General features: G+C 62.6%; 54 protein-coding genes and 2 tRNA genes (2 of these 56 running past the window's edge). 33 read left to right on the forward strand and 23 right to left on the reverse strand.

Annotation, left to right across the window (positions count from 1 at the left end):
• Both betB and betA read left to right on the forward strand, forming a co-directional pair.
• On the forward strand, positions 1-300 hold the end of the coding sequence (gene betB, locus EA798_RS18620) for a betaine-aldehyde dehydrogenase (protein ID WP_122099912.1). The gene continues 1173 nt to the left of window position 1, outside the view; 300 of the gene's 1473 nt are visible here — the last part of the coding sequence; its start codon lies beyond the left edge, outside the window; its stop codon occupies positions 298-300.
• A 14-nt stretch (positions 301-314) separates the two neighbouring features.
• Positions 315-1988, forward strand: a complete 1674-nt coding sequence (betA, locus tag EA798_RS18625) for a choline dehydrogenase (RefSeq protein ID WP_122099913.1) — start codon at positions 315-317, stop codon at positions 1986-1988.
• 101 nt (positions 1989-2089) lie between these two features.
• Here the strand turns inward: betA and rimO are convergent, their stop codons facing one another.
• Both rimO and EA798_RS18635 read right to left on the reverse strand, forming a co-directional pair.
• Positions 2090-3412, reverse strand: coding sequence for a 30S ribosomal protein S12 methylthiotransferase RimO (gene rimO, locus EA798_RS18630; protein WP_102819832.1), 1323 nt, complete (start codon positions 3410-3412; stop codon positions 2090-2092).
• 159 nt (positions 3413-3571) lie between these two features.
• Positions 3572-4444 (reverse strand): helix-turn-helix domain-containing protein, encoded by an 873-nt coding sequence (locus EA798_RS18635; RefSeq protein WP_106155214.1) that lies wholly within the window; start codon positions 4442-4444, stop codon positions 3572-3574.
• Between the two features lie 348 nt (positions 4445-4792).
• Here EA798_RS18635 and EA798_RS18640 point away from each other — a divergent pair, with 348 nt between their 5' ends.
• From EA798_RS18640 to EA798_RS18705, 14 genes are read left to right on the forward strand one after another with little or no spacing between them, the layout of a single operon-like run.
• On the forward strand, positions 4793-4984 hold the full coding sequence (locus EA798_RS18640; RefSeq protein ID WP_122099914.1) for a Flp family type IVb pilin: 192 nt from the start codon (positions 4793-4795) through the stop codon (positions 4982-4984).
• A gap of 29 nt (positions 4985-5013) precedes the next feature.
• Positions 5014-5532 carry an A24 family peptidase gene (locus EA798_RS18645; protein WP_122099915.1) on the forward strand — a complete coding sequence of 173 codons (519 nt, stop codon included), beginning with the start codon at positions 5014-5016 and terminating at the stop codon, positions 5530-5532.
• Positions 5533-5544: 12 nt separating this feature from the next.
• Positions 5545-6867, forward strand: a complete 1323-nt coding sequence (locus tag EA798_RS18650; RefSeq protein WP_122099916.1) for an AAA family ATPase — start codon at positions 5545-5547, stop codon at positions 6865-6867.
• A 12-nt stretch (positions 6868-6879) separates the two neighbouring features.
• Positions 6880-7689: a Flp pilus assembly protein CpaB gene (gene cpaB / locus EA798_RS18655; RefSeq protein WP_106155210.1), complete on the forward strand. Its 810-nt coding sequence runs from the start codon at positions 6880-6882 to the stop codon at positions 7687-7689.
• A gap of 54 nt (positions 7690-7743) precedes the next feature.
• Positions 7744-9258 (forward strand): type II and III secretion system protein family protein, encoded by a 1515-nt coding sequence (locus EA798_RS18660; RefSeq protein WP_122099917.1) that lies wholly within the window; start codon positions 7744-7746, stop codon positions 9256-9258.
• Between the two features lie 15 nt (positions 9259-9273).
• Positions 9274-9543 (forward strand): hypothetical protein, encoded by a 270-nt coding sequence (locus EA798_RS18665; RefSeq protein WP_106155208.1) that lies wholly within the window; start codon positions 9274-9276, stop codon positions 9541-9543.
• 10 nt (positions 9544-9553) lie between these two features.
• Complete coding sequence (locus EA798_RS18670) at positions 9554-10888, forward strand: TadE/TadG family type IV pilus assembly protein (protein WP_122099918.1); 1335 nt, start codon at positions 9554-9556, stop codon at positions 10886-10888.
• A gap of 11 nt (positions 10889-10899) precedes the next feature.
• Positions 10900-11370: a TadE/TadG family type IV pilus assembly protein gene (locus EA798_RS18675; protein WP_122099919.1), complete on the forward strand. Its 471-nt coding sequence runs from the start codon at positions 10900-10902 to the stop codon at positions 11368-11370.
• Complete coding sequence (locus EA798_RS18680; RefSeq protein ID WP_122099920.1) at positions 11370-11873, forward strand: TadE/TadG family type IV pilus assembly protein; 504 nt, start codon at positions 11370-11372, stop codon at positions 11871-11873. Before EA798_RS18675 ends, EA798_RS18680 begins: the two co-directional genes overlap by 1 nt.
• The gene (locus EA798_RS18685) at positions 11867-13096 is read left to right on the forward strand and encodes an AAA family ATPase (protein ID WP_122099921.1); all 1230 of its coding nucleotides are present in this window, start codon (positions 11867-11869) and stop codon (positions 13094-13096) included. The genes EA798_RS18680 and EA798_RS18685 overlap by 7 nt, the downstream gene beginning before the upstream one ends.
• The gene (locus tag EA798_RS18690; RefSeq protein ID WP_122099922.1) at positions 13086-14510 is read left to right on the forward strand and encodes a TadA family conjugal transfer-associated ATPase; all 1425 of its coding nucleotides are present in this window, start codon (positions 13086-13088) and stop codon (positions 14508-14510) included. The genes EA798_RS18685 and EA798_RS18690 overlap by 11 nt, the downstream gene beginning before the upstream one ends.
• Positions 14507-15493, forward strand: a complete 987-nt coding sequence (locus EA798_RS18695) for a type II secretion system F family protein (RefSeq protein ID WP_122099923.1) — start codon at positions 14507-14509, stop codon at positions 15491-15493. Before EA798_RS18690 ends, EA798_RS18695 begins: the two co-directional genes overlap by 4 nt.
• A gap of 10 nt (positions 15494-15503) precedes the next feature.
• Complete coding sequence (locus tag EA798_RS18700) at positions 15504-16472, forward strand: type II secretion system F family protein (protein WP_122099924.1); 969 nt, start codon at positions 15504-15506, stop codon at positions 16470-16472.
• A gap of 1 nt (position 16473) precedes the next feature.
• A complete protein-coding gene (locus EA798_RS18705; RefSeq protein ID WP_122099925.1) occupies positions 16474-17517 on the forward strand; it encodes a tetratricopeptide repeat protein in 1044 nt (347 codons plus the stop codon).
• A gap of 12 nt (positions 17518-17529) precedes the next feature.
• Here the strand turns inward: EA798_RS18705 and EA798_RS18710 are convergent, their stop codons facing one another.
• The 19 genes from EA798_RS18710 to EA798_RS18800 form a co-directional block, all read right to left on the reverse strand.
• Positions 17530-18600 (reverse strand): acyltransferase family protein, encoded by a 1071-nt coding sequence (locus EA798_RS18710; RefSeq protein WP_122099926.1) that lies wholly within the window; start codon positions 18598-18600, stop codon positions 17530-17532.
• Between the two features lie 22 nt (positions 18601-18622).
• Positions 18623-19696 carry a glycosyltransferase gene (locus EA798_RS18715; RefSeq protein WP_122099927.1) on the reverse strand — a complete coding sequence of 358 codons (1074 nt, stop codon included), beginning with the start codon at positions 19694-19696 and terminating at the stop codon, positions 18623-18625.
• Between the two features lie 11 nt (positions 19697-19707).
• On the reverse strand, positions 19708-19902 hold the full coding sequence (locus tag EA798_RS18720) for a hypothetical protein (protein WP_049341125.1): 195 nt from the start codon (positions 19900-19902) through the stop codon (positions 19708-19710).
• Positions 19903-19941: 39 nt separating this feature from the next.
• Entirely contained in the window at positions 19942-20280 is a 339-nt protein-coding gene (locus EA798_RS18725) for a hypothetical protein (RefSeq protein WP_122099928.1), read from the reverse strand.
• Between the two features lie 47 nt (positions 20281-20327).
• Entirely contained in the window at positions 20328-21530 is a 1203-nt protein-coding gene (locus tag EA798_RS18730; protein ID WP_122099929.1) for a glycosyltransferase family 4 protein, read from the reverse strand.
• Positions 21531-21586: 56 nt separating this feature from the next.
• Positions 21587-22633 (reverse strand): acyltransferase, encoded by a 1047-nt coding sequence (locus EA798_RS18735; protein ID WP_122099930.1) that lies wholly within the window; start codon positions 22631-22633, stop codon positions 21587-21589.
• Between the two features lie 54 nt (positions 22634-22687).
• Complete coding sequence (locus EA798_RS18740) at positions 22688-23794, reverse strand: glycosyltransferase family 4 protein (RefSeq protein WP_122099931.1); 1107 nt, start codon at positions 23792-23794, stop codon at positions 22688-22690.
• A 207-nt stretch (positions 23795-24001) separates the two neighbouring features.
• The gene (locus tag EA798_RS18745; RefSeq protein ID WP_208643730.1) at positions 24002-25315 is read right to left on the reverse strand and encodes a hypothetical protein; all 1314 of its coding nucleotides are present in this window, start codon (positions 25313-25315) and stop codon (positions 24002-24004) included.
• A gap of 25 nt (positions 25316-25340) precedes the next feature.
• Positions 25341-26639 carry a hypothetical protein gene (locus EA798_RS18750; RefSeq protein ID WP_106155192.1) on the reverse strand — a complete coding sequence of 433 codons (1299 nt, stop codon included), beginning with the start codon at positions 26637-26639 and terminating at the stop codon, positions 25341-25343.
• Positions 26533-27843, reverse strand: coding sequence for a glycosyltransferase family 4 protein (locus EA798_RS18755; protein WP_122099933.1), 1311 nt, complete (start codon positions 27841-27843; stop codon positions 26533-26535). Before EA798_RS18755 ends, EA798_RS18750 begins: the two co-directional genes overlap by 107 nt.
• Positions 27844-27904: 61 nt before the next feature.
• The gene (gene rfaH, locus EA798_RS18760) at positions 27905-28414 is read right to left on the reverse strand and encodes a transcription/translation regulatory transformer protein RfaH (protein WP_106155190.1); all 510 of its coding nucleotides are present in this window, start codon (positions 28412-28414) and stop codon (positions 27905-27907) included.
• 54 nt (positions 28415-28468) lie between these two features.
• Positions 28469-29212, reverse strand: a complete 744-nt coding sequence (locus EA798_RS18765) for a WbqC family protein (protein WP_122099934.1) — start codon at positions 29210-29212, stop codon at positions 28469-28471.
• Between the two features lie 22 nt (positions 29213-29234).
• Positions 29235-31448, reverse strand: a complete 2214-nt coding sequence (locus EA798_RS18770; RefSeq protein ID WP_122099935.1) for a polysaccharide biosynthesis tyrosine autokinase — start codon at positions 31446-31448, stop codon at positions 29235-29237.
• A 49-nt stretch (positions 31449-31497) separates the two neighbouring features.
• Positions 31498-32430 (reverse strand): glycosyltransferase family 2 protein, encoded by a 933-nt coding sequence (locus EA798_RS18775; protein ID WP_122099936.1) that lies wholly within the window; start codon positions 32428-32430, stop codon positions 31498-31500.
• On the reverse strand, positions 32399-33961 hold the full coding sequence (locus EA798_RS18780; protein WP_122099937.1) for a lipopolysaccharide biosynthesis protein: 1563 nt from the start codon (positions 33959-33961) through the stop codon (positions 32399-32401). Before EA798_RS18780 ends, EA798_RS18775 begins: the two co-directional genes overlap by 32 nt.
• Before the next feature lie 23 nt (positions 33962-33984).
• A complete protein-coding gene (locus tag EA798_RS18785; protein ID WP_122099938.1) occupies positions 33985-35163 on the reverse strand; it encodes a DegT/DnrJ/EryC1/StrS family aminotransferase in 1179 nt (392 codons plus the stop codon).
• A gap of 74 nt (positions 35164-35237) precedes the next feature.
• Positions 35238-36011 (reverse strand): hypothetical protein, encoded by a 774-nt coding sequence (locus tag EA798_RS18790; RefSeq protein ID WP_167462997.1) that lies wholly within the window; start codon positions 36009-36011, stop codon positions 35238-35240.
• Between the two features lie 873 nt (positions 36012-36884).
• A tRNA-Met gene (locus EA798_RS18795) sits at positions 36885-36961 on the reverse strand.
• 167 nt (positions 36962-37128) lie between these two features.
• Positions 37129-37205: transfer RNA gene (locus tag EA798_RS18800), tRNA-Met, on the reverse strand.
• A 391-nt stretch (positions 37206-37596) separates the two neighbouring features.
• On the opposite strand from EA798_RS18800, the gene EA798_RS18805 reads away from it, so the two are divergent.
• The 3 genes from EA798_RS18805 to EA798_RS18815 all read left to right on the forward strand — a co-directional run bounded on the left by EA798_RS18805 (position 37597) and on the right by EA798_RS18815 (position 39295).
• The gene (locus EA798_RS18805; protein ID WP_122099940.1) at positions 37597-37911 is read left to right on the forward strand and encodes a hypothetical protein; all 315 of its coding nucleotides are present in this window, start codon (positions 37597-37599) and stop codon (positions 37909-37911) included.
• Positions 37912-37940: 29 nt separating this feature from the next.
• Entirely contained in the window at positions 37941-38237 is a 297-nt protein-coding gene (locus tag EA798_RS18810; protein WP_122099941.1) for a hypothetical protein, read from the forward strand.
• 86 nt (positions 38238-38323) lie between these two features.
• On the forward strand, positions 38324-39295 hold the full coding sequence (locus EA798_RS18815; RefSeq protein ID WP_122099942.1) for a tRNA dihydrouridine synthase: 972 nt from the start codon (positions 38324-38326) through the stop codon (positions 39293-39295).
• Between the two features lie 6 nt (positions 39296-39301).
• Here the strand turns inward: EA798_RS18815 and EA798_RS18820 are convergent, their stop codons facing one another.
• Entirely contained in the window at positions 39302-40048 is a 747-nt protein-coding gene (locus EA798_RS18820) for an SDR family oxidoreductase (protein WP_122099943.1), read from the reverse strand.
• A 129-nt stretch (positions 40049-40177) separates the two neighbouring features.
• Here EA798_RS18820 and EA798_RS18825 point away from each other — a divergent pair, with 129 nt between their 5' ends.
• On the forward strand, positions 40178-40624 hold the full coding sequence (locus EA798_RS18825; RefSeq protein WP_276539336.1) for an Hsp20 family protein: 447 nt from the start codon (positions 40178-40180) through the stop codon (positions 40622-40624).
• 51 nt (positions 40625-40675) lie between these two features.
• Here EA798_RS18825 and EA798_RS18830 read toward each other — a convergent pair whose 3' ends face one another.
• Complete coding sequence (locus EA798_RS18830) at positions 40676-41548, reverse strand: LysR family transcriptional regulator (RefSeq protein ID WP_122099944.1); 873 nt, start codon at positions 41546-41548, stop codon at positions 40676-40678.
• A 132-nt stretch (positions 41549-41680) separates the two neighbouring features.
• Here EA798_RS18830 and leuC point away from each other — a divergent pair, with 132 nt between their 5' ends.
• From leuC to purF, 13 genes are all read left to right on the forward strand, one after another.
• Positions 41681-43108, forward strand: coding sequence for a 3-isopropylmalate dehydratase large subunit (gene leuC / locus EA798_RS18835; protein WP_106155180.1), 1428 nt, complete (start codon positions 41681-41683; stop codon positions 43106-43108).
• Between the two features lie 11 nt (positions 43109-43119).
• A complete protein-coding gene (gene leuD / locus EA798_RS18840) occupies positions 43120-43767 on the forward strand; it encodes a 3-isopropylmalate dehydratase small subunit (RefSeq protein ID WP_122099945.1) in 648 nt (215 codons plus the stop codon).
• A gap of 95 nt (positions 43768-43862) precedes the next feature.
• Positions 43863-44945, forward strand: coding sequence for a 3-isopropylmalate dehydrogenase (gene leuB, locus EA798_RS18845; protein ID WP_122099946.1), 1083 nt, complete (start codon positions 43863-43865; stop codon positions 44943-44945).
• Positions 44946-44999: 54 nt separating this feature from the next.
• Positions 45000-46112: an aspartate-semialdehyde dehydrogenase gene (gene asd, locus EA798_RS18850; protein ID WP_015277362.1), complete on the forward strand. Its 1113-nt coding sequence runs from the start codon at positions 45000-45002 to the stop codon at positions 46110-46112.
• 135 nt (positions 46113-46247) lie between these two features.
• Complete coding sequence (locus EA798_RS18855; RefSeq protein WP_122099947.1) at positions 46248-47258, forward strand: aspartate-semialdehyde dehydrogenase; 1011 nt, start codon at positions 46248-46250, stop codon at positions 47256-47258.
• 144 nt (positions 47259-47402) lie between these two features.
• Positions 47403-50141 (forward strand): motility hub landmark protein FimV, encoded by a 2739-nt coding sequence (locus EA798_RS18860; RefSeq protein WP_122099948.1) that lies wholly within the window; start codon positions 47403-47405, stop codon positions 50139-50141.
• A gap of 2 nt (positions 50142-50143) precedes the next feature.
• The gene (truA, locus tag EA798_RS18865; RefSeq protein WP_122099949.1) at positions 50144-51004 is read left to right on the forward strand and encodes a tRNA pseudouridine(38-40) synthase TruA; all 861 of its coding nucleotides are present in this window, start codon (positions 50144-50146) and stop codon (positions 51002-51004) included.
• 82 nt (positions 51005-51086) lie between these two features.
• Positions 51087-51710 (forward strand): phosphoribosylanthranilate isomerase, encoded by a 624-nt coding sequence (locus EA798_RS18870; RefSeq protein WP_122099950.1) that lies wholly within the window; start codon positions 51087-51089, stop codon positions 51708-51710.
• 210 nt (positions 51711-51920) lie between these two features.
• A complete protein-coding gene (accD, locus tag EA798_RS18875; RefSeq protein ID WP_015277357.1) occupies positions 51921-52814 on the forward strand; it encodes an acetyl-CoA carboxylase, carboxyltransferase subunit beta in 894 nt (297 codons plus the stop codon).
• A complete protein-coding gene (gene folC, locus EA798_RS18880; RefSeq protein ID WP_122099951.1) occupies positions 52811-54115 on the forward strand; it encodes a bifunctional tetrahydrofolate synthase/dihydrofolate synthase in 1305 nt (434 codons plus the stop codon). The genes accD and folC overlap by 4 nt, the downstream gene beginning before the upstream one ends.
• The gene (locus EA798_RS18885) at positions 54099-54728 is read left to right on the forward strand and encodes an SPOR domain-containing protein (protein WP_122099952.1); all 630 of its coding nucleotides are present in this window, start codon (positions 54099-54101) and stop codon (positions 54726-54728) included. The genes folC and EA798_RS18885 overlap by 17 nt, the downstream gene beginning before the upstream one ends.
• Before the next feature lie 131 nt (positions 54729-54859).
• A complete protein-coding gene (locus EA798_RS18890) occupies positions 54860-55372 on the forward strand; it encodes a CvpA family protein (protein ID WP_122099984.1) in 513 nt (170 codons plus the stop codon).
• 69 nt (positions 55373-55441) lie between these two features.
• A protein-coding gene (purF, locus tag EA798_RS18895) for an amidophosphoribosyltransferase (protein ID WP_015277353.1) crosses the window boundary here: on the forward strand, positions 55442-56373 show its 5' portion. The gene runs 574 nt beyond the window's last position; 932 of the gene's 1506 nt are visible here — the first part of the coding sequence; the start codon lies at positions 55442-55444; its stop codon lies off the right edge, out of view.

A 56373-nucleotide genomic window follows, 5' to 3' on the forward strand; every position in this document is an offset into this window, starting at 1 on the left:
GTGCTGAGCCTGCTCGAATACCAGGACGAGGACGAAGTCATCCGCCGCGCCAACGACACCGAGTACGGCCTGGCCGCCGGCGTCGTCACCACCGATCTGGCGCGGGCGCACCGCATCATCCATCGCCTCGAGGCCGGCATCTGCTGGATCAATACCTGGGGCGAATCGCCGGCGCAGATGCCGGTCGGTGGCTACAAGCAGTCCGGCATCGGCCGCGAAAACGGCATCGCCTCGCTGGCGCACTACACGCGGGTCAAATCGGTACAGGTGGAGCTGGGCGAGTTCGCCTCGGTGTTCTGAGGGAGGTTTGAACCATGGAATATGACTACATCATCATCGGCGCCGGCTCGGCGGGTAACGTGCTGGCCGCGCGCCTGACCGAGGACGCCGACGTCAGCGTGCTGCTGCTGGAAGCCGGCGGCCCGGACTATCGGCTGGATTTTCGCACCCAGATGCCCGCCGCGCTGGCGTATCCGCTGCAGGGCACGCGCTACAACTGGGCATACCAGACCGACCCCGAGCCGCACATGAACAACCGCCGCATGGACTGCGGTCGCGGCAAGGGCCTGGGTGGTTCCTCGCTGATCAACGGCATGTGCTACATCCGCGGCAACGCCCTGGACTACGACAACTGGGCCAAGGCACCGGGGCTGGAGGACTGGACCTACCTCGACTGCCTGCCGTATTTCCGCAAGGCCGAGTCGCGCGACATCGGCCCCAACGACTACCACGGCGGCGACGGCCCGGTCAGCGTGACTACACCGAAGGCCGACAACAACGAGCTGTTCCACGCCATGGTCGAAGCGGGCGTGCAGGCGGGCTTCCCGCGTACCGATGACCTCAACGGCTACCAGCAGGAAGGCTTCGGCCCGATGGATCGCACCGTGACGCCCCAGGGCCGGCGCGCCAGCACGGCGCGAGGCTATCTGGACCAGGCCAAGGAGCGGCCGAACCTGACCATCCACACCCATGCCGTCACCGACCGCGTGCTGTTCGAGGGCAAGCGTGCCGTCGGCGTTCGTTATCTGCGCGGCCGCGAGCAGCCCCACGTTGCGCGCGCGCGCCGCGAAGTGCTGCTGTGCGGCGGCGCCATCTCCTCGCCGCAGATCCTGCAGCGCTCGGGGGTCGGCCCTGGTGCGTTGCTGAAGAAGCTCGGCGTCACGCTGGTGCAGGAGCTGCCCGGCGTAGGCCAGAACCTGCAGGACCACCTGGAGATGTACCTGCAGTTCGAGTGCCTGAAGCCGGTGTCGTTGTACCCGGCGCTCAAGTGGTGGAACCAGCCGGCCATCGGCGCCGAATGGTTGTTCCTCGGCAGCGGCATCGGTGCCAGCAACCAGTTCGAGGCTGGTGGCTTCATCCGCAGCAGCGACGAGTTCGAATGGCCGAACATCCAGTTCCACTTCCTGCCGGTGGCGGTCAGCTACAACGGCAGCAACGCCCATGACGGCCACAGCTTCCAGGCCCACGTCGGCTCGATGCGTTCACCCAGTCGCGGCCGCATCGAGATTCGCTCCACCGATCCACGGGTCGACCCCAGCATCCTGTTCAACTACATGGCGCATGAGCAGGACTGGCGCGAGTTTCGCGATGCCATCCGCATCACCCGCGAGATCATCGCGCAGCCCGCGCTCGATCCCTACCGTGGTCGTGAGCTGAATCCGGGCGTGGAAGCGCAGAGCGATGCCGAGCTGGACGCCTTCGTCCGCGAGCACGCGGAGACGGCCTATCACCCGTCCTGCTCGTGCAGGATGGGCACCGACGACATGGCCGTGGTCGACGGGCAGGGCCGCGTGCATGGGATGGACGGGTTGCGCGTGGTGGATGCTTCGATCATGCCGCAGATCATCACTGGCAACCTCAACGCCACCACCATCATGCTGGCTGAGAAGATCGCCGACCGGATTCGCGGTCGCGAGCCGTTGCCGCGCAGCACAGCGAGCTACTACGTCGCCAACGGCGCACCCGTGCGGCAACCGCCGCAGCGTTGACGGACCTGCAGTCCGATGGTGGAGAAGGCTTCGCCGAGGACTGGTTGCACAGAAATGAAAACGCCCCGCTGGTGCGGGGCGTTTTCGTGTGGCGGAGCAGCTCAGATCACTTCGGCCCAGAGGTCGTACTCGTCGGCGTTGGTGACGCGTACGCGGACCTTGTCGCCCGGCTGCAGCGGTTGTTCGCTGTCGATGTAGACCATGCCGTCGATCTCCGGGGCGTCGGCCCAGGAGCGGCCGATGGCGCCGTCCTCGTCCACTTCATCGATCAGCACGTCCAGTTCCTTGCCGACCTTAAGCTGCAGGCGCGCGGCGCTGATGGCCTGCTGATGCGCCATGAAGCGGTCCCAGCGATCCTGCTTGATCTCGTCCGGTACCGGCTCCAGGCCCATGACCTCGGCCGGCGCGCCGTCGACCGGCGAATACTGGAAGCAGCCGACGCGGTCGAGCTGGGCTTCGGTCAGCCAGTCCAGCAGGTACTGGAAGTCTTCCTCGGTTTCGCCGGGGAAGCCGACGATGAAGGTCGAGCGGATGGTCAGCTCGGGGCAGATCTCGCGCCATTTCTTGATGCGCGCCAGAGTCTTGTCCTCGAAGGCCGGGCGCTTCATCGCCTTGAGCACCTTCGGGCTGGCGTGCTGGAAGGGGATGTCCAGGTACGGCAGGATCTTGCCGGCGGCCATCAGCGGGATCACGTCGTCGACGTTGGGGTAGGGGTAGACGTAGTGCAGGCGCACCCAGACGCCCATCTTGCCCAGCTCCTCGCACAGCTCGAGCATGCGCGTCTTGACCGGCTGGCCGTTCCAGAAGTCCAGCTTGTACTTGAGGTCGACGCCATAGGCGCTGGTGTCCTGGCTGATCACCAGGACTTCCTTCACGCCGGCCTTGACCAGGCGCTCGGCTTCGCTGAGCACATCGCCCACCGGGCGGCTGACCAGCTTGCCGCGCATGGACGGGATGATGCAGAAGCTGCAGCTGTGGTTGCAGCCTTCGGAAATCTTCAAATAGGCGTAGTGGCGCGGGGTGAGCTTGATGCCCTGTGGCGGCACCAGGTCGACGAAGGGGTCGTGCTCAATGTTTGGCGGCACCACTTCATGTACCGCATTGACCACCTGCTCGTACTGCTGCGGGCCGGTAACCGCCAGCACGCTTGGGTGCACGCCGCGGATGTTGTTCTCGTCCACGCCCATGCAGCCGGTGACGATCACCTTGCCGTTCTCGGCGATCGCCTCGCCGATGGCATCCAGCGATTCCGCCTTGGCGCTGTCGATGAAACCGCAGGTATTGACCACCACCACATCGGCATCCTCATAGGACGGCACGATCTGGTAGCCCTCCATGCGCAGCTGAGTGAGGATGCGTTCAGAGTCGACCGTTGCTTTGGGGCAACCCAAGCTCACGAACCCGACTGTTGGCGTTTTGCTCATCGACTTTGAACCTCGAAAACCGCGCATGAAAAAGGCGCGCGAGTATACAGAGCTGAGCATTTTTTAGCCAGTCCAGAAGCGGCGCACGCGGCTCGATATGCAGCACGCCCTGACGTGGCATGGCGCGACCGCTTCCAGCGGCAGGGGCGTCGCTGCGGGTCAGGCTCCGATGTCGTATTCGATATCGACGAGCGGTTGGAAAGACTCGGTGAGATCGCTCACGCCGGTCGCGCCAGTCCGGCGATTGCGGTATTCGCTTGGCGTGCAACCGGCGAACTGCTTGAACGCCCGGGCAAAGTAGGACGGGTCGCGAAAACCCGCCTCGTAGCCGATGGTGGTGATGGGCATCTGGCTATTGTCGAGACGGTCCTTGGCGAACTCCATGCGCTTGGCAAGTATGTGCTCCACGTAGCAGACCCCGTACACATCCTTGAACAGCCGGCTGAAGCGCGACGGTGTCATGCCGCAGAGCTGCGCCAGCTCCTTCTGGTCGATGTTCTCGCGAAAATGCAAGTCGATGTGCTGCAGCGCGCGCGCCAGCGATTGATGCTTGCGATGGTCCGCGGTCAGCCTGACGCAGGCAGGCAACTCCGGGAATACCTCGCTCATGGGCTGCCGCGGGCCGCTCGCGCCGATGCGCCGCAACGCATGCAGTTCGAGCAACGCCCTTCGATAGCGCGCCATTTCTGCCGGCGAAATGGGCAGCGTGATGTATTCCCATACCCGCGAGCGCATCGCCCATACGGCGAGTTCCTCGGTGTGCTGTACGGTGAACATGGTGATCGGAAGGGATGGCACGGAGCGCTTGAGTTGCTGCAACTGGCTCAGCCCGAGCGCGTCGGGTCGATCAAAATGCATGCAGATCATGTCTGCCTGACGCAGATGCCGGCCCGAATCTGCGACGAGGGAGTCCGGTGCGATCAGCCGACAATCGCAAAAGTCACTGAACTGAGCCATGAGCGCTCGGGTGGAGCGCTCGCAGGTCATGTCGAGCCAGAGGAGGCTGGGGCCTGTCGCGGAGTTAGACATCATTACTAGCTCTGCCGATTGTTATTGTGCGCCTCAAACAGTATTGGCAATAAGCCATTATTGCTAAGAACCAATTCTGCTAACTACGTCACATTTTGTTGCGGATAAGTTATGTGCCAACGTGGCCTCCGCATGAGCTGAATGGGAGGCCTCTGAGCGCTTCCCATCGGTGCGGCGCCGTGTCGCATCCCTTCTTCATATGGCTATGCATGTACAGGCACAACGCCAGTAAAAAAATCCTAGCGAACCGCAAAGGACTCCTAACTGCCGCCCCCGCTTCCCGCCTAGGGTGAAACCAGAGCAGGGATTAATCCTGCCGGCTCCGGGTAATCACATCGAGAGGTGAGCGAGATGAAACTTCAGTCGATCAAAAGCGCGGTGGTGAGGTTCGCGAAGGATGAGGAAGGCTTGACGATCGTTGAGTACGCAATTGCCGGCGGACTAATCACCGCACTTGTCGTTGGCATATTCCGGGCCTTAGGGACCGAAATCCAAACCAAAATGCAGGAACTGTGCACTGCCGTGAAAGGTTCTGCCTGCTAAGACAGAGCTGCAGACTAGGGATCAAGGCCGTGGTAACAGACCGAGTGCCGTCGCTGTTTGTACTGATAAGCCTGTTGGTTATCGCCGTGGTAATCGATCTTCGTTCCAACCGCGTGCCCAATCTGCTGGTTCTCGTTGGGCTCGCGCTTGGTTTAACGAGTCAGTTGTTCTTTAACGGCTGGGTTGGATTAGGACACGGATTGCTCGGATCGTTGATCGGTTTTTCCATCTTCTTATTGATGTATGCGGTAGGTGGGATGGCCGCTGGCGATGTGAAGTTGATGGCGATGGTGGGTGTTTTCCTAACGCCTTCCCAGGCGTTAGGAGCAACCGCTGCCAGTTTGCTCGCAGGTTCGCTGTGCGGATTGGTTCTGGTGTGTTGGCATGGCGAGTTGTGGCTGACCCTGAAGCGCTACTTTTTGATGTTTGTCGCCAACAGTTATCTCGCTCCAGAGCAGGGAGAAGTTGCCGGTAAGCGCTTTCCCTACGCCATTGCCATTCTGCTCGGCACCCTGGGCAGCATGTTGTGGTTCGAAATCGCCCGCTGAAGGGGATGTGTCATGCATGTAGTCATCGATCATCCGACCCGGGACCGCGAGTTCGCAGTGGTCCAGCAGCTTGCGCCACAGCCCCGCAGCATCGCCGATACCGGTCTGGACGAGGCGCTGCTGGGTGATCTCGTCTGCAAGCATCTGCACGAATCCGGAGTGCTTGATATCGGCCGGCTGGCCGACCGCCTGGCGCTGTCGGGCGCGGTGGTCGATGAGGTGCTGGGCCAGCTGCGCAAGGACGGCAGCGTCGAGGTGCTCGGGCAGAACGGTGGCAGTAGCGGTTTTCGCTACGGGCTGACCGAGCGTGGCCGCATGGCGGCGCGGGATGCCTTCGCGCGCAGCGGCTACCTCGGCGCTGCTCCTGTTCCGGTGAGTCTCTATTGCGCCTTGCTCAAGTTGCAGACCATTCATCACGGACGGGTGACCGAGCGGGCCGTGCGCGCCGCCTACAGTGGCGTGGTGCTGGCCGAGGATCTGCTGGAACGGCTTGGCGTGGCGATGAACTCGGGCCGCGCCATGATGATTTACGGACCCTCCGGGACCGGCAAGACCTACATCAGCAGCCGCCTGATCCGCTTGCTCAACGAGGCGATCTGGGTGCCTCACGCCGTGGTGATCGGCGATGCCGTGCTGCAGATCTACGACCCGCAGATCCACTGTCGGCTGGAGAGCGAACAACCGGCCAGCCTGCTGCTCGACCAGGGCATCGACCGCCGGCTGCTGTGCTGTTCGCGACCACTGCTGACCACTGGCGGCGAGCTGACCATGGATCAGCTCGAAATCCGCCATGACCCCATCAGTCGGCAATACCACGCGCCGCTGCAGCTCAAGGCCAGCAACGGCCTGTTCATCGTCGATGACCTGGGCCGCCAGCGCATGCCGCCGGCCGAGCTGCTCAACCGCTGGATCGTGCCGATGGAGGAGCGCCGCGACTTCCTCAACCTGGGCGGCGGGCGCCATTGCGTAGTGCCGTTCGATCTGATTCTGGTGTTCTCGACCAACATCAACCCGCTGGACCTCGCCGACGACGCCTTCCTGCGGCGCATCGGCTACAAGCTGCCGTTCGGCTACCTCAAGCGCGATCAGTACGAACGCATCTGGCGGCAGGAACTGGACAAGCGCGGCCAGACCTTCGATGCGACGCTGCTCGACCACGTCCTGACCGAGCTGCATGGCGCCGAAGGCGTTCCGCTGCTGCCGTGCCAGCCGCGCGACCTCATCGATATGGCGCTCGATCGCCAGCGCTACCTGGACCGCAGCGGTCCGTTGACGGCCGACGACCTGGACTGGGCCTGGCGAAACTACTTCGTCCAGCTCGAATTTCTCGAATGAAGGAGATTGGACATGGGCTCCCGTACGTTTTATCTGGTGCTGTTCTCGCTGCTGCTGGGGCTGGGTGCGAGCTGGATGGCCAACAACTGGCTCAACGCCAGGCTCAGCGCGGCGCCTGACGACCAGCAGCGCAACGTCGTGGTCGCCACCATGGAAATTCCGTTCGGCCAGGCCATCGAGGCGCAGCAGGTGATGGTCGTGCGCATGCCGCGGGGCACAGTGCCTGACGATGCCTTCGACGCGGTCGATCAGGTCGCCGGCAAGATCGCCACATTCAGCATGCTGCGCGGCGACATCGTGCGCGGTGCCCGGGTAGCCGAGCATCTGGGCGGCAGTACCCTGGCCTCGTTGATCGCCAAGGACAAGCGCGCGGTATCGGTGCGGGTCGACGATGTGGTTGGCGTGGGCGGCTTCCTTCTGCCCGGCAACCGGGTCGATGTGCTGGCCACTCGTCGCATCGGCAGCGGTGAGGAAACCGAAGCCAAGACCATTCTCCAGGACCTGCGCGTGCTGGCCGTTGACCAGACCGCCAGCACCGACAAGACCCAGCCGGTAGTGGTGCGGGCCGTGACGCTGGAAATGGCACCGGACGAGGCAGAGGCACTGGTCAAGGCGATGAGCGAGGGCCGCCTGCAACTGGCCTTGCGCAACCCATTGGATAACGACAAGCGCGCAGCCGCCGAGCCGCAGCCGCTGCAGGTGGCTGCGCCCGCACCGGTGGTAGTACCGCCCAAGCCGGTTCAGCGTCAGCGGGCTCCCGCCGAACCAGGCGTCACCATCATTCGCGGCACCGAGGTCAACGTCACCAAGGTGAGGCTCTAGCGCGATCACTGCCAACACCGGCGGCGTCACCAGCCGGTCTGCAAGGAGATTCACATGAACAGCATGAGCAAAGTGCAGCTACTGGCCGTCCTGCTGGGTGGCTGGGCGGTGCTGGGAACGCCGGCGACCTTCGCCCAGCAGCCGGTTTCGGCTACGGCGGTGAAAGCGATGCCGGCGGTGAACAACAGCGACGTGCAGGTGCCCATCTACAAGTCTCGCGTGCTCAGCACGCGGGCTCCGGTCAACCGCATTTCCGTGGGCAACCCGGCGATTGCCGACATTCTCATCACCTCACCGACACAGCTTTACCTGCTCGGCCGCTCGCTGGGCAGCACCAACGTGCTGCTGTGGGACAACCGCAATCAGCTGATCGACAGCCTGGATGTGGAAGTGGTGCACGATCTCGGCGGGCTCAAGGCCAAGCTGCATCAGGTGCTGCCCAACGAGCGCATCGAAGTGTTCAGCGCACAGGGCGCGCTGGCTCTGCGTGGCCAGGTCAGCAGCGCAGCAGCCATGGACAGCGCGGTGAAGCTGGCCCAGAGCTATGCGGCGCAGGCCACGGCTGCTGAAAACAGCGGCGCAGCGATGCAGAACAAGCCGCTGGAGGTGATCAACCTGCTCGGGATCGGTGGCAGCCAGCAGGTCATGCTGGAGGTGAAGGTCGCCGAGATGCAGCGCAGCCTGTTCAAGAATCTGGATGTGCGCTTCAACGCGCTGGATTTCGGCTCGTCGTCACGCTGGTCGGGGGGCGGCTTCAATAACGGTCTGAACGCCGATGGCGGTGTCCTGGGCCTGAACCCTGATGGGCAGGTGGACCCTAGCAAGCTGATCGGCAGCGGCAAGGCCATCTTCGGGCAATTCCTCTCGGAGAACTTCCTGTTCAATGTCGTGCTGGATGCGGCCAAGGACAACGGTACGGCCAAGGTGCTCGCCGAGCCGACGCTTACCACGCTGACCGGCCAGCAGGCGGAATTCATTTCCGGGGGAGAATTCCCGGTCCCGGTGTCGGACGACGATGGCATCACCATCGAATACAAGGAATTCGGCGTCGGCGTGAAGTTCCTGCCGGTGGTGCTGGACTCGGGCCGGATCAATCTCAACCTCAACGTGGCGGTCAGCGAGCTGAGCAACGCCAATGCGCTGATGCTCACGACCGGCCTGGGCGGAACCAACAGCGTCGGCCAGCTGGTGCCATCGCTGACCAAGCGCAGTGCGCAGTCCACCGTGGAGCTTGGCAATGGCCAGACCATCGCCATCGCCGGTCTGATCAGCGAGAACAGCCGCGATTACGTCAGCCGCTTCCCGGGTCTCGGCGACATTCCGGTCCTCGGGCAACTGTTCCGCAGCCAGCAGTACATCAACGGCGAGACCGAACTGGTCATCCTGGTCACCCCTCATCTGGTCACTCCGCTGGATGCGAAGGCCGTACGGCTGCCGACGGAAAACTTCGTCGAGCCCAGCGACCTGGAGTTCTACCTGCTCGGCAAGACCAAGGGCAGCCAGCCCGGGCGTGCTGTGCCGGTCAGCCTCGGTGTCAGCGAAGGCCGCTTCGGCCACGACCTCAAGTAACGGGAGAGCAGCATCATGAAACGGATCATTGCGGTGGGCGTGTTGGCTGCCCTCGGTGGCTGCGTGAGCTATGACGAGGGCCGCGTCGGCCCGCTGGGGTCGACGGTGTATCTGAGCGAATACCTGCAGATCGTCGACAAGCAGAAGGCCGCCAACCCCGGAACAGGCCTGGCGGCAGAGGGCGTCGATGGGCCACTGACGGAGAAGGTGATGGAAGGCTATCGCGGTACCACCGGGGATGCGACGCAGGTGGCCCAGCCGATCCAGATCAACGTCAACAACTGAGGCGCTCGCCATGACAGTCCGCAGAAGCAACAGGCCGCGACCGGCACGCCAGCGCGGTGCGGTCATGGTCCTCGCGGTGCTGGCGCTGCTGTCCATTCTGTTGATGGCAGCGCTGGCGCTGGATGGTAGCCATATGCTGCTGAACAAGACCCGCCTGCAGAACGCGGTGGATGCGGCGGCGTTGAGCGGCGCCAAGGCCTTGCAGCAGGTGCTGGGCTCCGGTAACTCGGCCACTCTGAGCCGCGACGCCGCACTCGCAACGCTGCGGCTCAACGCCCAGGCGCCCGGAAATGCAGAGCTGAACAGCGCGCTCGGAACCGGTGGTGCGAGCTTCGCCCGGGTCGAGCTGGCCGCCAGCGTCTATGGACCCTTCTCGTTTCCCGGCCCACTGAATGCACGCTACGTAAGGGTGTCAGTGCCCAACTACGGTTTGGTCGGCTTCTTCTGGCGGATCATGGATACGTTTGGCACGGCGCCGGAGAAAACCGTTGCCGCCGTGGCGACAGCCGGCCCCAGCCCGACCAATCCCTGCGACATCGCGCCGATGATGGTCTGTGGCAGCCCCGACCAGTACAACGCGGCGAACGAACTGTTCTGGGGCTACCGCTTCGGTGACCTGCAGGTGCTCAAGGGGGCATCCAATAACGATCCGGTGATCGGCCCCGGCAATTTCCAGCTGATCCGCCTGGGTGGGGCCAGTGGTGCTTCGGACATGCGGGATGCGCTGGCTGGCGGCATCGAGCGCTGCAACGTGGTAGGCGACACGGTGCCTACCGAGCCGGGCAACAACGTCGGCCCGGTGGCGCAGGGGCTGAATACCCGCTTCGGTGTCTATGACGGCCCGATCAGCAGCAAGTCAGCGAGCTATCCGCCCGATCAGGTCATCAGTTTCAGCACGCCGCGCATGACCTTCAATAGCAACGTGACTCCGCCGCGCGCCGAATATCAGAACCAGCCGGTGCAGTCGCGCAATGGCGATCTCTATACCACCAGCCACGCGCTGCTGGATTTCAACGACTGGCAGCGCAGCGTCGCCAACTGCCCGAACGGTTGCCAGGCGAACGGCGTGTTCGAACGACGGGTGCTGAAGATCGTGGTGGGCAACTGCAATGGCGCGTCCGGGGGAAGCACCTCGGTGCCGGTACTCGGTTTCGGCTGCTTCTTCCTTGTGCAGTCACTGCCCGGCGGGCAGGGCAATCAGGCGGTGGTGTTCGGCCAGTTCATCCGTGAATGCGAAGGCGACAACGTGCCCGGGCCGAACTCTGTCGGCGAGACGGGGCCGCAGATCATCCAGCTGTACAAGACCTATATCGACAACAGCCGGACGCCTAGCAGCGATTCCTGAAGGAGGCGGCCATGAAGCGCAACGGAGCGGCCTATGGGGCAGGGCAGCGAGGGCTGGCCATGGTGGAATTTGCCATCGTGCTGCCCTTGCTGCTGCTCCTGCTGCTCGCCATCGGCGAGATCGGCCGCATGATGTTCCAGTACAACACCTTGCTGCAGGCCAGCCGCGACGCCAGTCGTTACCTGGCCGGCGAAGCGCGCAATCGCACCCTCGGTCAGCTCGAGCTTTCCACCGAGCTGCTGACCCGCACGCGGGCGCTGGCGGTGTATGGCGTGCCGGTGGCATCGAGCAGTACGGCGCCGCTGGTGAGCGGCTTGACCACCGGTGCCGTGCAGATTTCTGCGGTCGGCAGCGACCATGTGCAAGTGAGCATCAGCTACCTGTTCGTTCCGGTAGTTGGCCAGGGGATACCGGCGCTCTTCGGCAATGGCTTGCGTCTGGGCTTTCCGCTGGTCGCCACGACCGTGATGAGGGTGCTGTGATGAGCCGGGTGCGCCAGCACGGCGCTTACACGGTCGAGTTCGCGATTGTCGGCCTGCTGTTCTTCGTGCTGCTGTTCGGCGTGCTGGAAATGGGCCGGCTGCTGTTCACCGTCAACGCGCTGAACGAGAGCGCGCGACGCGGCGCAAGGCTCGCCGCGGTGTGCAACATCCAGGACCCGCGCATCCTGCGGCGGGCAATCTTCAATGATGCAGATCAGAGCGGTACCAGCCCGCTGATTGGCAATCTCGAAACCAGCCACCTGCGTCTGGTCTACCTCAACCAGGACGGCGCGCAGGTGGCCAGCCCGGCCGACACCAACGGTGTCACCGGCTACCGGGCGATCCGCTATGTACAGCTGCGCATCGAAGGCTTTCCCTTCGAACTGCTGATTCCGACCCTGCAGCTTGTGATCACGCTGCCCACGTTCCAGTCGACCCTTCCCCGCGAAAGCCTCGGGCGTCACCCCGAGGCCAACGTCGTTCCGGAGATCACCCCATGCTGAAGCAGACGCCTCCCAGCGCCCCTGCCGCTTCCATCGCACGCCCGTTGCAGTTGCTGATCAGCAGCCGCGACGCGGCGGCACTGGAGCGCCTGAGGACCGTCATCGGGTCGCACCCCGCATGGCAGGTCACGACACGGTTGGTCAACAATGGCCATACCGATCCCCTGTTCGGCCTCGATCATCTGCCGGACCTGTTGCTGCTGCACGTGAGCAGCCTGTGGCGCGACGAGCTGGCCGCGCTGCTGTTGCGTCCGGCTGGCCAGCGCCCGCCGTTGCTGGTCTGCGGCCCGCTGGATGAGCGGGAGGGGCTGCGCCTGGCGATGCAGGCCGGGGCACGGGATTTTCTCGCCGAGCCGGTCGTGGCCGACGAGTTGCTGGCTGCCATCCAGCGTGTTGCCTTCGAGAGCCAGGCAGGGGTCGATGCCGGTGGACGGCTGGTAGCGGTGATGAATGCCAAGGGCGGCTCGGGTGCGACGATGCTGGCTTGCAACCTGGCGCATCAGCTCAGTGGCCATGGCGCCAGAACGCTGCTGCTGGATCTGGATCTGCAATTCGGCTGCGTGGCTCACTGCCTGGACGTCAGGCCGGCGCACAGTCACCTCGAAGTGCTGCAGCGCATCGATGAGATGGACGGCATGGCCCTGAACGGCTTCTGCAGCCACTTCAGCCCGACGTTGCATGTGCTGGGTGGGCGTCCCGGCGAGCTGTGCTTGACCCAGGACGTGCGTCTGGAGCAGCTGGAAAGCCTGCTCGATCTGGCGCGGCGGCATTACGACTGGGTGGTGGTCGATCTGCCGCGACAGATCGATCACCTCACCGGTATCACGCTGGAGCAGGCGGATCGCATCTATGTGGTGCTGCAGCAGAGTCTGAGCCACCTCAAGGATGCGAGTCGCCTGCTGGCCATCATGCGCGAGGACATGGGCATCCAGGCCCAGCGAATCCAGGTGGTGGTCAATCGCTACGACAAGGCGGCAGCGGTGAGCCTGCAGGACATCGGCGAGGCACTGCATTGCGGCGAGCCGATCCGGCTGGCGAACGACTATGCGGTGGTCAACGAGAGCCAGAACGCCGGCGTTCCGCTCGGGCTGCACGCGCCGCGCGCGCCGATCACGCAGGGCATCCGCCAGCTCAGCCAGGCCTTGCTCGGCGCTCAGGTCGAGGCGCCGAGCCTGCTCAAGCGCACATTCGGTCGACTGTTCGGGGGAAACCATGCTCAGTGAATTCAGGAACAGACTGCACCGTCAGACCGGCAAGGACAGCGCGCCGGCCACTCCTGTCGCTACCGCCGAGCAGCCCGCGAGCTGGGAGGCTGACGCGCCGGAGAATCTGTACGAAACCCGCACTCAGCTCAACTCCATCGAGGCCGAATGGCGTGAGCGCATCTACCAGCAACTGCTGAAGGTGATGGACCTGTCCTTGCTGGACTCGATGGAAAACGCCGAAGCGACGCGACAGATCCGCGATATCTGCCAGCGCCTGCTGGATGACCATGCAGCGCCGGTGAGCAGCAGCAGCCGTCAGCTCATCATCAAGCAGATCAGCGACGAAGTGCTCGGGCTCGGCCCGCTGGAACCCTTGCTCGCCGACGGCACGGTGTCTGACATCCTGGTCAACGGCCATGCCTCGGTATACGTGGAGCGCTACGGCAAGCTGCAGCGCACCGATGTACGTTTTCGCGATGACCAGCACCTGCTCAACATCATCGACCGCATCGTCTCCAGCCTCGGCAGACGCATCGACGAATCCTCGCCGCTGGTGGACGCGCGCCTGAAGGACGGCTCGCGGGTCAACGCGATCATCCCGCCGCTGGCCATCGACGGGCCGAGCCTGTCGATCCGCCGCTTCGCCGTCGACCTGCTGAACGCCGACAGCCTGGTGGAGATGGGCACGCTGACGCCTTCCATTGCGCTGGTGCTCAAGGCCATCGTGCGCGGCCGGCTCAACGTGCTGGTATCCGGCGGTACCGGCACCGGCAAGACGACCATGCTCAACGTGCTGTCGAGCTTCATTGCGCACAACGAGCGCATCGTCACCATCGAGGATTCGGCGGAGCTGCAGCTGCAACAGCCGCACGTGGTGCGCCTGGAGACCCGTCCGGCGAACATCGAGGGGCGCGGCGAGATCAATCAGCGCGAGCTGGTGCGCAATAGTCTGCGCATGCGCCCGGATCGCATCGTCATCGGCGAGGTGCGTGGGCCCGAAGCGCTGGACATGCTGGCCGCGATGAACACCGGCCATGACGGGTCGATCACCACCATCCACGCCAACAGCCCACGCGATGCGCTGGGCCGTATCGAGAACATGGTGTCGATGTCCGGTGCGACGTTCCCGATCAAGGCTTTGCGCCAGCAGATAGCCTCGGCCATCGACGTGGTGCTGCAGCTCGAGCGCCAGGAGGACGGCAAGCGCCGGCTGGTGAGCGTGCAGGAGATCAATGGCATGGAAGGCGACATCATCACCATGACCGAGATCTTCACGTTCGAACGGCGCGGCATCGGTGAGAAAGGCGAGGTGCTGGGTGAATACCGGCCCAGCGGCATGGTGCCGATGTTCCGTGATCGCCTGGCCAAGCGTGGCATCGAACTGCCGCTGCCCCTGTTCAGGCCGGACTGGATGGAGGTTACGCAGCCATGAGGCAGATACCCACCGAGTACATCCTGATCTTTCTCGGCATGATCTTCGTCGCGGTGGTGCTGCTCAGTCAGGGGCTGACCATCCCGGTATTCGGCGAGGCCGGCAAGATGCGCAAGCGTATCCGCGCACGCTTGCGTCTGCTCGAACACGGTAGCAACGGCCCCAGTGTGCAGATGTTGCTGCGGGAAAAATATCTGACGCGGCTTTCGCCATTGCAGGCGCGCCTGGAACAGTTGCCGATGATGGAGCGGCTGGCGCAGATGATCGAGCAGAGCGGCCACAATTACCTGGCGCATCGGGTGGTACTGGCCGGCCTGGCGCTCGCCGTGCTGGCTGGAGCGGGTATCTGGTTCGTCACCCAGCAGTGGTGGCTGGCGATGGCGGCCGGTGCTGCAGCGTTCTGGCTGCCGATTGGAAAGATCAATCGCGACCGCGCGGCGCGCTTCACGGCTTTCGAGGAAGGCCTGCCGGATGCACTGGATTCGGTCTGTCGGGCGTTGCGCGCAGGCCATCCGTTCGGTGAGTCGCTGCGTCTGGTCGCCGACGAGCACAAGGGACCGGTGGCTCAGGAGTTCGGCCTGGTGTTCGCCGATATCAACTACGGCAACGACGTGCGTCGCGCCATGCTCGGACTGCTGGAACGGGTGCCCAGCATGACGGTGATGATGCTGGTGACCTCGGTACTCATCCATCGGGAAACCGGCGGCAACCTGACCGAGGTGCTGGAACGCATGAGCGCGCTGATACGCGGGCGTTTTCGTTTCCAGCGCAAGGTGCGCACGCTTTCGGCCGAAGGGCGGATGTCTGCCTGGGTGCTGGTTTCCGTGCCCTTCGTGCTGGCGGCGGTGATCATGATGACCACCCCGGATTACCTGCCGATGCTGCTCAACGACCCCGCGGGGAAGAAGCTCGCCGTGGCCGCCTTCGTCGGCATGCTCGCGGGCATCCTGTGGATTCGCCGCATCATTCGCATCCAGGTCTAGGGGGCTCGTCATGGATTACTTGTGGAGCGTGTTCAACGGCTTGATGGGCGATGAGCGCTGGGTACGCCTGCTGTTTCTGGCGGCGATCGGCATCAGCGTGGTGATCGCAGCGCTCACTCTGACCATGCTTGTCGTCGGCTTGCAGGATCCGGTGCATCGACGATTGGTCACGCTCAAGCGCGGCATGGTCGATCAGGGCGTTGGCGAGCCGCCACGGGGCAATCTGCAGCTGCTGCTGGCGCAGCTGGGGGATCGGCTGGTCGCCACCGACAGCGAGCATGCCAGCGGTACGCGCGCGCTGTTGCTGCATGCCGGTTATCGGTCGGCCAACGCCGCGCAGCTGTACTGGTCGCTGCGCCTGTTGTTGCCGCTGCTGTTGCTTGCTGCTGCAGTGGTGGTGCTGCCGTTGTTCAGCGAGGTCGAGTTCTCGACCGGGCTGATGCTGACGGCTGCAGCGGTCGTCGCCGGCTGGATGATTCCGGCGATGTATGTCGAAAAGCGCAAGGAGGCCCGCATGAATCGACTGCGTGCGGCCTTCCCCGACGCACTCGATCTTCTGGTGGTATGCGTCGAGTCTGGGCTGGCGTTGCCGCAGGCGATCGAGCGGGTTGCCGAGGAGACGTCCGTCAGCCATGCCGAACTGGCGGGCGAACTGGCACTGGTGAATGCCGAAATCCGCGCCGGCGTGAGCAGCTCCGATGCGCTGCAGAATCTGGCGTTGCGTACCGGTCTGGAAGACTTGCAGGGGCTGGTCAGCCTGCTCGGACAAAGCATCCGTTTCGGCACCAGTGTTGCGGATACGCTGCGCATCTACGCCGAGGAGTTTCGTGACCGGCGTACCCAGGCCGCTGAGGAGCAGGCGGCCAAGATCGGGACCAAGCTGGTCTTTCCGCTCATTCTCTGCCTGTGGCCCAGCTTTTTCGTGGTTGCCATCGGCCCGGCCATCATGGCGTTGGTCAACGCCTTCGGGAGTTCCTGACATGAAAAGATTCGGATTGCTGCTGCTCGTATCCGCGGTGCTGGGCGGCTGTCAGAGCATGGGGCCGGATGCCGGCAACAGCGGACGCTCGGTGTACTCCGGCGATAACGCACTGCTCTATCAGGTGCGCAAGCAGGCAGGCAGCGCGGAGCAGGCAATGCAGCTGGCGGCGCTGGCCTATCGGTCGGGTGATCTCGACCAGTCCCTGTTCCAGTATCTGCGCGCCATGGAGCTGGAGCCCAAGCGCCAGGACGCACTTGTCTGGGTCGGGCGTATCCACCGCGAAAGGGGCAACGATCAGCTCGCCGAACTGGCCTTCACCGAAGTGCTGGCCAAGCAGCCGGACAACCTCGATGCGCTGACTGAAATGGGCATGCTGAGCCTCTCGCAGCGCGATCAGGATCGTGCCCGTGGCTTGCTGCACAAGGCCGTTTCCCTGGATCAGCGGCGTCAGGGCGTAGCCATTGGTGAAACGCTGCCCGAGCCGCAGGCGCTCAAGGTCGACCAGCAGTCGCCGCTCAGGCTGTACAACGCCCTCGGCGTGCTGGCAGACCTGAACAACCGCTTTGCCTTGTCCGAGGGCTATTACCAGCTGGCGCTGAAGATCGAGCCACGCTCGCTGCTCGCGCAGAACAGCCTGGGGTATTCCTATTATCTGGCCGGACGTTGGCAGGACGCCGAGCGTATCTTCCGCCGCGCGCTGGATCAGAACGGCAGCTACTCGCCACTGTGGCGCAACTATGGGCTGCTGCTGGCGCGTACGTCGCGTTACGAGGAGGCACTTTCGGCGTTCGAGCAGATCGGTTCGCGCGCCCAGGCCAGCAATGACGTGGGCTACGTCTGTCTGGTGGAGGGCAAGCTGGATGAGGCCGAGCAGTTCTTCCGCAGCGCCCTGGAGCAGTCGCCGTCGCACTACCTCACGGCCTGGGAAAACCTCGAGCGGGTACGGCAGTTGCGCAAGATTCGGCAGCTGGGGTTGGAGCGCGCGCAGTCGGATGTGGTCGCCGTGGTGGATGCGGAAGTGAAAGTCTTCACGGCGCCTTGAACGGCACGTTCCTCAAGGGTTGGTTGCGGCGGCTGCGGTCGCCGTGCTGCGTTGGCGGCGCGGCAGGTAGCGTTTGAGCCTGAGTGCCGGCGACTCGATCAGGTGCCAGGAGAGCACTGCGGCGGCGAGGCTGGCGGCGAAGCTCAGCAGCATGAACGGTACCAGCGGCAGGCTGCCGTCGCTCCAGTGCATGATCAGTTGCTGCAGCGGGAAGGCAAAGATGTACAGCCCGTAGGAGAAGTCGCCTGCCTTGCCGAACCCGGCCAGCAGTGGGATACGCAGCTGGGCAAGGTAGAGCGTGAGATAGGGCAGCGTCAGTACGTGCACGAGCTCCCAGTAGTCGCTGCGTGCGCTGAGCAGATTTGCGGCAACCATCAGCGCGGCGAGCTTCCAGTTCCAGATCAGCCTCTGGCGATACAGATAGAGCACCACACCGGCATAGAAGAACATCCCGAGCCGCGTGGCCTTGCGCAGCAGGTCGCTCTGCACCTCGTATACCGGGATCAGGTAGAAGTGCACGCCTACCATCAGAACCAGCCCGATCAGCGCCATGCTGCGGCCGAACACCTTGAGCAAGCCGAGCGTCAGCACGGTGGCATACATCAGAACTTCGTAGGGCAGCGTCCACAGCGAGCCGTTGACCGTATCGGGAAAGGGGTTGCTGGCGAACACGCCGGGCAGCCGGAACTCCGTGATGAATACCGCGTTGCCGAGGTAGGCGAGCGTGCCGGGGGCGGCAAAATACTCGCCCAGCGGCAATCGGGTGGCCAGCGGTCCCACCACGAGCACGACGAACAGCACCGAGACGATCAGCGCCGGAAGGATGCGCAATGCCCGTTTGGCGGTGAAATCCAGCACGCTGTGGCTGTTCAGCCATGAACCAGCGATGAGAAAGCCGCTCATGACGAAGAACACGTGCACGGCGATGTCCGCCGAGTCATAGCTGCCGCTGAACAGGCGCAGCGGTTCCTGATGCGCCTGGCCTGAAAGTCCGTAGGCGTGACCGAATACCACCATCGCGGCGGCGAAAAAGCGCAGGAAATCGAAGTTGTTGTCTCGGTTCGCCGGGATGGGCGCGGACATTGGAACCTCCTTGTGGGTGTGGTCAACGCAGTGGGAATGTCTGGCTCATCCCCAGCGTGCGGCTCTCGCCGTCGCGGATGGCCTGTTCGATCAGCCGCAGCCGTTCCGGCACCTGCTGGCGGCGCGCGACATGACGCAGCAGGCCGAGGAAGATCAGACGGTTCAGGCGGTACAGCCACGGCGAAGCCGCCCAGACGTGGGTGTCGAACCAGGCCTGGTTGCGGGCGGTGTAGTAGGCACGGAAGTCGGAGTCACCGAGCAGGAAGGCTTCGTAGATGTTGCGGGTGTGGGCCTTGATGTTCCACGACAGCTCCAGCTCGTCGATCAGCGCATCGGTGACCAGCCGCAGGCGGCCACCCATGGCGGTGATGCGGCGGGTGTACTCGGTGTCGTCGGCGTAGAGCACCAGTTCGCGCAACGGCAGGCCGATCGCCTGGTACAGGCTGCGATGCGCGAGCATGCCGCCGTAGGGCGCGAACGGCAGGTCGATGGCGCGTGGCGGCGTCCCTTTCGGTCGGCCCCAGGGCAGACGACGCCAGAGCTTGTAGGGCAGCTGCGCGACATGGAAGCCGAAATAGCTGGAGCGCGGCTGGATGGCGAAGCGTCGCGGCACGCCGCGAGCGATGTCTTCCTGCTGGCTGGGGCGAAAGCCCAGCACCGCGGCATTGTGCAAGCCCACCTCATCGCCCAGCCGCGCCAGCTCCGCGTGCAGCAGGCGCACGGCGGAGGCGGTGGGTGCGTTGTCGTCATCCATCATCCAGAGGTATTCGGCGCCTTCTTCGAGCGCTGCCTGCAGGCCCACCGCATAGCCGTTGGCCGAGCCGGTGTTCTGCTCCAGCGGAATGATGCGCACCTGGCCGGGCCAGCGGCTGGTGAGCTGTTCGAGCGGTGCACGGGAGGCGTTGCTGACCACCACCACGCGGGTGATCTGCTCGAAGGCGAAGGCCTGCTCGATCAGACGACGCAGGTAGGTGAGGCGATCGCCATAGGTCACCGTGACGATGGTCGTCTGGCGCTTGACCGGCATCTCGCCGGCCAGGTCGGCCACGGCCTGCGTTTCCTGACGGTACGGTTGGATACGCGCGTGGTTGTGCATGGCGATGCTCCTCAGCCCTGTTCCGGTGTGGCGAGCGGCGTGCGGTACGGCTCCGCCTCGGGCTCGGGTGTTTCTTCCAGCGGACTGAAGAGGGCGTGAAAGATGCGGATGAAACCGCAAGGGCTGTCCGGCACGGGAATGAGTTCGGTGTAGGAGTAGCCATCGGCCAGGATCAGCGGGGATCTGGCGGTTCCTTCTGTGCTCATGCTGTGGCTCCTGGGTGGCGGGGCGTGCGAGGCCCGTGATCAGAATGAATAACGTCGGCTGTCCGTCGGGGCATACCAGAACGAGCCGGAGGCTGGCTCGACGACGCGGTGGCCCGGATGGCCAGGCGGCTGGCTGGTGACCTGGCTGCCGCTGGTCGTGGTGCAGGGCGCTGAATCGCTGGATGACTGGCTGTAGGCGATCGGGCTTGGGCTGCCGGCGTTGTCGCAGGACGGCGAGCTGCTGCCGTGAACGTCCGGCAGGGCCGGATCGATGCTCAGCGAATCGACGATCACCATGGCGCTGGCCGGGTCGACCACCAGCACAAGTGCGAAACCGAGGGCGCGGGTGGCCCTCATCCACTGCTTTACCGTGTTCATCCTTGAAACCTCGTAAATGCGTGTACATGAATGCCTGAATGTGTCGTTCAGGCTTGTTTGATCGGCAACACCGCAGCCGGGTAGAGCGGGGTGCTGGGCTGGGCGGCCGAGCCGAAATCCTGGCCCTCGAAACGGGCCTCGCGCACGCGGGCCTCGACGAAGGCGCGGATCTCCTGCTCGAAGCGTTCGCCGGAGAAACGCTCCGAGTTGCTGCGGCAGTTCGCCGGGGTGATGCGTGAGTGATTCGCTTCGAATTCGGCGATGGCGGCGATGATCGAGTCGGCCGTCTGCTCCGGGTAGAACACGCCGGTCGGCTCCGGCTGGTCGAGCCCGCGCACGGTTTCCAGCACCCCGCCGCGGCCATAGGCGATCACCGGCGTGCCGCAGGCCTGAGCCTCGATCGGGGCGATACCGAAGTCTTCCTCGGCGGCGAAGACGAAGCCCTTGGCGCGCTGCATGTGGTGCAGCAGTACCTCGAAGCTCTGATAGCCGAGCAAGGTCACATTGGGCCCTGCGACTTCGCGAGCCTTGTCCATCTCCGGCCCGGTGCCGATGACGATCAGGCGCTTGTCCGGCATCGCCGCGAAGGCCTCGATGATCAGCGGAATCTTCTTGTACGGCACCATGCGCGAGGCGGTCAGATAGAAGTCCTCCTTGGCCTCGTGGAGCGTGAACTGGCGCGTGTCTACCGGTGGGTAGATCACCGTGGACTGGCGCCGGTAGCTCTTGTTGATGCGCCGGCCGATGAAGTGCGAGTTGGCGATGAACTCGTCGACGCCGCTGGCGGTGCGCTGGTCCCACATGCGCATGTAGTGCAGCAGCATGCGCGCGAGCTTGGCCTTGATGCCACGCTCCAGGCTGGCCTCGTGCAGGTACTGGTGCTGCAGGTCCCAGGCATAGCGGATCGGCGAATGCACATAGCTGATATGCAACTGGTTGGGGCCGGTCAGTACGCCCTTGGCCACCGCGTGGCTGCTGGAAATGATCAGGTCGTAGGAGGACATGTCCAGCTGCTCGATGGCCAGCGGCATCAGCGGCAGATACTTCTGGTAGTGCGTCCGCGCCTTCGGCAGCTGCTGGATGAAGGTCGTGGTAGCGCGTTTGCCGCCCAGGTGGGCGCGGTCTTCATCGCAGAGGAAGTCGATGACGGCGAACAGGTCGGCGTCCGGCCAAACGGCGCACAGGCTGGCGAGCACACGCTCGGCACCGGCGTAGGTCACCAGCCAATCGTGAACGATGGCAACTTTCATGGAATGACATCCTTGGTCGAAACGAATGAGCGGCCAGGCCGCAATGGGGAGCGTGGTCAGCGGCTGTGCAGACGGCCCAGGGGTAGTACGTCGCGCTGTCCGGTGAGCCGATTGCCGGCTCGCATCAGTGGGTGCTCGAGCAGGCGGCGGCAGAGCAGGGCGGCTGTGATGGCCAGCGCCAGGCCGAATACCGCGCTGGCACTGGCAGCCAGCGAACCGCTCAGGCCCAGCGTCTGCGTCAGCAGCTGGCCCAGGCGCTGCATCGCCGGCAGCAGCAGGTAGAGCGAGCAACTGAGGCTGCCGAACCAGACGAGCAACGGCGCCCGCAGGCGCAGGCGACCGGTGAACAGCAGGAACAGGGCGACGGCCACGGCATAGCCGAGCAACTGTCCCGGCCAGGCGGCCTGCTGTGCCGAGCCGTCCCGCGCCCAGCCGGCAACGAAAATCACCGGTAGCACCAACAGGTAGACCCGCAGCGTGTAGCGCGCATATTCACGGGCGCGCCGGCGGGCGTAGCTGCTGGTCTCGTGCTGCACCTCGTAGCGCAGCGAGGCGAAGAACATCAAAGACAGCACCAGCGGCAGGGTGACCGGCAGCGTCCGGTCGATCAGCTGCTGGGTCAGGGCCAGCAGCAGTGCCGCCGCGAGCAGCACCAGGGCGCAGCCGGCCCGCAGGCTCACGCTGTGCAGCAGGCCGAGCGCATGCAGCAAAAGGCACAGCCCGTAGAACAGCAGAAGCGGCGGCAGGGCGCCGTAGGCGCTCACGGCCTCGAATGCCATGCCTGGGTAGTGGCTCGCCGTACCGGGCAGCCAGGTCGGCAAGGCCGGTAGCAGCACCGCCGTCAGGAGTACCGCCAGCAGATACACCGGTAGCAGGCGCAGCAGACGGCGGATGGCGAAGCCGCGTCCGTCATCGCCACCTGCATACAAGGCGGCCGGCACCAGAAAGCCGCAGCCGAGCAGCAGCCACAGCGTTGCCACCAGCCAGAGGTCGATGGCCTGCGAAGAGCCGGGCTCTGCCAGCAGTGGCAGCGCTACGACATGAACAATCAGAAGGATGGAGGCGCCGCCTCGCAGCGCGTCGATGTGCACCAACCGTTCCATGGTCTGCCTCGTTTGACGGGGGGAATGAACGGGCCAGGCATGCGCCCGGCGCTGCTAGGGACGATTCGACGACCAGGCAATGAAGGTCGGCGGCTTGCTTCTGCCCATCAGCGTCTCGTCGATCAGCTGGGAAACCGTCTGCGCCGAGCGCTTCCAGGAATACCGCTCGACGTTGGCCAGACCGAGGGTGCGCAGGTCCTCGCGCAGACCGGCGTCCTGCAGCACATGGCGCATGCAGCGGGCAATGTCCTCGATGTTCAGCGGCTCGAAATACAGCACGCTTTCGCCGAGCACTTCGGGAATCGAGGCCGCTCGCGCCGCAATCACCGGGCAGCCACAGGCCTGCGCCTCCAGCGGAGGGATGCCGAAGCCTTCGTAGAGCGACGGAAAGACGAATGCGGTGGCGCCCTGGTATTCGCGCACCAGCTGCTCGTCGTCGAGGCGGCCGAGCATGCGTACCCGGGGATTGCCTTCCAGCCGGTAGTCGTTGCCGGAGAACACCGAGTGGGAGTCGCCGACGATGTGCAGCTCCACCTCGTCGAAGCCTTCCAGGCTGAGGAAGGCGGCGACCATGCGAGCGAAGTTCTTGTGCGCATTGGGCGACGACACGGCGAGCAGATAGGGCCTGCCAGCTGGTGGCTGGTTTCCGGGGGCGGGTGGGCGGAACTTCGCCGACACGGCATTGGGCACTACGCAGATGTTCTCGCTGGGATAACCGTAGTAGCGGGCGATCTCCTTGCGGGAGAAATCGCTGACCGTGATCAGCGCCTTGATGCGCTTGAGCAGCAGCGGTGTGAGCCCCTTGTAGAAACCGCGAAAGGTGCGCGAATAGCTTTCCGGATGGCGCACGTAGGTGATGTCGTGATGGGTCGCGATCTGGTTGCTGTAGATCAGCGGGGCGGTGTTGCACAGCGATACCAGCGGCGGTCGCCCGTTGCGTGCCAGCCACAGCGGCAGATCCAGCTGTTCCCACAGGTGACCGCGGTTGCGTCCGATGCGGCGTACCTGCAGCCGTTCGGCGCTGCCGTTCACGGGCGTGTCCTGAGGCGCGACAAAGGTCAGGTCCTTGCGCATGGCGCCGAGCTCCAGGCAGACCTGCTCGGCGAAACGCTGCACGCCGCGGGTTTCCTGGGTGAGGAAACGAGCGTTGATGGCAATCATGAGTGGCTCTCCTTGGGAGGTTGCGTCGGTTTCTCGAGGCGAAAGCATTGACTGCCGTCGGCTGACGAACAGTGGTGAAGTGAGCGAGGGCCGGTCACGGCCGATCACAAGGCGGTTCACCGTCAGGCTGAACCGCGAAAGCCTTGATGGCGTGGCGCGCTTGGCCGGCATGCCGGATCGATGGCGTATAGGCTCCTGCGATTGCCTTCAGCCTTCTTCCTGCACCGCGCGCATGCTGATGATCTTCGGGAAGCCATCGAGCTTTACCCGGGTGCTGCAGCTGCTGCCCTTGGCTGTGCATTTCCATTCGCTGGTGGTGGTCACCCGACCATGCTGCGGCTGTGCGGTGTCGATCATGGCGACGCGCCCGGCGTTTCCTGCTCCGCTTCGCAGCTCGACCGTACGTGGCTTGTCGGCGCTCCAGGCGACCATCAGCTCTTCCTCGTCGCGGGCGAAGCGCAGCATCACCACATCACCTGTGGCACTTTCCTCGCGGCCGACAAAGGCGTATTCCCGAACGATCCCGCTGATGGCGGCGAGCACCGGGTAGGCGGGCTTCGGCGTGAAGTCCTGCCGGACCAGACCGAAGTTGTGCTCACGCTCGGTCTTGTCGGTGCCATCGTTGCGGAAGTCGTACCACCACATGCCCTTGATGCTGGGCAGCGTCTTGGCGAGAAAGAACGCGCGCGCCAGATACGCGGCCTGCAGCGTCTCGTCGATGCCGCAGGCACCGTGGTGCGAAGGCCAGGCCATCTCGGTGAGGTAGAGCGGCACCGGGCGTCCCGCGGCGCGTGTCAGTTGCTTGTCGACCTCTGTCATCCAGTCGATCCAGGCCTCGGGCGTGTTGCGGCGCCAGCCGCGGCAATGCACATAGGGATGCAATGACAGACCATCCACCGACTGCATCAGCCCGTTCTCCAGCAGGCGCAGGGCGAAACCCGATTCGATGCCCTGGGTGGTCACCGCGCCGGCCAGCACCTTCGCATTGGGGGCGCGCTGGCGAATGATCCCTGAGGCATCGGCGATCAGGCGGGCGTAGTCCTGGGTGAACCTGGGGTCGCGCGGGTCTTCGACGTCCCATTCGTTCCAGATCTCGTAATACGCCACCTGGCCTTTCAGCTCTTCGGTGATGAATTCGACATAGCGGTTGAACGCGGCCCGGACCGGCTCGGTGCGGGGTTTCTCGCCGCCGCCGTGGTGCTGGTTCCCATAGCCGAGGATGAATTGCGTGTTCAGGCCGTGGCGAGCCGTCTCCTTCAAGTAACGGCGCCAGGACGGCTCGATATTCAGCTGGTTCGGCTGGCGCTCGACATAAGCCCAGTGGGCGTCGGTGCGTACAGAGGTGATGCCGGCATCGCGCATCATGGCGTAGGCGCGGCCGCTGGGATCACCCCGGTGCAGCTCGTGGGCGCAGACACCGACGACGAAGGGTTCCTCGGTTGTCTGTGCGGCGATCTGCAAGGATGCACCGAGCAGACCCCCGAGCAGCAAGGCGTGGAGCAGGGGAGAGCGATTCGTCATGTGGATCATCCGTGATGGTTGATGCTCAGGTCAGGTGTCGCAGTTCCGGCAGTCGTTGCGGGGCGAGGCCGCGGGTCGGCGCTCGGGCCGGTGTCAGCACGTGGGAAATGGCCAGGCCAAGGAACAGCGTGGCGGTGGTCACCTCCAGCACGTCGGTGGCCCAGGCCACCAGACACAGGCAGAAGACGATCGGCAGCAGCGCGTCGCGCAGCCTTGCCCCGCGCTCGTGCAGGCGCAGCATCAGGGGAAAGCAGAGCAGGTAGAGCAGCACGCCGAACACGCCGAGCATCCCCCACAGGTACAGCGCGGTGTTGTCGGCGATGACCAGCAGTTCCAGGCCTGGCACCGGGTAGGCGTGACCGGCACTGCCCACCGCACCGAAGCCCGCGCCCCACCAGCCCCAGCCCTCGCGGAGCATGACGCCGATGAAGTTCGGCCAGCTGTTGATCAGCCGGTCGGCGAACGAGGCGAGCAGCGTGCCGTTGTTGGCCGCATTCGGGTCCAGGCTCAGGACCAGGCTGATCGCCGGCAGCAGCAGGCCGACCAGTACCGCGATGAGAAAGGCCGCGGCGCTGGCGAAGCGATAGGCCGTGAAGATCAGCATCAGCAGCGTCAGCACATAGGCCGCTGCGGTGGACTTGTTGGTGGTGAGCACGATGCCGATCACGGCGGCGATGTACAGCAGCAGCCGCAGCAGCCGCGAGCGGATGAACGCGGCGATGAACAGGCTGTAGACCGCGATCATCACCGACAGCGCGGTGGACATGCGCGCGAAGCCGCCGATACGGTCGATGTCGTCGAATGCCCAGGAGCGGTTGGCGCTCAGCTCCACCTCGCCGACCATGTAGCTGTAGCCCTTCCACGGCACGCTGGTCAGCAGATCGAGGGCGATGCCGACGAAGCTGGCGATCAGGCAGAAGCCGATGACGCGCCGCAACAGCCCGAGCCGCAGCTCCAGATGCCGGCCGCAGATCAGGCCGAACAGCAGTGGAATGTAGATGAACAGGCTGAAACCGATGTTGTGCAGCTCCGCCCCATGCATCAGCGCCAGCTGGCTGGATGTCACCAGCCCCAGCAGCACCAGCCAGAACAGCGGCCAGCCGCGGTAGCTCAGCAGCTCCAGGCTCAGCGCTGCCAGGCAGGCGACCTTCGGCAGATACAGCAGCCAGGAAATTCCGGCCATGTCGAAGTAGTAGCGCAGGGCGCCGGAGAAGGTTTCAGTCAGCAGCAGCGAGGCGACGACCAGCGTCAACAATGTCGGCTTGTCGAAGGCCAACGGATTCGAGTCGCGTTGCCGCGGGGTGATCAGCAGGCTCTGGTTCATGGTGGATTCTCGTTCCCTGAAGTGTCTCGTGCAGGATGGACTGGTACTGGTCCAGCATGCGTTCCATATCCAGCAGCGCTAGCACACTGGCCCGCGCCTGGCTGGCAAGCCGCTGCCGCAGCGCGCCATCGATGTAGAGCCAGAGCATGGCGATGCCGAGTGAATCGGGATCATCAGGCGAGCAGAGCAGGCCGTTGTACTCGTCGCGGATGATCTCTGGCAGCCCGCCCATGTTGCTGGCGATCACCGGCAGGTTGTTGGCGCAGCCTTCGACGGCCACCAGGCCGAACGGCTCGTCCCACAGCGACGGCACCACCAGCACGTCGATGCTCTGCATGAACTCGTCGCTGTCGCAGTAGCCGAGAAAACTGACCTTCTTCGGATCGGCCATGGTCTTCAGCTTGGCCTCGTAATCCAGCTTGCCGCGCCCGGCAATATCCAGCCGGGCGTCGATGTCCAGCCGCTGGAACTGCTCGATCAGCCAGCCGACGCCCTTGTTCTCCGAAAGCGTGCCGATATAGCCGAAACGCAGCGGATGGTTGCCGCGCTGCTTCGGCTTGCTGCCCTGGCCGGGATTGGCTGGCGTACAGTTGTGCACTACATGGCGGCGGGCGTGGCTGAAGTAGCCTTGCGTGGCGATGCGTTCGAGCACGAAGCGGCTCACCCCGATCACCGTAGCCACCTGCGCCGAGGCGCGGGCATGGCCCAGGCGGAATACCGAGCACAGGCCGCACTGGCGCTGGCAGCTCTTGCCGTGGTTGAACATGGTGTCCTTCGGGCAGAGCAGGTACAGGTCGTGCAGTACCTGGACGATCGGCAGACCCGCGGCGGTGATTTCGTCCCAGGCGGAAATCGACCAGCCGGTGAGGTTGTTGCTGACGACGATCTCCGGCTGCTCGCGCTCGATCACGTCGCGTACGTGCAGGCGCATGTCGGCGTTGTAGCGGTCGCGGTAGTGCCAGCCGAGGCGGGCGAGGCGGCTTGGGCGCTGCTGGGTGTAATGCCAGTAGCTGTTCGCCAGATTGGCGCGATAGACCCGCACGCCGTCCTGAATCTGCATGTTCAAGCCGGCATCCGGGCCGGTTGCCAGCACGGCTACCTCGCAACCGCGGCGCTGCAGCCCCTCGGCCAGATGGCGGAGAATGACTTCTGCGCCTCCGCCGATGTGCGGTGCGTAGAACGCATTGAGAAATAGGATCTTCATCGTTGGCTCGCTGTTTGAACCTGTCAGGCTGCTCGCGTGGCCCCACGGGCACATGCCTGGCTCAGGAGTAGCACTGGAGATAACGGGTGGGCACCCGGACCTTCTGTTCACGCTGCAGCAGGTTGAGCAGGATGACGGAGCGCTCCTCGCCGTCGCTGCTGACGAAGATCGCTTCGATGTCGCTGAAGCTGCCGCCACTGACCTGCACCCGCTCGCCGGGTGCGAACGTTGCCGCTGGTGCGCTTGCGCATTGCGCAAGACGCTGGCGCAGCTGCTCGATCAGCTCGTCGCGAACCGGAGTCGGTTGGCCTCCGAAACTCACCACGCGGCTGACGCCGCGAGTGGAGCGAATCGGGTACCAGTTGTCGTGAATGCAATCCAGGCGAATGAACAGATAGCCCGGAAACAGTGCCTCGCCGGTCCTGGCGCTTGGCGTGCCGCGTGAAGGGGACGACGCCTTGACCGGCCGGTAGCACTCGAAGTGCTGGCGCAACAGGTGTTCTTCGGCGCGGGCTTCCTGGCGTGGCTTGGTCTGGATCAGGTACCAGCGCGCGGTGTTGCTAGGTGTCATGAGGATGTCCTTCCCGAATTGGCCTGCTCGAATTCCATGGCAGGCTGAATGTCTTCAAGCCAGCGTCAGCGTTGCCCTTTTTTCGTGACCCTCGACCACGCTGAAGCGCAGCAGCAGTTCCTTGAGCGCCTCGCGGCTGTTGAACATCAGTACATCGATGATCGAGAGCGAGGGCACGAACGGATGCTTGAGCTGCGTGTAGGTGATCTCATCCATGCGCAGGAAGCGCAGCAGCAACCCGTCAGCGCGGAAGCGGGCCGGGCAGTACAGGTCCATGCCGCCGATGGGGTTCAGGTACAGCTCGCCGTCCATGCGGTGGGTGATCTGGATGACGCGATCCTGCATGTCCATCCGCGCCGGCAGGTCGAGGGTGGAGCCGCGATAGATCGGCGTGCGGATACCCAGGTAGGCACAGAGGCAGCGCAGCGAGTTTTCGGTGAACAGCGCCAGATTGCGCTCCGGATACGCAAGGATGCTGCGGATCAGCGGCAACACGGTGTCGCGCTGCGGAGCCTTGGCATAGCAGCGCTCAAGCGTTTTCATCAGCGCCTCGGCTTCGCGGTCGAAGTCGTCGCAGAGCCAGCGTTCCCTGATCTGCTCGGTCTGGTGCCCTTTGCGCAGCGGGAAGGTGATCAGCTTGGGCTGGCCGTTGACCAGCACGCGGTTGCGGTTCATCCACGAGCCCTTCACGTACTGCAGGTCGTCGCCCAGGACGAACACATCGCTGAGGGCGATCAGCTGGAAATAGCCCAGGTACGGAAAGAGATAGGGCTGCATCATCGAGACGGTTCTGAGCACGGCGCACCTCCTTGTCTGGCGATCAGGCTTGCTGGGTGTTGTAGGTGTAGTAGCCGTAGGCGCCGCTGTCATAGGGCGAAGTGGACGCCTTGCGTTTCACGGCATTGAGGATCACGCCCTTGAGCAGCACGCCGTTCTGCGCGAGACGGCGCTTGGAGGCGTCGATCTGCGAGCTGGTGCTGAGGCCGAAGCGGGCGACCAGCAGATTGGTACCGGCCTGCTGTGCGACCAGCACCGCGTCGGTGACGGCCAGCACCGGCGGCGTATCGATGATGATGAAGTCGTAGAGCTTTTCCGCATCGCGCAGCAGGCGGGAGAAGTTGTCGTGCATCAGCAGCTCGGACGGGTTGGGTGCGGAAAACCCGGCGGAGATGAAGTGCAGGTTCTTCACTTCGGTGCGGTTGGTGATTTCCGCCAGGCTCAGGCCGCTGGCAAGGGCATCGGACAGGCCATTGCGCGGTGCCATGCCGAACAGGGTATGCAGGTAGCCGCGACGCATATCGGCATCGATCAGCAACACGCGCTGTCCGGTCTGGGCGATGACGGCAGCCAGGTTGCTGGACACGAACGACTTGCCCACCGACGGGGTTGGGCTGGTGATCATCAGCACCTTGTTGCGTGCTTCGAGCATGGCGAACTTCAGGCTGGTGCGCAGGCTGCGCAGCGACTCGACAGCGAGATCGGTCGGCTCGGTGAGGCTGAGCAGGCGAGTCTTGCCGTCGCGAGACTTGCGGCTGCGATTCAACTGATCCTGCGAGGCGCTGTAGGGCAGGCCGGCATACACCGGCACACCGAGCTTTTCGATCGCATCCGGACTTTCCACGCCGCGATAGAACGCCTGACGCAACAGAATCACCGCGGCCGAAACAAGCAGGCCGACAAAGAGCGCGATAGCCACTACCAGCGGGCGAACCGGCTTGGATGGTTTCTCGACCATCGAGTAGGCATTGTCGATGATACGCACGTTGCCGATGGTGCCGGCGCGCAGCACATCCTGCTCCTGGGCCTGATTCATCAACAGCGTGTAGGTCTGGGTGGTGACTTCCATGTCACGCTTGAGGCGCAGCAGTTCCTGCTGCGTCATGGGCAGGGTGTCGACCTTCTTCAGCAGCTGCGCCTTCTGCGCCTGCAGCTCGTTCATCTGCGACATCAGGGTGCGGTAGGTCGGGTGCTCGCGGGTGTAGAGCCGGTCGTAGTCCACCCGCTTGAGTGTCAGTTCCGACAGCTGGGTTTCCAGCTGGACGATCTGGTCCAGCACGCCCTTGGTCTCGATGCTGATGTCCACCGACTTGGAGCTGGTCTGGTAGTCGTGCAGCGCGGCTTCGGCCTTCTCCAGCTCCTTGCGTACCTGTGGCAGCTGCGAACGGAGGAAATCCAGGCGTTGGGCCGCCTCGGCAGAGCTGCGCTGGATGTTCTGGCTGACATACAGGCGGCTGATCTCGTCCAGCACACGGCTGGCCAGCTGCGGGTCGGGATCTTCCAGCGACATGTAGATGATCCCCGAGTCCTTGCCGGCCTCGCCGACCTTCAGGCGATCCTGATAGTCCAGCGCGGTGGTCTGCGGACGATTCCTGACCAGCCTGAACTCGGTGCCCGGACGAGCCTCCAGCTCGGCGATCTGCACCTTGAAGCCCTGGGTTTCCACGGCCTGGTTGACCTGGCCCCGGAGGATCAGCTGCTGCTCGTCGTCATACAGGCCGTAGTTACCGGCCGTGCCGGCGACCAAGGTGAGCTCCATGCCCAGGTAGGCCTCGGGTACGTCGAGCTGGAAGACGTCGAGCTTCTCGCCGCCCCAGGCAAAGGCGGTCAGCCCGAACAGGGGTTTGGCCAGCGCGCCGTCGGTTGCCGGGTCATGCTGACGGGCCATGTAGCCGCCGATCAGCGGGAACTGGCGCGGCTTGGCGACGATGTAGAGCTTGAGTTCCTCGACGGCCTTGCCGAGCACCGCACGGGATTTCAGCAGGGAAATTTCGGTGACCGCCTGGGAAACCGAGTCCGGGCGGGGAGATATTTCCGGTATGCCGGTAATGGCGGCCTTCTTCGGCTCGATCTGGATCATCGCGGTGGCCTGGTAGATCGGCGTGGCGATGAGGGCGTAGAGCACGCCGAGCACGGTGAACAACCCGGTGATGGCGATGATCAACGCCTTGTGGTCGTAGGCCGTGCGCATGATGCCGGCCAGGTCGATGCGATTGTCCGCATCGTATTCCAGTGAAGAGCGGGTCAGGGCAGTCATTGGGAGTCCTTCCTCATGGTGCGTGTATGCAAGATGGCGGTTGGGCTGATCAGCTCCTGGCCAGCCGTGGAGTCAGCCTGCGCAGCAGGTTGAGCGTGATGTTCTGGGCGATGGTCGAGAGTGCCTGGAGCTTGCTGAACGGCGAGACCAGCGAGAGGCACTCGCCGAACACCAGGACCAGGAAATACTCGTAGAGCGCGTTGTTGCCGATGCGGTGGTAGTAGCGCGCCAGGCAGTAGTGCGCATGCATCGCCATCTGGATGCGCTGCTTGCTCGGCCGCATGGAGAAGATTCCGCCTTCGTGCACGCGGTACGCGGCCGGGCTGATCCCGGCCATGAACTTGCCCTTGCCGTAAGCGCCGAGCAGCGACCACCAGCAGATATCCAGCACTTCCACGCCGAGCAGCTCAGGCGGCAGTTCCTGGACCAGGTTGCGGAAGCACACCGTGAGCGTGGAAATCGGGCGGCCCTGCATCAGTTCGAGGGCGGTGGCGTCTTTGCGCAGCTTCCCGGTGAGCTGCGGGCTCTGGATGATGCCCTTGCTGTTGAACATGAAGGCGTCGTGGTAGGTGATGACGTAGTCACGATGCTGTTCGAGGAAATCCACCTGCTGTTGCAGCTTGCTCGGATCGGTCCAGTAGTCGTCGCCTTCGCAATAGGCGATGTACTTGCCGGCTGCCCGGGCGAACAGCCGCGTACTGAACGGCACGCCGAGACTGAACTGGTTCTGCGTCTGGTAGATCGGCTTGATGATGCTCGGGTAGCGCGCCGCGTAGTCGGCGATGATCGCGGCGGTGGTATCGGTCGAGGCGTCGTCGTGGACGATCACCTCGAAGGGGAAATCCGTTTCCTGCTGGAGGAAGCTCTCCAGCGTCTTCCGAATGAAAGAGGCATGGTTGTACGTCAGGCAAACGATGCTCAGCAGCGGTTCGGTCTTGCCGCCCCAGCGTTCAATCAAGGCTTGCTCGCTCTTCAATTCCATTTTTGGATGCTCGCTTGGTGATGAGTAGATGAAGCTTGAGTAGCAGTGATTTCGATGTCGCCGCGACCAGCAGCAGGCAGACGAACCCGCTTAAGGCCAGCGCCAGCAGAATGTCGAAGCGGTTGTCGCTGACGATCAGCAGGAACAGCGGCTCGCCCAGCGCCACGCCGATCACGGTCGCGGTGGTGATTCGCAATATGTCTCGTACCCAGATGCCCTGCAGGCCGGGCGCGAAGCGCCGGTGCACCAGCGGCGGCCAGATCACGAAGGTCGCCAGGCGCAGGATGAACCACGCCAGTGCGGCACCGTAGGCGCCGTGGGCAAGCGCTGCGTAGATCACGATCGGTACGCTGATGGCAGTGGAAACCACGCTGTACCAGATGTGCAGGCGCAGCTGGCCGTAGGCGTACTGCAGGTAGAACTGGAAGGCGCCGACCGCCATCAGCGCGCTGCCCGGCACGTACCAGAACAGCATCCGCTCGCTCCATTGGGCTGCGGCCGCGTCGCCGGTCCAGGCAAAGATCAGCGCCTGGCCGTGCCAGGCGATCACCGCGGCCATCGGAAACAGCACGCTGCAGACGAAGCGGGTGGCGTTGAGGTACAGCCGCTCCATTTCGGCAATCCGCCCTTCGGCCACGAGCATGGTCATGCGCGGCAACAGCGTCTGCACCAGGGGATTGGTCAAGGTCATGATGCCGGTGGTGATCAGCGCCACCAGCGAGAAATAGCCGTACTCCTTGAGCAGCAGGACCTTGGAAAGCAGAACCTTGTCCAGCTGCGTCAGCACGATCCACAGTAACGAGGTGAAGCACATGCCGCCAGCAAACGGCAGCACCGGCCTGACCACGTGCCAGTCTATGCCGGTGAGCAGCCGTGGACTGGACAGCTGCACATAGGCCTTGCTGGCGAAGGCTAGCGTCTCGACAAGGGCCACCGCTGCCTGGAACAGGAAGAAGTCCAGTGGATCCTGCGAGATATAGGCGACCAGAAAAAGGCCACCGAAATAACGCAGGGTTGCGATCAGCATGTTCGCCGCGTTCAGCCAGCCATGCAGTTCCACGCCCTGCAGTCCGCTCTTGTACAGCGTTGCGTAGAGCCGCAAGCCCACCATCAGCCCCATCAGGCTGATGCACTGCATGATGGTGGTGGTGCTCAGCTCGCGTGCCTGCAGCCAGGTCCCGGCGATCCAGTCGCTGCTCAGGTAGATCGCCACGCAGGTTGCCAGCGCGATCGGCAGTAGCAGCAGCTCGAACGAGCGCAGCAAGCGTCCGGCCGGCCCCCGACCCGCAGTCAGATCGCCCTGACCCCGATAATGCGCCACCTGCCTGACCAGCGCCGGCGACATCCCCGCATCGAGCAACTGCAGCCAGGCCTGAAGCACCGCGAAGAAACCGATCAGGCCGTATGCCTCAGCCCCAAGATGCCCCAGGTAGAACGGCAAGATAAGAATGCCGATCAGCAGGGCATAAGCCTGCCCGAGGTAGTTCAGGCTGGTATTGCGGATCACCGACAACCGCTTGGGATCGGACATGATCTGTGTTTGGCCTCGATGGTTCAGGAAATGCGCTTGCACTCGGCGCTGGGCAACTGCTCCCCGCTGAGCAGACCGAACGCCTCGGCGAGGGGGCGGAACAGAATCCGGTTCGATTGCGTGCTGTGGATCGACTCCTGGATCAGCGTCTGCATGACCTGCTCCTGCACCTTGCGCGGTAGGCCGGGATAGATCGGCAGGCAAAGTACCTTGCGACTCAGCGCCCGCGAGCGAGGTTGTGGCACCTGCGGCTGGAGGTGTTCGAGGGTGTCCAGCGAAGGATAGAAATAGCGACGCGGATTGATGCCGCTTTCATTGAGCTGTGTTCGGCTACGCAACAACTGGTTTTCATCGGCCAGCGCAACGGGGAAGTAGCTGTAGTTGCCCTGTGATTCCGGTTGCGGCTTCTGCAGGTCGAAATGGTCGCCGAGCCGGCGGGCGTATCGATGGCCGATCTCCGCGCGGCACTCGAGGATCAATTCGATATCGTCGAGCACGCACATACCCATGGCTGCCGAGAACTCATTGAGTTTGGCGTTGATGCCGATGCCTTCGATCTGATCGGTATCGACGATGCCGAAATTGCAGAGCAGGCGAACCCGCTCGGCCAGGTCATCGTCATCGGTGACGATGGCGCCGCCCTCGATGGTGTGAAACAGTTTGGTGGCGTGGAAACTCAGCGTACTGATATCGCCCCAGCTGTAGACCGAGCGTCCTTTATAAAGGGAGCCGAAGGCGTGAGCGCCGTCATAGATGACCTTGAGGTTGTGCTGGCGCGCGATTTGCCCGATACGCTCGACGTCACAGGGGTTGCCGAACACATGGGTGGCCACGATGGCCGTTGTGTCAGGTTCGATATGCCGCATGATCTGGTTCGGATCGAGGTTCCAGGTCGCCGGATCGATGTCGGCGAAGATTGGCCTGATCCCTTCCCACTGCAGCGAGCTGGTCGTCGCGACGAAGCTGAACGGCGTGGTTATTGCGCTGCCGGTAATTCCCAGTGCCCGGTAGGCAATCTGCAATGCAATGGTTCCGTTGTTGGTGAGAATGATGTTGCGCACCCCGAGGTAGTCCTTGAGGCGTTGCTCGAGTGCAGTCACAAGCGGGCCATGGTTGGTGAGCCAGCCGGTGTTGTAGATCCGGTCTACATACGCCTTGAACTTGTTCTTGTTGCCCAGGTAGGACTTGGTCACGTTGATCATGGTGATTTCCTTATCGAAGCTCAGCCACCCCGGATGGCATCCGGGGGTTATCGCTGGGTGCTACAGCTGGGCGCTCAGACGGGATGCTGCGCACCGATTGCGCTTGCCCGCCGTGCTCTGCGTTGGTTGTGCCTGAGGATCATGCGGGTCATCAGGCTGCCGGCGTGGGGATCGCCGTAATGGAAGATGGCAGTAGCGCGCAGCTGTGCCGGGTCACAAGGTTCGTTGGCATGCAGGGATCGATAGCCCCAGAACAGGTAGAGATTGCCTGGTGCCAGTTGCAGGCGCTGTGGCCGGAGCAGCCCGAGGCCTATCGCGCGGGTAATCAGTTTGCGACTCAACTTGTTCTGTAGCAGTGCCTTCTCCAGCACGTTGACCAGCACGTACTTGCGAAGCTTGCGCAGGTTGGGAAACAGCAGCAGATCTCCGCGCTGGTCGCCGTCCTGCGGAATTTCCACCGGCAGCAGTGCCGTTACCAGGGAAGCGTCGTAGTGGAAGCAGTTCGATTCCTTGCGGCCGGTCTGACCCTGCACGCATCGCATCACCAGATAGATGCGCTTGCTCGGCGCTGCCTTGCCAGCGCCGAGCTGGTACACGTCGTCCAGCAGCGACTGGAACTCCGGTGCGCTGCTCAATGTGGCAAGCAGCGACCCGGATACCTGTTCACCGTCGTGATGAGCGAAGTATTCCCCGTGATGCTGCCGAGCCTGCTCGTAAACTTGCTCGCGCAGTTGAGTTAGTTGCAGGGTGTTCAAGTAGCCGGGTATGCAGGCGTAGCCATTTTGATTGATGTCCCGCGCAATCAATGCCTTGTCCTGATCTTCCGTTCCATAAAAGATTGTTGACACGATAGTTCTCCCTGCGCAAAGGCGAGGCGAAACGGTTTGGTCGAGTCGCAGCTACTGCGCGCCGCTGCTGGTCGGCGTTCTGAGTGGAAATAAAGAGAAGCGGCGTAATGCCTGGGCAGTAGGTTGTAACCAGTCGGCAGAAACTAATATTGTTCTAAGGAATTTTTATTTAGAAAAAGCTACCGCCATCGACGTGTCTACTTGTCGATTTTAATGACTTGTATGTTGTTTCCCCATGCTCTACGCCGGCTGACGCTCGCGTCCGGCTTTGAAAGATTCGGGCATGGCTACCGCACTCCGGGCACTCTACAGAGCCCCGAATCTCTCAATGTTAATGGCGAACGAGCCTGCATCGCTTCTTTAGCAAGCGATACTAATCAGGCAGGGGGATTTAACTCTTGCGTCGCAAAACTTGACCTGTCCAGTTGGTCTTAAACTGCCCTGCAACGTATTGCTCCCTGTTGCGAATAGATATCCGTCATAACGTGAACCAAGTCAAGCTAGGGAGCCAAAAAAATGTTGGGCTTGGCTGCTGGGGAGTGGTTAAGCTGGCTAAATCATTGAAGCGAATAGAATTTTGTTTTTGATGTGCGCTGGCCTGGGGCTATCATCAATTGGTTATAGGGAGCTTCATAATTAGCTCTAAGCTGAATAAATCAGCTGACCCATTATGGCTATAAGTGCTGCATGCATAAACAAAGGGAGTATTATTCCGAGTGTGTTGAGCAACTACTCTGGTAAAGAGTTAATTCTTTTGGCTTCCGTTCCTGAGTGCGCCTTACTAGGCGTAGACAAGCTGGCTTGTCGGCCCGTGGCAAAAAAAAAGACACGCAAACGAAAAAGGCCACTCGTCTGAGTGGCCTTTTCGTGATTTGGTTGCGGGAGCCGGATTTGAACCGACGACCTTCGGGTTATGAGCCCGACGAGCTACCAGACTGCTCCATCCCGCGTCTGTGGGGCGCATTCTACAGAGTGAAGGCTCTTTGTCAATCGGAATGGCGAGAAAAGGGTAATTCATTCAAATGCTTAGCTTCGCGCCGTCGATTATGTAGGCGCGGCTGGGCCATGAGAATCTCGGTGCGAAAAAAAGGCCACTCATTGAGTGGCCTTTGAAATTTGGTTGCGGGAGCCGGATTTGAACCGACGACCTTCGGGTTATGAGCCCGACGAGCTACCAGACTGCTCCATCCCGCGATGCGCATTCTACAGCTTCAAATGCTGCTGTCACGGATTTATTTCAAAAAGATGGAAATAGCCGTCAGGCATGCCAGGAGGGGAGGGTGGTCGGATCTACCGACGCCGGCGATGGACGATGCGGCTCCGGCCGTGTCTGTGGATGATGGCGTCGCGCAACCCGCATCATTCCCCAAAGCATGGCAAGCGCAACTGACAGCCAGCCTAGAAAGATCATTGCCAGTATCAGCGCAGGTTCCATCCGGTGCTTCCCTCTGTGATCCAAATTCGTCCTTGTGGTTGTGACCCCAGCGGCGGAAAGCGGTTCCGGTATGCCATCGGTCGCTCGCCACTGCACTCTAAACCGCGAGTGCTGCCCAATTATCAGGTGGACGATGCGGAGGTGCCCGACATGCGTATTCAGCTCGGTTTAGTCATTGCAGTCCTTGCCTCGACGGTAGGTGCACAGAGTCTGGAGTTGCCCTTTGCGGGAGTTCCGCTCGCTCAGAACACGGGTGCGGCAGATCGTGGCGCTGCTGGAAACGGGTCGATGGGCATCGGCGGCGGGCTCGACTACTTGGATGAGGAGCAGCGCGCCACATCGGCGGATTCAGCATCCGAAAAAGCTTCGTCAAAGCAGGACAGTTCCGCGGAGCCTGGCCATGGCGGTAACGAGACCGACATGGAGCACCGGCGGCGTCCGAAGCTGGAAAAGCGCAGCGACTGACGCTGCCCTTGTTTACCGAGGAGGTAGCCATGAAACGAGCACTTACATCCGTTGCGGTATTGCTTCTGGCTTGTTCGGGGGGAGCCCTGGCTGGCTCATCGGAGCAGAAACCTGACGACAACTCCAGTAATGCCGTGGGTGGTTCAACGCTCGAATCGAATGCGCCGAACGCACGCCATGCTGATAAAGAATCGTCTGAGCGCCAGCGGCGATCCGCTGACGAGCAGGACGAGCTGGGCACGATGGGTACTGGCAACACCGGTACTACTGGAGGAATGGGCGCTACCACGGGAACCGATACGATAGGCGGCACGGTCGAGGAATAGATAGTCGACGACGGATGTCAGGCCAGGCGTGATTCACAAGGCGGGCATCCGTACAATGCCCGCCTTTCATTATCTCGTGGCGTGATATGCAGATTGCTTTGGCACCCATGGAAGGGCTAGTCGACGAAATCCTTCGCGACGTACTCACCCGCATGGGCGGAGTGGACTGGTGCGTGACCGAGTTCATTCGCGTTTCCGACCGTCTATTGCCACAAAGCAGCTTTCGCAAGCTTGCACCCGAGCTGAGGTCTGGCGCCGTGACCCGTGCCGGCACGCCGGTGCGCGTCCAGTTGCTCGGTTCCGACCCGGTTTGTCTTGCGGATAACGCCGCCTATGCCAGCTCACTGGGCGCGCCGGCTATCGACCTGAATTTTGGTTGCCCGGCCAAGACGGTGAACAAGTCGCGCGGCGGCGCCATCCTGCTCAAGGAGCCGGAGCTGCTGCACGCTATCCTGTGCGAGGTGCGGCGCGCCGTGCCTGCGCATATCCCGGTTACCGCCAAGATGCGCCTTGGGTTCGACAGCCCCGATAGCGCCATCGACTGCGCTCGCGCGCTGGTCGACGGTGGGGCAGAGCAGCTGGTAGTGCACGCGCGGACCAAAGTCGAAGGCTACAAGCCGCCCGCGCACTGGGAGTGGATTGCGCGCGTGCAGGAAGCGGTATCGGTGCCCGTCTACGCCAATGGCGATATCTGGTCGCTGGCCGACTGGCGGCGCTGCCGGGAGGTCAGCGGGGCGGAGAACATCATGCTGGGTCGCGGCCTGGTTTCCCGACCGGATCTGGCACGGCAGATCGCTGCAGCGAAACAGGGCCTGAGTATCCCGGACATGAGCTGGGCAGGGTTCCAACCGACACTGGTGGACTTCTGGCAACAGGCCCGCGGCAAGATTGCGCCACGCTATGCGCCCGGCAGGCTCAAACAGTGGCTGGCATTGCTGACGCGCAACTACCCCGAAGCCGTGGTGCTGTTCTCGGCCTTGCGGCGGGAAAACGACTGCGCACGCATCGACGCGATGCTCGGCGTCGATACCGGCATTCAGACCGCGGCATTGGGTTAGTACCGATCAGCGCCCGCCACTGACGTCCAGCAGCGCGCCGGTGGTATAGCTGGCTTGCTCGCTGGCCAGCCATAGAATGGCTTCGGCGATCTCCTCGGCCTGACCTCCGCGCCCCATGGGCACGCTGGCCTTGACCCGCTCGATGCGGTCCGGTTCGCCACCGCTGGCATGGATGTCGGTATGGATGACACCGGGGCGCACCCCATTGACCCGAATGCCTTCCCCTGCGACTTCCTTGGCCAGACCCAGGGTCATGCTGTCGATGGCACCCTTGGCCGCCGCGTAGTCGATGTACTCGCCGGGCGCGCCCAGCCGCGCGGCGATGGAAGAGAGATTGATGATCGACCCGCCCCGGCCGCCATTTTTCGTGGACATTCGTTTGATCGCCTCGCGTGCGCACAGGAAGCTGCCGATCACATTGGCGCCCAGCACGCGGGTCCAGCGCGCCGCATCCATCTTTTCTAGACGCATCTGCTGTTCGAGCATGCCGGCGTTGTTGACCAGCACGTCCAGGTGTCCAAACTCCCTGTCTATGACGTCGAACATCGCTAGCACCTGATCTTCATCGGCGACGTCGGCCTTGACGGTGATTGCCGACACGCCCGCAGCACGGATCTGTTCGAGCACTTGGTTTGCTGCGTCTTCGCGCTGGTGGTAATTGAGGCAGAGGGCGTAGCCCTGGCGGGCTGCAAGCCGCGCCGTGGCGGCGCCAATGCCGCGGCTGGCGCCTGTGATCAGCATGACTCTGGACATGTGCTACCTCTCGTCGCCTGGCTCGTTTGCGGCCTCTTGAAATCCGTTGCGCGGTTCTTATTTAGGCCTCAGCGGGATGCCGAAGTCGGGTCCCGCCTGTTTCAACTCGCTGATTTCAGGAGGTTTATCATGAGTTCATTCCCCATGGCCCCTCTGTTCCGGCAATCCGTGGGCTTTGATCGCTTCAACGACCTGTTCGAGTCGGCCCTGCGTAACGACACCGGCAGCTCGTATCCACCCTACAACATCGAGAAACACGGCGACGATCAGTATCGCATCGTGGTGGCTGCCGCCGGTTTTCAGGAAGCCGACCTCGATCTGCAGGTAGAGCGTAGCGTGCTGACCATCACCGGCGGGCGCCGCGAGAACGAGGCGGAGAACGTCACCTATCTACATCAGGGCATCGCCCAGCGGGCATTCAAGCTGTCGTTCCGCCTGGCCGATCACATCGAAGTGAAGGGTGCAGCGCTTAGTAGCGGCCTGCTCCACATCGATCTGGTCCGGGTCGTGCCGGAAGAGGCTAAGCCCAAGCGCATCCCGATCAATGCCGACCAGCGACCCGCGCTGGAGGGTTGATTCGCTGACAGGAGAAGGGCGCCGAATGGCGCCCTTTTTCATTCTGGCCAGTCAGTCGCGTTCGGCAGCCAGCAGCGCCATAAAAGCCCTGGCCGCATTGGACAGGGTACGCTCCCGGTGCAGGATGTAGCCGAGCTGTCGGGTCAGCTGGATGCCCGGCAGAGGCAGGCTGACGACCTGCGCGTCGAGCATACTGCGCGGCAGTACGCTCCAGGCAATCCCGATGGAAACCATCATCTTGATCGTCTCCATATAGTTGGTGCTCATGGTGATGTTGGGCGTCAGCCCCTCGCGCTCGAACAGGCGCTGGGCGATGTGGTGAGTGAAGGTGTTGCCGCCGGGGAATACCGCCGGATGGCCGGCGACATCCACCAGGGTGATATCCGCCTTGCTGGCCAATGGATGCTCGGGGGCGACGACGAAATCCAGCGGATCGTCCCAGACCTTCACCGCCAGTACCGGCTCGGCGGTTTGTGGCGCCAGGGTGATCACCGCGAGTTCGGCGCGGCCGTGCAGTACCTCGTCATAGGCCACTTCCGAATCGAGAAAACGGATATCCAGGCTGACCTGCGGGTGCGCGCGGGTAAAGGCGCGTAACAGAGGCGGCAGCCGATGCAGACCGATGTGATGGCTGGTCGCCAGGCTCAGTCGTCCGCCAATGTCGCCGTTGAGGTTGGTCAAGGCGCGGCGGGTGTCGTCCAGTACATTCAGGATCTGATAGGCGCGGGGGAGCAGGGCGCGGCCAGCTTCGGTGAGCCCAATCTCGCGGCCTAGCCGATCGAACAGGCGCACGTCCAGCTGCGCTTCCAGCGCGGCGATTCGCTTGCTCACCGCCGGTTGCGTCAGGTGCAGCCGCTCTGCGGCCAGCGAAAAGCCACCCGTTTCGGCGACAGCAATGAAAGCGTTGAGGTTGGCTAGGTCCACGGGTCAGATTCCAGCTGGGAATGCATTGGATGAAAAATATGAATTTGAGTAATTGAATGCAAGCCCCTAGCATCGACCCCATAAGCGCAAGGGCTATTCGCCCCGCATAGAAAACAGATGAGGAAAAGTCCGATGGCCGGCAAGACGCTCTACGACAAGCTCTGGGAAATGCATGAGGTGAAACGTCGCGACGATGGTTCGTCGTTGATCTACATCGACCGCCACATCCTCCACGAGGTGACGTCGCCGCAAGCCTTCGAAGGGCTGCGCCTGGCCAATCGCAAGCCATGGCGCATCGACGCCAATATCGCCACCCCGGACCACAACGTGCCGACCACCAAGGGCGAGCGCCAGGGCGGCCTGGAAGCCATCGCCGATGAGGTCTCGCGCATCCAGGTGCAGACGCTGGACGAGAACTGCGACGATTTCGGCATCCTCGAATTCAAGATGAACGACGTGCGCCAGGGTATCGTCCATGTCATCGGCCCGGAGCAGGGCGCGACATTGCCAGGCATGACCGTGGTGTGCGGTGACTCGCACACCTCCACCCACGGCGCCTTCGGTGCGCTGGCCCATGGCATCGGTACTTCCGAGGTCGAGCATGTGCTCGCCACCCAGTGCCTGGTCGCCAAGAAGATGAAGAACATGCAGGTGCGCGTCGAAGGCAAGCTGCCGTTCGGCGTCACCGCGAAGGACATCGTGCTGGCGGTGATCGGCAAGATCGGCACCGCTGGCGGTAATGGCCATGCCCTGGAGTTCGCCGGCAGCGCAATCCGTGATCTGTCCATGGAAGGGCGCATGACCATCTGCAACATGTCCATCGAAGCCGGTGCCCGCGTAGGCATGGTGGCTGTGGATGAAAAGACCATCGCCTACGTCGAAGGTCGCCCGTTCGCGCCGAAGGGCGCCGACTGGGACAGAGCCGTCGAGCTGTGGAAAGGTCTGGTTTCCGATGACGACGCGGTGTTCGATACCGTCGTCGAGCTCAAGGCCGAGGACATCAAGCCGCAGGTCAGCTGGGGCACCTCGCCAGAAATGGTGCTGGCTGTTGATCAGAGCGTGCCGGACCCGGCGGTCGAGGCCGACCCGGTGAAGAAGGATTCCATCACCCGCGCGCTGAAGTACATGGGCCTGCAGGCCAATCAGGCCATTACCGATATTCGTCTGGATCGTGTGTTTATCGGTTCGTGCACCAACTCGCGGATCGAGGATCTGCGCGCCGCGGCCGAAGTCGCCAAGGGCCGAAAGGTCGCCGCGAACGTCAAGCAGGCGCTGGTGGTGCCGGGCTCGGGCCTGGTCAAGCAGCAGGCCGAGGCCGAGGGGCTGGACAAGATCTTCATCGAGGCCGGCTTCGAGTGGCGCGAGCCAGGCTGTTCCATGTGCCTGGCGATGAACCCGGACAAGCTTGGCAGCGGCGAGCACTGCGCCTCGACCTCCAACCGCAACTTCGAAGGTCGCCAGGGTGCGGGCGGGCGTACGCACCTGGTCAGCCCGGCGATGGCCGCTGCCGCAGCGGTTACCGGCCACTTCATCGACGTACGCGAACTGATCCAGGCCTGAGGAGACGAGACATGAAAGCCTTTACCCAACACGCCGGCCTGGTCTGCCCACTCGATCGCGCCAATGTCGACACCGATCAGATCATTCCCAAGCAGTTTCTCAAGTCCATCAAGCGCACCGGCTTCGGCCCCAATCTGTTCGATGAGTGGCGCTATCTGGATGTCGGTCAGCCGAACCAGGATTGCTCGCAGCGTCCGGTAAACAAGGACTTCGTGCTGAACTTCCCGCGTTATCAGGGCGCCAGCGTATTGCTGGCCCGCGAGAACTTCGGCTGCGGCTCCTCCCGTGAGCACGCTCCTTGGGCCTTGGAAGAGTACGGCTTCCGTACCATCATCGCGCCGAGCTTCGCCGATATCTTCTTCAATAACAGCTTCAAGAACGGCCTGTTACCGATCGTGCTGAAGGAAGAAGAGGTTGATGAGCTGTTCCAGCAGGCTGAAGCCAATGAGGGCTACCAGCTGACCGTCGACCTCGCCGCGCAGACCGTGACGCGCCCCGACGGCAAGCAGTACGGCTTCGAGGTCGATGCCTTCCGTAAGCATTGCCTGCTTAACGGCCTCGACGATATCGGCCTGACGCTGCAGGACGCGGACGCGATCAAGACGTTCGAAACCCGTCACCAGCAGAGCCAGCCATGGCTGTTCGGTGCCATCAAGTGAGATAAGGGCAGGGTGGATGACGCGTCATCCATCCACGTGCAGGGTTTCGGTGGATGAACACAACGGCATCCACCCAGTGAAAATCGAGGAATGTGATGAGCAAACAGATTCTGGTTCTCCCCGGTGACGGTATCGGCCCGGAGATCATGGCCGAGGCGGTTAAGGTCCTGCAGCTGGCCAATGACAAGTTTCAACTGGACTTCGAGCTGAGCTATGACGAGTTGGGTGGCGCGGCGGTCGACAAGTACGGCGTGCCGCTGGCCGACGAAACCCTGGAGCGTGCCCGTGCCGCTGATGCCATTCTGCTCGGCGCCGTAGGCGGGCCGAAGTGGGACAAGATCGATCCGGCCATTCGTCCCGAGCGCGGTTTGCTGAAGATTCGCTCCGAGCTGGGGTTGTTCGGTAACCTGCGCCCGGCACTGCTCTATCCTCAGCTGGCCGATGCCTCGTCGCTGAAGTCCGAGATCGTCGCTGGGCTGGATATCCTGATCGTTCGCGAGCTGACCGGTGGCATCTACTTCGGCAAGCCGCGCGAGAGCAAGGTGCTGGAGAACGGCGAGCGCATGGCCTACGACACGCTGCCGTACAGCGAGAGCGAGATCCGCCGCATCGCCAAGGTCGGTTTCGACATGGCGATGGTGCGCAACAAGAAGCTCTGCTCGGTGGACAAGGCGAACGTGCTGGCGTCCAGCCAGCTGTGGCGCGCGGTCGTCGAGGAAGTCGCGAAGGACTACCCGGAAGTCGAACTGAGCCATATGTATGTCGATAACGCGGCCATGCAGCTGGTGCGTGCGCCGAAGCAATTCGACGTGATCGTCACCGACAATATGTTCGGTGACATCCTTTCCGACGAGGCGTCCATGCTGACCGGTTCCATCGGCATGCTGCCGTCCGCTTCGCTGGACGCCGGCAACAAGGGCATGTACGAGCCATGTCACGGATCGGCGCCTGACATCGCCGGTCAGGGCATCGCCAACCCGCTGGCCACCATTCTTTCCGTGTCGATGATGCTGCGTTACAGCTTCAATCAGGTCGCAGCCGCCGACGCCATCGAGCAGGCAGTGAGCGATGTGCTCGATCAGGGCCTGCGCACCGGCGACATCTGGTCCGAAGGTTGTAACAAAGTCGGTACCCAGGCGATGGGCGATGCAGTAGTCGCGGCCCTCGCGAAGTTGTAATCTTCTGGCCCGCCTTAATCTGCGCGGGCCACTTTTTCTATAGGTGTAGTTGCGATGAAACGTGTAGGTCTGATCGGTTGGCGCGGTATGGTCGGTTCCGTGCTCATGCAGCGGATGCTGGAAGAGCGGGATTTCGACCTGATCGAGCCCGTGTTCTTCACCACTTCCAATGTCGGTGGCCAGGGCCCCGATATTGGCAAGGAAACCGCTGCGCTGAAGGACGCCTACAGCATCGACGAGCTGAAAGGCCTCGATGTGATCCTGACCTGTCAGGGTGGCGACTACACCAATGAAGTCTTCCCGAAGCTGCGTGAAGCCGGCTGGCAGGGCTACTGGATTGATGCTGCGTCCTCGCTGCGCATGCAGGACGATGCGGTGATCGTGCTCGATCCGGTGAACCGTCGCGTGATCGACCAGCAGCTGGACGCCGGTACCAAGAACTATATCGGTGGCAATTGCACCGTCAGCCTGGCACTGATGGGGCTGGGCGGTCTGTTCGAAGCCGGTCTGGTGGAGTGGATGAGCGCCATGACCTATCAGGCCGCTTCCGGCGCCGGCGCGCAGAACATGCGCGAGTTGATCAAGCAGATGGGCGCTATCAATGCCGCTGTCGCCGACGACCTTGCCAATCCCGCCAGCGCCATCCTCGATATCGACCGCAAGGTTGCTGAAACCCAGCGTAGCGAGGCTTTCCCGGTCGACAACTTCGGCGTGCCGCTGGCCGGCAGCCTGATTCCCTACATCGACAAGGAGCTGCCGAACGGGCAGAGCCGCGAAGAGTGGAAGGCGCAGGCCGAAACCAACAAGATCCTTGGTCGCTTCAAGAATCCGATTCCGGTCGATGGTATCTGCGTGCGCGTCGGCGCCATGCGTTGCCACAGCCAGGCGCTGACCATCAAGCTGAACAAGGATGTGCCGATCTCTGATATCGAAGGGCTGATCAGTCAGCACAATCCCTGGGTCAAGCTGGTGCCAAACCACCGCGATGCCAGCATGCAGGAGCTGAGCCCGGCCGCCGTCACCGGAACGCTGAGCGTGCCGGTCGGCCGTCTGCGCAAGCTCAACATGGGCTCTCACTACCTGGGCGCGTTCACCGTAGGTGATCAGCTGCTGTGGGGGGCTGCGGAGCCGCTGCGTCGCATGCTGCGTATTCTGTTGGAGCGTTGATACGCTCTCCATGAAGTGCCGAGCGCCGCGACTTGTTCGCGGCGTTTTCGTTTATTCGATACGCCGCTCGGCGGCGCTGGTTGCAGTGATCTGCCATTTCGCTACAGTGCCGGTCCTTAATGCATGGAGGTGGCGATGCCTACAGGTGTCGGTGTTGCGGTTGTCGGAGCGGTCAGCCTGGTAGGTGAGGCGCTGATCGAGGTGCTCGAGGAGCGCGCGTTTCCGCTGGGCGAGTTGCACCTGCTGGACGCCGGCGAGGGCGTTGGCCACACGGTTCCGTACAAGGGGCGAAATCTGCGCGTAAGTGCGGCGGATCGTTTCGATTTCGCGCGCGTGCAACTGGTATTTCTCGTCGGCGCCTCTGCTCTGGTGAGCGAATGCCATGTAGCCGCTAGTGCTGCCGGCTGCCGGATCGTTGATCTGTCAGGGTCGATTTCTGTGGAGAGACAGCCGTGTCTGGTGCCGGAGGTCAACGGTGCGCTGCTCGATTCTTCACCGGATCGCCTTGCTGTTGCCAGTCCGCTACCGGCATCGGTTGCACTGGCGCTGGCGTTGGCACCTGTTCGACATCAGCTGGGGTTAGTAGGCGTCACGGTTACGGCGTGCCTGCCGGTTTCCAGTCGTGGTGCCGCTGGGGTGAAAGAGCTGGCGAGGCAGACGTCCGAACTCCTGAATGCCCGCCCGCTGGAGCCACGCGTGTTCGGTCGGCAGATGGCGTTCAACTTGCTTGCGCAGGCGGAGGAGGTCGATCCGCATGGACACGGTGCGCAGGAGCGGCGCCTGGTCGACGAGCTTCGTCAGCTTCTGCAGAACCCCGAGCTGGCGGTGGCCGTCACGTTCATCCAGGCACCGGTTTTTTTTGGTGAAAGTCTTGTAGTCTCGTTGCGCTGCAGTCTAGACGTAGATGTGCAGGCGCTATCTGCGGCTCTCGAGGCGGCTCCGGGTGTCGAAGTCGTAGGGGGCGATGACTACCCGACGGCGGTCGGTGATGCGGTCGGGCAGGATGTCATCTATGTCGGCAGGGTGCGCTGCGGCATCGGCGATCCACGCCAAGTCAATTTGTGGATTGTGTCTGATAACGTGCGAAAAGGCGCGGCACTGAATGCTGTGCAGTCCGGTGAGTTGTTGATAAAAGACTATCTGTAAAAGATACTTACTGGTAATTCAAAGAATATTTCTAGCCGATGCGCTGAACGGCTTATTGCTGATGGGGAGCCACCTTCAGGTGGCGCGGGCAGTGAAATAAGACCCTCTCGTAGTTCGAGAAAAAGATAAACAAGGGATTAAATAATGGTTCGGGTTCGCAATCTGGTGCTGGCAATCGCGGCTGCTACCGCGCTGACTACAGAAATGGCCCACGCGCTTGGGTTGGGAGAGGTCACGCTTCAGTCGTCATTGAATCAACCGCTGATCGCGGAAATCGAACTGCTGGATGCCAAAAGCCTGGCTCCGGGAGAGGTCATTCCCGTCCTGGCCTCGCTCGAAGAGTTCAATCGTGCCGGTATTGATCGGCAGTACTTTCTGACAGATCTGAAGTTCACTCCCGTATTGCGTCCGAATGGCAAAAGCGTAATTCAGGTCTCCTCCAGCAAGCCGGTACGCGAGCCGTATCTCAATTTTCTCGTAGAGGTTCTTTGGCCGAACGGGCGCCTGCTACGTGAATATACCTTGCTGCTCGATCCACCACTTTATTCGCCTGAAACAGCCGCTGCGGCTGCGCCGCAGCTGCCTATTTCCGCGCCAGCGCCACGAGCCGTTGAACCAGCGCGTCCTGCACCTGTTCGTCCGACTGCCGCTTCCCCTGCCAGCGTTGCCACTGCTGCTCCGGCGCAGGACAGCAGTCAATACAAGACCTCTGCCCGCGATACGCTTTGGGACATAGCTGAGCGTAATCGCCGTAGCGGTACCGTGCATCAGACAATGCTGGCGATTCAGGACCTCAATCCGGATGCCTTCATTGATGGCAACATAAATCGCATGAAGAGCGGGCAGGTGCTTCGTCTGCCGGATGCCCAGCAGATCTCCAAGCGTTCGCAGGGTGAGGCGATCGCTCAGGTGGCTGAGCAGAATGCAGCATGGCGCCAAGGCCGGAGCGGTGCGGTTGCTGGCTCTCGCCAGCTGGACGCGACCCGTCGTACCGAGGCAGGCGATGCGCCGTCACGCAGCGACACCGGAGATAATCTCCGTCTTGTGGCAGCCGATGCTGGCAAATCCACTGCAGGCTCTGATACAGGCTCTGGCGATAGCGGCAAGGCTCTGCGGGACAAGCTTGCTGTTACGCAGGAAAGCCTCGACTCCAGCCGCCGTGAAAACGATGAGCTGAAAGACCGTCTGAATGATCTGCAAGGGCAGCTGGAAAAACTGCAGCGTCTGATGCAGCTCAAGGATGACCAGCTTGCCAAGCTTCAGGTGCAGCTGGGCGCCGAAGTTCAGACCCCTGCTGCGAGTGACGCTGCAGGCCAGCAGCAACCTCCTGTTGCTGCGGATGATTCCGGCTCAGCGCAAGATACAGCTAGCGGGGCTGGCGCCGGTGGCGCCGACCCTGAGGCTGGCTCCGCCCCGGCCAACCAGCAAGAGCAGGCGCCGGTTGCTGCCCCGGCGCCTGCCGAGCGTCCTGCGGCTGCCAAGCCGGTGCCTAAACCCGCCCCTGCGAAGCCTGCAGCACCTGTTGAGCCAGAACCCAAAGGGCTGATCGATGATCTGCTGTCGAATACGCTGCTGCTTGGCGCGGTCGGTGGCGGTGCATTGCTGCTGCTTTTGGTGGGATTGATGGCGCTATCGCGCCGCAACGCGATGAAAGAGGCCGAGTTGCAGGAAAGTCTGATGGCAGCCGACACGGTCGATGACCTGCGAATCGGGACGCCTGCTTTCGTCGATATTGGTCAGGAGCAGCCTGAGCCAGCCCCGTTTCAGGCATCCAGCGCGGCTGCGCCGGACGAGCTGACCGGGACTACTGGCGATGCCTTGGCCGAGGCAGATATCTACATTGCGTACGGTCGTTTCAACCAGGCCGCAGAGTTGCTGCAGAACGCCCTCAATGACGAGCCGCAGCGCAGTGATCTGCGTTTGAAGCTGATGGAGGTTTACGCCGAGTTGGGCAACCGTGATGGCTTCGCCCGTCAGGAAGCTGAGCTGCGCGAGATCGGTGGTGCAGCGATGGAAGTGGAGCAGTTAAAGCATAAGTATCCGGCGATGGTCACAGTTGCAGGCGCGTCGGCAGCTGCGGTCGCAGCAACTCAGTTGGACGTGGATAGCTTCGATCTCGACGATCTTCAGCTGGACGATCCGGCTCCGGCCGCAGGTCAGGATCTGGACGATGCGTTCGATCTCAGCCTCGACGATCTCGATATTGATCTGAGCGATAAAGCTCAAAGCTCTGCACCGGTTGACCAACCATTTAACTTCGATGATCTGTCTCTGGATGAGCCCGAAGCTGAGCGCGATGTACAGCCTGTGGCGAGCGATTTCTCCTTCGATCTGGAAGAAGAGGCAAGCGTTCCAGATACTAAACAGGACGATTTTTCGGATTTCTCCTTTGATCTGGATAGCGAAAAGAATACCGCGGCAACCGATACTGAGTTCTCGCTGAATCTTGATGAGGAATCACCTGTAGCTCCTGCGGCTATGGAGGGTGATGAGCTTGATTTCGAACTGGGTGAGCCTACTGCTACATCGAATGATGAGCTTCCCGACGGGTTCGACATTTCGCTCGACGAGCCTGAGTTCGAGCCGCAGCCGAGTGGCTTTGCCGAGCAGTTGAGCGAAGTGGAAGCTGATCTGGACAATTTGTCCCGGGATCTGCAGGAGCCGGCCGCCGCCTCCGCTGACAGCACCGTTGATGGTGGGGTGGACGACGACTTCGATTTCTTCTCGGATACCGACGAAACCACCACGAAACTGGATCTCGCCAGGGCCTATATCGATATGGGGGATGCCGAAGGCGCTCGCGATATTCTCGACGAGGTAATCTCCGAAGGCAGTGACGCCCAGCAGCAAGAGGCGCGGGATATGCTCGCCAAACTAGCCTGATCATGAACCAAGCAGTACCCGAAACGGCAGCCGAAATGGCTGCCGTCGGCGTTTCCAGAATCGCGCTGGGCGTCGAATACAAGGGATCGCGCTATCGCGGATTCCAGCGTCAGCGTGCAGGCGTACCGTCCATTCAGGAATCGCTCGAAACCGCACTGAGCAAGGTGGCTGGTGGCCAACCCGTTACGCTCAGTTGTGCAGGGCGTACCGATGCGCTGGTGCACGCCAGTGGTCAGGTGGTGCATTTCGATACGACTGTTGCGCGTAGCATGCACGCATGGGTCATGGGCGCGAACATGAACTTGCCGCCTGATATCAGCGTCACCTGGGCGAAAGAGATGCCGCAGCGCTTTGATGCTCGTTTCAGTGCCATGGCGCGCCGTTATCGATATGTGATCTACAACGATCAGATTCGGCCAGCGCATATGGCCGAAGAAGTGACCTGGAACCACCGCCCTCTCGACATCGAGCGGATGCGTGCCGCCGCCGCGGCATTTGTCGGTACCCACGATTTCAGCGCCTTCCGAGCCCGGCAATGCCAGGCAAAATCGCCAATCAAAACCATCCATCATCTTGAGTTGCTCGAGCATGGTCGGCTGATCGTTATCGACGTGCGAGCCAACGCTTTCTTGCACCATATGGTGCGAAACTTCGCGGGCGTGTTGATGACCATCGGTGCTGGTGAGCGGCCGGTCGAATGGGCTGCGGAAGTGTTGCAGTCGCGTATACGCCGAACCGGCGGGGTTACAGCGCACCCCTATGGCCTCTACCTGGTCGAAGTCGACTATCCGGAAGAGTTCGAGTTGCCAAAACGCTACCTCGGCCCGCACTTCCTGTCGGGTTTGCCGGATGTGCGTCGCTGATGCGCGCAGTTCATGTCCAATCGCTTGCAGGTGACCGGTCTTTTGTTACCATCGCGTTTCCTTCTCGATAGGTAGGTGGTCGGTGCCAGTCATTCGCAGCAAGATATGCGGGATAACTCGCGTCGAAGATGCCTTGGTCGCCGCTCAAGCAGGCGCTGATGCCATCGGTCTGGTGTTCTACGCCAAGAGTCCTCGCGCGGTCAGTGTTCAGCAAGCTCGTCAGATCATTGCTGCCCTGCCTCCTTTCGTTACTACGGTCGGCCTGTTCGTCAATGCTAGCCGTTGCGAAATCAACGAAGTTCTCGACGCGGTTGCCCTGGACACCCTGCAATTTCATGGCGACGAAACGCCTGCTCAGTGCGAAGGCTTCCATCGCCCGTGGTTCAAGGCGCTGCGAGTCGGTGGCGGCGAAGATGTCGCCGGCCAGGTGGCTCGCTACGGAAGTGCCAGCGGTATTCTGTTGGACACCTTTGTCGCTGGTGTGCCGGGCGGGACGGGCGAGCGCTTCGATTGGTCGCTGATTCCGCCTGGGCTGCCCAAACCCTTGATTCTTGCGGGAGGTCTGACGGTAGAGAATGTCCAGCAGGCTATTGCCGAGGTCCGGCCGTACGCAGTGGATGTCAGTGGTGGCGTTGAAGCGAGCAAAGGCATCAAGGACGCGGCCAAGGTGCAGGCCTTTGTGGAGCGCGTTCGTTCGGCCATGTGACGCATGGGCAGCCGTGGCCGTCCAGTAACGAGTCGCTGGTAGACCAGCACCGTATTTTTGGATTTCCGCCACGTGGTGGAAATCGGAGTTCCGCGGCTGCGCCTCGTAAGCGCATCGCTCACGCGATCCAGTGCGTGTATGCATGGTCGCAACGATGAATCCACCCGTAGTGCGAGTGCGCGCGGGACTGAAGCTTTGGAGAACAAGAGCATGAGCAACTGGCTGGTAGACAAACTGATCCCTTCGATCATGCGCTCGGAGACGCAGAAGAGTTCGGTCCCCGAAGGCCTCTGGCACAAGTGCCCCTCTTGTGAGGCGGTTCTTTACCGCCCCGAGCTGGAAAAGACCCTCGATGTCTGTCCTAAGTGCCAGCATCACATGCGCATCGATGCCCGCACCCGGCTCGATATCTTCCTCGATGCCGAAGGGCGCGAGGAGATTGCCGCGGAGCTGGAGCCGGTAGACCGTCTCAAATTCCGCGACAGCAAGAAATACAAGGATCGCCTGTCGGCAGCTCAGAAGCAGACCGGCGAAAAGGACGCCTTGGTCGCGATGAGCGGCAAGGTTGTCAACGTCCCTGTAGTGGCCTGTGCCTTTGAGTTTTCCTTCATGGGTGGCTCCATGGGGGCGATCGTTGGCGAGCGCTTCGTTCGTGCTGCCAACGTCGCGCTGGAAAAGCGCTGCCCATTGATCTGTTTTTCCGCTTCGGGCGGCGCGCGAATGCAGGAAGCCCTGATTTCCCTGATGCAAATGGCCAAGACTTCAGCGGTGCTGGCACGCATGCGTGAAGAGGGGCTGCCGTTCATCTCGGTTCTTACCGACCCTGTATACGGCGGCGTTTCCGCCAGTTTGGCGATGCTCGGCGACGTAATCGTCGCAGAACCCAAGGCGCTGATCGGCTTCGCAGGACCGCGAGTGATCGAGCAGACGGTACGGGAAAAACTGCCGGAAGGTTTCCAGCGCAGCGAGTTCCTATTGGATCATGGTGCGATTGATCTGATCATTCCGCGCTCGGAGTTGCGCGCACGCCTCTCGCGTCTGCTAGCCCAGATGCAGAAACTGCCGAGCCCGGTCGAACCCGCTCAGGTAACGGCTACTGCATGACCGAGCGGAGTCTGGCTGACTGGCTCGCCTACCTGGAGCAACTGCACCCCTCTGCCATCGACATGGGGCTGGATCGAGTCCAGCTGGTGTCGGCCCGGCTTGGCCTGACGCGTCCGGCTCCTCTGGTGGTTACCGTTACCGGGACCAACGGCAAGGGGTCTACTTGCGCGTTTATAGCCTCGCTGCTGACCAGCCAGGGGATGCAGGTTGGTATCTACAGTTCGCCACATCTGCTGCGTTACAACGAGCGGGTCCAGCTGAACGGTTGCGAGGCAAGCGATCAGGAGCTGTGCGAGGCGTTCGCCGCAGTCGAGGCTGCCCGCGGAGAGGTCTCTCTGACCTATTTCGAGATGGGCACACTTGCTGCCTTCTGGCTGTTCGAGCGTGCCCAACTCGACGCCACGGTGCTTGAAGTCGGTCTTGGTGGGCGTCTCGATGCCGTCAATATCGTCGATGCCGATCTGGCAGTGATCACCAATATCGGGCTCGATCATGCCGATTGGCTGGGCGATACCCGCGAAAGCGTTGCGTATGAAAAAGCCGGAATCATGCGGGCAGGCAAGCCGGTGCTCTGTGGTGATCTGGAAGCACCTGTACCTCTACTGCAACAGGCTGGGTCGCTGAAGGCGCCGCTGTTGCTGCGCGGTCGCGATTTCGATCTGGCGCTCGAGGCCTGCGCCTGGCATTGGCGGGGTGTCGGCCCAGCGGGAGCGCCATTGGAGCTGCACGGGCTGCCACTGCTTTCGCTGCCAATGGAGAACGCTGCAATAGCCCTGCAGGCTTACGCTTCGCTGGGTCTGCCGTGGGATGCGGAGGTGCTGTCCGCGGCGCTAGAACAGGCTCGCGTGACGGGGCGTCTTGACCGTCGGCAGATCACCTGGCGTGGCCGCAAGGTCTCGCTGTTACTTGACGTCGGCCACAACCCGCACGCTGCCAGTTATCTCGCTCAACGTCTCGATCAGCGACCGATCGCTGGTCGTCGGCTAGCCGTTTTTGGGCTGCTGGCAGACAAGGACCTCAATGGTGTGCTCGATGCCTTGCAGGCACCCGTCGCTGACTGGGCTGTGGCGCCACTGCCTACCTCGCGTACTCAATCAGCTACACAGTTGTCCGCCGCGCTGCTTGAGCGCGGCGCTCCGGTCAGCGAGTATGCGAGCATCGAGCAGGCGCTCGACGCTCAGTGCGCCAAGGCTGAACCCGACGACGAAGTGTTGGTGTTCGGATCGTTCTATTGCGTAGCTGCAGCGCTTGGATGGCTGGAACGGCAGGCGGAGGAGAGTGGGGATGGCGATGCTCGATAAGGGGCTGTTGCAACGTATGGTTGGTGCGCTGGTGCTAATTGCGCTGGCTGTGATTTTTGTCCCGATGCTCTTCAATCGCGAAGACGATCTGCGCCACGTCACGGTCGACGCGCCCACCATTCCCGCAGCACCAGTGGTTGCTGAGATCGAAATGCAGCCAGTAGACGTGCCGGAACCGCAAGAGCCGGGGTCGGTGCCGGAAGGTTTCGAGATGATTGAAGAAGACGCTGAGCCTGCTACAGGCCCTGCGGTTGCCGAGCAAGCACCTGCGCCGATCGAGCCGGTTGCTCCGGTGGCGCCAGCACCCGCCCCGGCAGCGCCCGCTGCGCAATCGCAGTCGCCGGCAGCTGAACCTCGGCTGGATAACAACAACCTGCCAGTCAGCTGGGCGATTCAGCTGGCCAGCCTGTCTAATCGTGCCAGCGCCGAGAACCTGCAGCAGACCTTGCGCTCGCAAGGCTACAACGCTTATATCCGCACCGCTGACGGCATGAACCGCGTTTTTGTCGGTCCGCTGGTAGAACGTAGCGAGGCGAATCGGCTTCGCGATGTGTTGCAGCGACAGCAGAAGCTCGATGGCTTCGTCGTGCGCTTCAAGCCGGAAGGAAGTTGATCTGCTGAGGCGCTGGCCGAACGCCTGAACGAAGGCGGCGGCCGGTGCATGGCGGCCGGCGAGCCGGCGCGTATTCCTGGCGCTCGCGCTCTGCTAAAATGCGCCGCCTTTTCCCCATTGCAGAAAACATCGTGGCATTCACCTGGGTCGATTGGGCCATCATCGCCGTTATTGCTGTGTCGAGTCTGATCAGTTTGAAGCGCGGTTTCGTCAAGGAAGCGCTTTCGCTGGTTACCTGGATCATTGCTGGCGTGGTCGCATGGATGTTCGGTGGTGCGTTGTCCCACCATCTTGCGGAATACATCAGCACGCCATCGGCGCAAGTCATCGCAGCCTGTGCGCTATTGTTCGTGGCCACCTTGCTGGTAGGGGCATTGGTTAATTTCCTGATCGGTGAATTGATCAGGGTGACGGGGTTGTCCGGCACTGACCGGTTCCTCGGAATGGTGTTCGGTGCGGCACGTGGCGGTCTTCTGGTGGTGGTGCTGGCGGGCTTGCTGAGCCTTGCACCAGTCGAGCAGGACCTATGGTGGCGCGAGTCTGCGTTGTTGCCACATTTTCTATTGATTGCCGATTGGTCGAAGAATCTCATCCTGGGGTTCAGCGGCCAATGGTTCGCCGCTTCGCTCAACCCGCCCGGTTGAGTCTTTTTCTACGGATGCCCGGTCTGTCGTCGTATCCGGTCTGCCTGTAATAACTGAGAGGTTCCTTGCATGTGTGGCATTGTCGGCATTGTCGGTAAGTCGAACGTCAATCAGGCGCTGTATGACGCGCTTACCGTACTGCAACACCGCGGCCAGGATGCAGCCGGTATCGTCACCAGCCACGACGGCCGGCTCTTTCTGCGCAAGGACAACGGGCTGGTTCGTGACGTTTTCCAACAGCGCCACATGCAACGCCTGGTCGGCAACATGGGCATCGGTCATATCCGTTACCCCACCGCCGGCAGCTCCAGCTCAGCCGAAGCGCAGCCGTTCTATGTGAACTCGCCGTACGGCATCACGCTGGCGCATAACGGCAACCTGACCAACGTCGACCAGCTGACGAAGGAAATCTACGAGTCGGACCTGCGCCACGTGAACACCAGCTCCGACTCGGAGGTGCTGCTCAACGTCTTCGCCCACGAACTGGCCGTGCGCGGCAAGCTGCAGCCGACCGAGGAAGACGTCTTCGCCGCGGTGAGCAAAGTTCACGAGCGCTGCCGCGGTGGCTACGCCGTGGTGGCCATGGTGACCGGTTATGGCATCGTCGGCTTCCGCGACCCCAATGCGATCCGCCCGATCGTTTTCGGCCAGCGCCATACCGACGAAGGCGTCGAATACATGATCGCCTCCGAAAGCGTCTCGCTCGATGTCCTCGGTTTCACCCTGATTCGTGACCTGGCGCCGGGCGAGGCGGTGTACATCACCACCGACGGGAAGCTGTTCACCCGTCAGTGCGCTGATGCGCCAAAGCTTGCGCCGTGCATCTTCGAATACGTCTACCTGGCGCGTTCCGACTCGCTGATGGACGGCGTTTCGGTGTACAAGGCGCGCCTGCGCATGGGCGAGAAGCTGGCCGACAAGATCCTGCGCGAGCGTCCCGAGCACGACATCGATGTGGTCATCCCGATTCCCGACACCAGCCGCACCGCCGCGCTGGAGCT

It is taken from the genome of Pseudomonas songnenensis, assembly GCF_003696315.1.
Lineage (GTDB): Bacteria > Pseudomonadota > Gammaproteobacteria > Pseudomonadales > Pseudomonadaceae > Stutzerimonas > Stutzerimonas songnenensis.

What these genes read in the sequence shown, in the direction of transcription:
- leuC (WP_106155180.1), top strand. Translation starts at nt 41,681, where the DNA reads ATGGCCGGCAAGACGCTCTACGACAAGCTCTGGGAAATGCATGAGGTG.
- EA798_RS18730 (WP_122099929.1), bottom strand. Translation starts at nt 21,530, where the DNA reads ATGAAAGTTGCCATCGTTCACGATTGGCTGGTGACCTACGCCGGTGCC.
- EA798_RS18675 (WP_122099919.1), top strand. Translation starts at nt 10,900, where the DNA reads ATGAAGCGCAACGGAGCGGCCTATGGGGCAGGGCAGCGAGGGCTGGCC.
- EA798_RS18740 (WP_122099931.1), bottom strand. Translation starts at nt 23,794, where the DNA reads ATGATTGCCATCAACGCTCGTTTCCTCACCCAGGAAACCCGCGGCGTG.
- EA798_RS18635 (WP_106155214.1), bottom strand. Translation starts at nt 4,444, where the DNA reads ATGATGTCTAACTCCGCGACAGGCCCCAGCCTCCTCTGGCTCGACATG.
- asd (WP_015277362.1), top strand. Translation starts at nt 45,000, where the DNA reads ATGAAACGTGTAGGTCTGATCGGTTGGCGCGGTATGGTCGGTTCCGTG.
- EA798_RS18815 (WP_122099942.1), top strand. Translation starts at nt 38,324, where the DNA reads ATGCAGATTGCTTTGGCACCCATGGAAGGGCTAGTCGACGAAATCCTT.
- EA798_RS18775 (WP_122099936.1), bottom strand. Translation starts at nt 32,430, where the DNA reads ATGGAATTGAAGAGCGAGCAAGCCTTGATTGAACGCTGGGGCGGCAAG.
- EA798_RS18860 (WP_122099948.1), top strand. Translation starts at nt 47,403, where the DNA reads ATGGTTCGGGTTCGCAATCTGGTGCTGGCAATCGCGGCTGCTACCGCG.
- betA (WP_122099913.1), top strand. Translation starts at nt 315, where the DNA reads ATGGAATATGACTACATCATCATCGGCGCCGGCTCGGCGGGTAACGTG.
- EA798_RS18820 (WP_122099943.1), bottom strand. Translation starts at nt 40,048, where the DNA reads ATGTCCAGAGTCATGCTGATCACAGGCGCCAGCCGCGGCATTGGCGCC.
- leuB (WP_122099946.1), top strand. Translation starts at nt 43,863, where the DNA reads ATGAGCAAACAGATTCTGGTTCTCCCCGGTGACGGTATCGGCCCGGAG.
- EA798_RS18785 (WP_122099938.1), bottom strand. Translation starts at nt 35,163, where the DNA reads ATGATCAACGTGACCAAGTCCTACCTGGGCAACAAGAACAAGTTCAAG.
- EA798_RS18725 (WP_122099928.1), bottom strand. Translation starts at nt 20,280, where the DNA reads ATGAACACGGTAAAGCAGTGGATGAGGGCCACCCGCGCCCTCGGTTTC.
- rfaH (WP_106155190.1), bottom strand. Translation starts at nt 28,414, where the DNA reads ATGACACCTAGCAACACCGCGCGCTGGTACCTGATCCAGACCAAGCCA.
- EA798_RS18780 (WP_122099937.1), bottom strand. Translation starts at nt 33,961, where the DNA reads ATGTCCGATCCCAAGCGGTTGTCGGTGATCCGCAATACCAGCCTGAAC.
- EA798_RS18825 (WP_276539336.1), top strand. Translation starts at nt 40,178, where the DNA reads ATGAGTTCATTCCCCATGGCCCCTCTGTTCCGGCAATCCGTGGGCTTT.
- EA798_RS18670 (WP_122099918.1), top strand. Translation starts at nt 9,554, where the DNA reads ATGACAGTCCGCAGAAGCAACAGGCCGCGACCGGCACGCCAGCGCGGT.
- EA798_RS18750 (WP_106155192.1), bottom strand. Translation starts at nt 26,639, where the DNA reads ATGAACCAGAGCCTGCTGATCACCCCGCGGCAACGCGACTCGAATCCG.
- EA798_RS18805 (WP_122099940.1), top strand. Translation starts at nt 37,597, where the DNA reads ATGCGTATTCAGCTCGGTTTAGTCATTGCAGTCCTTGCCTCGACGGTA.
- folC (WP_122099951.1), top strand. Translation starts at nt 52,811, where the DNA reads ATGACCGAGCGGAGTCTGGCTGACTGGCTCGCCTACCTGGAGCAACTG.
- accD (WP_015277357.1), top strand. Translation starts at nt 51,921, where the DNA reads ATGAGCAACTGGCTGGTAGACAAACTGATCCCTTCGATCATGCGCTCG.
- EA798_RS18660 (WP_122099917.1), top strand. Translation starts at nt 7,744, where the DNA reads ATGAACAGCATGAGCAAAGTGCAGCTACTGGCCGTCCTGCTGGGTGGC.
- EA798_RS18695 (WP_122099923.1), top strand. Translation starts at nt 14,507, where the DNA reads ATGAGGCAGATACCCACCGAGTACATCCTGATCTTTCTCGGCATGATC.
- EA798_RS18680 (WP_122099920.1), top strand. Translation starts at nt 11,370, where the DNA reads ATGAGCCGGGTGCGCCAGCACGGCGCTTACACGGTCGAGTTCGCGATT.
- cpaB (WP_106155210.1), top strand. Translation starts at nt 6,880, where the DNA reads ATGGGCTCCCGTACGTTTTATCTGGTGCTGTTCTCGCTGCTGCTGGGG.
- EA798_RS18685 (WP_122099921.1), top strand. Translation starts at nt 11,867, where the DNA reads ATGCTGAAGCAGACGCCTCCCAGCGCCCCTGCCGCTTCCATCGCACGC.
- EA798_RS18745 (WP_208643730.1), bottom strand. Translation starts at nt 25,315, where the DNA reads ATGACGAATCGCTCTCCCCTGCTCCACGCCTTGCTGCTCGGGGGTCTG.
- leuD (WP_122099945.1), top strand. Translation starts at nt 43,120, where the DNA reads ATGAAAGCCTTTACCCAACACGCCGGCCTGGTCTGCCCACTCGATCGC.
- EA798_RS18705 (WP_122099925.1), top strand. Translation starts at nt 16,474, where the DNA reads ATGAAAAGATTCGGATTGCTGCTGCTCGTATCCGCGGTGCTGGGCGGC.
- EA798_RS18755 (WP_122099933.1), bottom strand. Translation starts at nt 27,843, where the DNA reads ATGAAGATCCTATTTCTCAATGCGTTCTACGCACCGCACATCGGCGGA.
- EA798_RS18700 (WP_122099924.1), top strand. Translation starts at nt 15,504, where the DNA reads ATGGATTACTTGTGGAGCGTGTTCAACGGCTTGATGGGCGATGAGCGC.
- EA798_RS18665 (WP_106155208.1), top strand. Translation starts at nt 9,274, where the DNA reads ATGAAACGGATCATTGCGGTGGGCGTGTTGGCTGCCCTCGGTGGCTGC.
- EA798_RS18720 (WP_049341125.1), bottom strand. Translation starts at nt 19,902, where the DNA reads ATGAGCACAGAAGGAACCGCCAGATCCCCGCTGATCCTGGCCGATGGC.
- EA798_RS18810 (WP_122099941.1), top strand. Translation starts at nt 37,941, where the DNA reads ATGAAACGAGCACTTACATCCGTTGCGGTATTGCTTCTGGCTTGTTCG.
- EA798_RS18735 (WP_122099930.1), bottom strand. Translation starts at nt 22,633, where the DNA reads ATGGAACGGTTGGTGCACATCGACGCGCTGCGAGGCGGCGCCTCCATC.
- EA798_RS18640 (WP_122099914.1), top strand. Translation starts at nt 4,793, where the DNA reads ATGAAACTTCAGTCGATCAAAAGCGCGGTGGTGAGGTTCGCGAAGGAT.
- EA798_RS18710 (WP_122099926.1), bottom strand. Translation starts at nt 18,600, where the DNA reads ATGTCCGCGCCCATCCCGGCGAACCGAGACAACAACTTCGATTTCCTG.
- EA798_RS18650 (WP_122099916.1), top strand. Translation starts at nt 5,545, where the DNA reads ATGCATGTAGTCATCGATCATCCGACCCGGGACCGCGAGTTCGCAGTG.
- rimO (WP_102819832.1), bottom strand. Translation starts at nt 3,412, where the DNA reads ATGAGCAAAACGCCAACAGTCGGGTTCGTGAGCTTGGGTTGCCCCAAA.
- EA798_RS18770 (WP_122099935.1), bottom strand. Translation starts at nt 31,448, where the DNA reads ATGACTGCCCTGACCCGCTCTTCACTGGAATACGATGCGGACAATCGC.
- EA798_RS18855 (WP_122099947.1), top strand. Translation starts at nt 46,248, where the DNA reads ATGCCTACAGGTGTCGGTGTTGCGGTTGTCGGAGCGGTCAGCCTGGTA.
- EA798_RS18715 (WP_122099927.1), bottom strand. Translation starts at nt 19,696, where the DNA reads ATGCACAACCACGCGCGTATCCAACCGTACCGTCAGGAAACGCAGGCC.
- EA798_RS18885 (WP_122099952.1), top strand. Translation starts at nt 54,099, where the DNA reads ATGGCGATGCTCGATAAGGGGCTGTTGCAACGTATGGTTGGTGCGCTG.
- EA798_RS18690 (WP_122099922.1), top strand. Translation starts at nt 13,086, where the DNA reads ATGCTCAGTGAATTCAGGAACAGACTGCACCGTCAGACCGGCAAGGAC.
- truA (WP_122099949.1), top strand. Translation starts at nt 50,144, where the DNA reads ATGAACCAAGCAGTACCCGAAACGGCAGCCGAAATGGCTGCCGTCGGC.